At 61.4% G+C, this 57671-nt stretch carries 49 protein-coding genes (2 of these 49 running past the window's edge); 24 read left to right on the top strand and 25 right to left on the bottom strand.

Going from position 1 to position 57671, the window contains the following annotated elements:
* Positions 1–43: the 3' portion of a site-specific integrase gene (locus tag ACQ66J_RS13675; RefSeq protein ID WP_430432066.1), read on the top strand. 1286 nt of this gene lie to the left of the window's left edge; 43 of the gene's 1329 nt are visible here — the last part of the coding sequence; its start codon lies beyond the left edge, outside the window; its stop codon occupies positions 41–43.
* A gap of 302 nt (positions 44–345) precedes the next feature.
* Here ACQ66J_RS13675 and ACQ66J_RS13670 read toward each other — a convergent pair whose 3' ends face one another.
* Together ACQ66J_RS13670 and ACQ66J_RS13665 are read right to left on the bottom strand one after the other, a co-directional pair.
* Complete coding sequence (locus ACQ66J_RS13670) at positions 346–1656, bottom strand: hypothetical protein (RefSeq protein ID WP_430432065.1); 1311 nt, start codon at positions 1654–1656, stop codon at positions 346–348.
* Positions 1657–2153: 497 nt separating this feature from the next.
* Positions 2154–2729: a recombinase family protein gene (locus ACQ66J_RS13665; RefSeq protein WP_430432064.1), complete on the bottom strand. Its 576-nt coding sequence runs from the start codon at positions 2727–2729 to the stop codon at positions 2154–2156.
* 181 nt (positions 2730–2910) lie between these two features.
* On the opposite strand from ACQ66J_RS13665, the gene ACQ66J_RS13660 reads away from it, so the two are divergent.
* From ACQ66J_RS13660 to hsdR, 4 genes are all read left to right on the top strand, one after another.
* A complete protein-coding gene (locus ACQ66J_RS13660) occupies positions 2911–3483 on the top strand; it encodes a hypothetical protein (RefSeq protein ID WP_430432063.1) in 573 nt (190 codons plus the stop codon).
* 211 nt (positions 3484–3694) lie between these two features.
* A complete protein-coding gene (locus tag ACQ66J_RS13655; RefSeq protein WP_430432062.1) occupies positions 3695–5146 on the top strand; it encodes an N-6 DNA methylase in 1452 nt (483 codons plus the stop codon).
* Positions 5143–6393, top strand: coding sequence for a restriction endonuclease subunit S (locus ACQ66J_RS13650; protein ID WP_430432061.1), 1251 nt, complete (start codon positions 5143–5145; stop codon positions 6391–6393). Before ACQ66J_RS13655 ends, ACQ66J_RS13650 begins: the two co-directional genes overlap by 4 nt.
* A gap of 14 nt (positions 6394–6407) precedes the next feature.
* On the top strand, positions 6408–8729 hold the full coding sequence (hsdR, locus tag ACQ66J_RS13645; RefSeq protein WP_430432060.1) for an EcoAI/FtnUII family type I restriction enzme subunit R: 2322 nt from the start codon (positions 6408–6410) through the stop codon (positions 8727–8729).
* Between the two features lie 363 nt (positions 8730–9092).
* On the opposite strand, the gene ACQ66J_RS13640 is transcribed toward hsdR, so the two are convergent.
* Together ACQ66J_RS13640 and ACQ66J_RS13635 are read right to left on the bottom strand one after the other, a co-directional pair.
* Entirely contained in the window at positions 9093–10988 is a 1896-nt protein-coding gene (locus tag ACQ66J_RS13640) for an acyltransferase family protein (RefSeq protein ID WP_430432059.1), read from the bottom strand.
* A gap of 110 nt (positions 10989–11098) precedes the next feature.
* On the bottom strand, positions 11099–13534 hold the full coding sequence (locus ACQ66J_RS13635) for a DUF305 domain-containing protein (protein WP_430432058.1): 2436 nt from the start codon (positions 13532–13534) through the stop codon (positions 11099–11101).
* Positions 13535–13729: 195 nt separating this feature from the next.
* Between ACQ66J_RS13635 and ACQ66J_RS13630 the strand changes: the two genes are divergently transcribed.
* Positions 13730–14617, top strand: a complete 888-nt coding sequence (locus ACQ66J_RS13630) for a dienelactone hydrolase family protein (protein WP_430432057.1) — start codon at positions 13730–13732, stop codon at positions 14615–14617.
* Positions 14618–14720: 103 nt separating this feature from the next.
* Here ACQ66J_RS13630 and mnmH read toward each other — a convergent pair whose 3' ends face one another.
* Positions 14721–15782, bottom strand: coding sequence for a tRNA 2-selenouridine(34) synthase MnmH (gene mnmH, locus ACQ66J_RS13625; RefSeq protein WP_430432056.1), 1062 nt, complete (start codon positions 15780–15782; stop codon positions 14721–14723).
* A 53-nt stretch (positions 15783–15835) separates the two neighbouring features.
* On the opposite strand from mnmH, the gene selD reads away from it, so the two are divergent.
* From selD to ACQ66J_RS13610, 3 genes are all read left to right on the top strand, one after another.
* On the top strand, positions 15836–16900 hold the full coding sequence (selD, locus tag ACQ66J_RS13620) for a selenide, water dikinase SelD (RefSeq protein ID WP_430432055.1): 1065 nt from the start codon (positions 15836–15838) through the stop codon (positions 16898–16900).
* Between the two features lie 53 nt (positions 16901–16953).
* Positions 16954–18270, top strand: coding sequence for an ABC1 kinase family protein (locus tag ACQ66J_RS13615; protein ID WP_430432054.1), 1317 nt, complete (start codon positions 16954–16956; stop codon positions 18268–18270).
* A 74-nt stretch (positions 18271–18344) separates the two neighbouring features.
* Positions 18345–19211, top strand: a complete 867-nt coding sequence (locus ACQ66J_RS13610; protein WP_430432053.1) for a hypothetical protein — start codon at positions 18345–18347, stop codon at positions 19209–19211.
* Positions 19212–19312: 101 nt separating this feature from the next.
* Here ACQ66J_RS13610 and ACQ66J_RS13605 read toward each other — a convergent pair whose 3' ends face one another.
* From ACQ66J_RS13605 to ACQ66J_RS13595, 3 genes are all read right to left on the bottom strand, one after another.
* On the bottom strand, positions 19313–21556 hold the full coding sequence (locus ACQ66J_RS13605) for a TonB-dependent receptor (RefSeq protein WP_430432052.1): 2244 nt from the start codon (positions 21554–21556) through the stop codon (positions 19313–19315).
* A gap of 207 nt (positions 21557–21763) precedes the next feature.
* Positions 21764–23134 (bottom strand): membrane-bound lytic murein transglycosylase MltF, encoded by a 1371-nt coding sequence (mltF, locus tag ACQ66J_RS13600; RefSeq protein ID WP_430432257.1) that lies wholly within the window; start codon positions 23132–23134, stop codon positions 21764–21766.
* 48 nt (positions 23135–23182) lie between these two features.
* On the bottom strand, positions 23183–23959 hold the full coding sequence (locus ACQ66J_RS13595) for a DUF547 domain-containing protein (RefSeq protein WP_430432051.1): 777 nt from the start codon (positions 23957–23959) through the stop codon (positions 23183–23185).
* Between the two features lie 118 nt (positions 23960–24077).
* Between ACQ66J_RS13595 and ACQ66J_RS13590 the strand changes: the two genes are divergently transcribed.
* Positions 24078–24944, top strand: coding sequence for an alpha/beta hydrolase (locus ACQ66J_RS13590; protein ID WP_430432050.1), 867 nt, complete (start codon positions 24078–24080; stop codon positions 24942–24944).
* A 61-nt stretch (positions 24945–25005) separates the two neighbouring features.
* On the opposite strand, the gene typA is transcribed toward ACQ66J_RS13590, so the two are convergent.
* Positions 25006–26835, bottom strand: a complete 1830-nt coding sequence (typA, locus tag ACQ66J_RS13585; protein ID WP_430432049.1) for a translational GTPase TypA — start codon at positions 26833–26835, stop codon at positions 25006–25008.
* Between the two features lie 187 nt (positions 26836–27022).
* Between typA and ACQ66J_RS13580 the strand changes: the two genes are divergently transcribed.
* Positions 27023–29617 carry a M14 family zinc carboxypeptidase gene (locus ACQ66J_RS13580; RefSeq protein ID WP_430432048.1) on the top strand — a complete coding sequence of 865 codons (2595 nt, stop codon included), beginning with the start codon at positions 27023–27025 and terminating at the stop codon, positions 29615–29617.
* A gap of 64 nt (positions 29618–29681) precedes the next feature.
* Here the strand turns inward: ACQ66J_RS13580 and ACQ66J_RS13575 are convergent, their stop codons facing one another.
* The 4 genes from ACQ66J_RS13575 to ACQ66J_RS13560 all read right to left on the bottom strand — a co-directional run bounded on the left by ACQ66J_RS13575 (position 29682) and on the right by ACQ66J_RS13560 (position 34160).
* The gene (locus ACQ66J_RS13575; protein WP_430432047.1) at positions 29682–30446 is read right to left on the bottom strand and encodes a crotonase/enoyl-CoA hydratase family protein; all 765 of its coding nucleotides are present in this window, start codon (positions 30444–30446) and stop codon (positions 29682–29684) included.
* 57 nt (positions 30447–30503) lie between these two features.
* On the bottom strand, positions 30504–32204 hold the full coding sequence (locus ACQ66J_RS13570) for an ArnT family glycosyltransferase (RefSeq protein WP_430432046.1): 1701 nt from the start codon (positions 32202–32204) through the stop codon (positions 30504–30506).
* 2 nt (positions 32205–32206) lie between these two features.
* Entirely contained in the window at positions 32207–32959 is a 753-nt protein-coding gene (locus ACQ66J_RS13565; protein WP_375549202.1) for a glycosyltransferase family 2 protein, read from the bottom strand.
* A 115-nt stretch (positions 32960–33074) separates the two neighbouring features.
* Positions 33075–34160: a GNAT family N-acetyltransferase gene (locus ACQ66J_RS13560; RefSeq protein ID WP_430432045.1), complete on the bottom strand. Its 1086-nt coding sequence runs from the start codon at positions 34158–34160 to the stop codon at positions 33075–33077.
* Between the two features lie 131 nt (positions 34161–34291).
* Here ACQ66J_RS13560 and ACQ66J_RS13555 point away from each other — a divergent pair, with 131 nt between their 5' ends.
* From ACQ66J_RS13555 to ACQ66J_RS13540, 4 genes are read left to right on the top strand one after another with little or no spacing between them, the layout of a single operon-like run.
* On the top strand, positions 34292–35809 hold the full coding sequence (locus ACQ66J_RS13555; RefSeq protein WP_430432044.1) for a polysaccharide biosynthesis C-terminal domain-containing protein: 1518 nt from the start codon (positions 34292–34294) through the stop codon (positions 35807–35809).
* Positions 35806–36735 carry a glycosyltransferase family 2 protein gene (locus tag ACQ66J_RS13550; protein WP_430432043.1) on the top strand — a complete coding sequence of 310 codons (930 nt, stop codon included), beginning with the start codon at positions 35806–35808 and terminating at the stop codon, positions 36733–36735. The genes ACQ66J_RS13555 and ACQ66J_RS13550 overlap by 4 nt, the downstream gene beginning before the upstream one ends.
* Positions 36732–37523 (top strand): polysaccharide deacetylase family protein, encoded by a 792-nt coding sequence (locus ACQ66J_RS13545; protein WP_430432042.1) that lies wholly within the window; start codon positions 36732–36734, stop codon positions 37521–37523. The genes ACQ66J_RS13550 and ACQ66J_RS13545 overlap by 4 nt, the downstream gene beginning before the upstream one ends.
* Complete coding sequence (locus ACQ66J_RS13540) at positions 37520–38431, top strand: glycosyltransferase family 2 protein (RefSeq protein ID WP_430432041.1); 912 nt, start codon at positions 37520–37522, stop codon at positions 38429–38431. The genes ACQ66J_RS13545 and ACQ66J_RS13540 overlap by 4 nt, the downstream gene beginning before the upstream one ends.
* On the opposite strand, the gene ACQ66J_RS13535 is transcribed toward ACQ66J_RS13540, so the two are convergent.
* The 3 genes from ACQ66J_RS13535 to ACQ66J_RS13525 all read right to left on the bottom strand — a co-directional run bounded on the left by ACQ66J_RS13535 (position 38428) and on the right by ACQ66J_RS13525 (position 41852).
* Positions 38428–39678, bottom strand: coding sequence for an O-antigen ligase family protein (locus ACQ66J_RS13535; protein ID WP_430432040.1), 1251 nt, complete (start codon positions 39676–39678; stop codon positions 38428–38430). The two genes, ACQ66J_RS13540 and ACQ66J_RS13535, sit on opposite strands and share 4 nt — an antisense overlap.
* Positions 39675–40289: a hypothetical protein gene (locus ACQ66J_RS13530; RefSeq protein WP_375549209.1), complete on the bottom strand. Its 615-nt coding sequence runs from the start codon at positions 40287–40289 to the stop codon at positions 39675–39677. The genes ACQ66J_RS13535 and ACQ66J_RS13530 overlap by 4 nt, the downstream gene beginning before the upstream one ends.
* Positions 40290–40358: 69 nt before the next feature.
* Positions 40359–41852: a GumC family protein gene (locus ACQ66J_RS13525; protein WP_430432039.1), complete on the bottom strand. Its 1494-nt coding sequence runs from the start codon at positions 41850–41852 to the stop codon at positions 40359–40361.
* Positions 41853–41934: 82 nt separating this feature from the next.
* On the opposite strand from ACQ66J_RS13525, the gene ACQ66J_RS13520 reads away from it, so the two are divergent.
* Positions 41935–42666: a polysaccharide biosynthesis/export family protein gene (locus tag ACQ66J_RS13520; protein ID WP_430432038.1), complete on the top strand. Its 732-nt coding sequence runs from the start codon at positions 41935–41937 to the stop codon at positions 42664–42666.
* Positions 42667–42723: 57 nt separating this feature from the next.
* Here ACQ66J_RS13520 and ACQ66J_RS13515 read toward each other — a convergent pair whose 3' ends face one another.
* The 3 genes from ACQ66J_RS13515 to ACQ66J_RS13505 all read right to left on the bottom strand — a co-directional run bounded on the left by ACQ66J_RS13515 (position 42724) and on the right by ACQ66J_RS13505 (position 45468).
* Positions 42724–42996 carry a hypothetical protein gene (locus tag ACQ66J_RS13515; RefSeq protein WP_430432037.1) on the bottom strand — a complete coding sequence of 91 codons (273 nt, stop codon included), beginning with the start codon at positions 42994–42996 and terminating at the stop codon, positions 42724–42726.
* 174 nt (positions 42997–43170) lie between these two features.
* Entirely contained in the window at positions 43171–44670 is a 1500-nt protein-coding gene (locus tag ACQ66J_RS13510; protein ID WP_430432036.1) for a hypothetical protein, read from the bottom strand.
* A 72-nt stretch (positions 44671–44742) separates the two neighbouring features.
* Positions 44743–45468: a glutathione S-transferase family protein gene (locus ACQ66J_RS13505; RefSeq protein WP_430432035.1), complete on the bottom strand. Its 726-nt coding sequence runs from the start codon at positions 45466–45468 to the stop codon at positions 44743–44745.
* Between the two features lie 114 nt (positions 45469–45582).
* On the opposite strand from ACQ66J_RS13505, the gene ACQ66J_RS13500 reads away from it, so the two are divergent.
* The 4 genes from ACQ66J_RS13500 (at position 45583) to ACQ66J_RS13485 (ending at position 48320) form a co-directional block, all read left to right on the top strand.
* On the top strand, positions 45583–46536 hold the full coding sequence (locus tag ACQ66J_RS13500) for an isopenicillin N synthase family dioxygenase (protein ID WP_430432034.1): 954 nt from the start codon (positions 45583–45585) through the stop codon (positions 46534–46536).
* 70 nt (positions 46537–46606) lie between these two features.
* Positions 46607–47053 (top strand): hypothetical protein, encoded by a 447-nt coding sequence (locus ACQ66J_RS13495; RefSeq protein WP_430432033.1) that lies wholly within the window; start codon positions 46607–46609, stop codon positions 47051–47053.
* Positions 47050–47274 (top strand): helix-turn-helix transcriptional regulator, encoded by a 225-nt coding sequence (locus ACQ66J_RS13490; protein WP_375549217.1) that lies wholly within the window; start codon positions 47050–47052, stop codon positions 47272–47274. The genes ACQ66J_RS13495 and ACQ66J_RS13490 overlap by 4 nt, the downstream gene beginning before the upstream one ends.
* A 101-nt stretch (positions 47275–47375) precedes the next feature.
* Entirely contained in the window at positions 47376–48320 is a 945-nt protein-coding gene (locus ACQ66J_RS13485) for a radical SAM protein (protein ID WP_430432032.1), read from the top strand.
* On the opposite strand, the gene ACQ66J_RS13480 is transcribed toward ACQ66J_RS13485, so the two are convergent.
* The 6 genes from ACQ66J_RS13480 to gatC all read right to left on the bottom strand — a co-directional run bounded on the left by ACQ66J_RS13480 (position 48317) and on the right by gatC (position 55072).
* A complete protein-coding gene (locus tag ACQ66J_RS13480) occupies positions 48317–49672 on the bottom strand; it encodes a mechanosensitive ion channel family protein (protein WP_430432031.1) in 1356 nt (451 codons plus the stop codon). The genes ACQ66J_RS13485 and ACQ66J_RS13480 overlap by 4 nt on opposite strands.
* A 715-nt stretch (positions 49673–50387) precedes the next feature.
* Entirely contained in the window at positions 50388–51884 is a 1497-nt protein-coding gene (gatB, locus tag ACQ66J_RS13475) for an Asp-tRNA(Asn)/Glu-tRNA(Gln) amidotransferase subunit GatB (protein WP_430432030.1), read from the bottom strand.
* A gap of 36 nt (positions 51885–51920) precedes the next feature.
* On the bottom strand, positions 51921–52907 hold the full coding sequence (locus tag ACQ66J_RS13470; RefSeq protein WP_430432029.1) for an NADPH:quinone reductase: 987 nt from the start codon (positions 52905–52907) through the stop codon (positions 51921–51923).
* Positions 52907–53149, bottom strand: coding sequence for a hypothetical protein (locus ACQ66J_RS13465; protein ID WP_375549222.1), 243 nt, complete (start codon positions 53147–53149; stop codon positions 52907–52909). Before ACQ66J_RS13465 ends, ACQ66J_RS13470 begins: the two co-directional genes overlap by 1 nt.
* Before the next feature lie 148 nt (positions 53150–53297).
* On the bottom strand, positions 53298–54779 hold the full coding sequence (gene gatA / locus ACQ66J_RS13460; RefSeq protein WP_430432028.1) for an Asp-tRNA(Asn)/Glu-tRNA(Gln) amidotransferase subunit GatA: 1482 nt from the start codon (positions 54777–54779) through the stop codon (positions 53298–53300).
* Between the two features lie 5 nt (positions 54780–54784).
* Positions 54785–55072 carry an Asp-tRNA(Asn)/Glu-tRNA(Gln) amidotransferase subunit GatC gene (gene gatC / locus ACQ66J_RS13455; protein ID WP_022702094.1) on the bottom strand — a complete coding sequence of 96 codons (288 nt, stop codon included), beginning with the start codon at positions 55070–55072 and terminating at the stop codon, positions 54785–54787.
* A gap of 165 nt (positions 55073–55237) precedes the next feature.
* Between gatC and ruvX the strand changes: the two genes are divergently transcribed.
* From ruvX to ACQ66J_RS13435, 4 genes are all read left to right on the top strand, one after another.
* Positions 55238–55684 carry a Holliday junction resolvase RuvX gene (gene ruvX / locus ACQ66J_RS13450; RefSeq protein ID WP_430432027.1) on the top strand — a complete coding sequence of 149 codons (447 nt, stop codon included), beginning with the start codon at positions 55238–55240 and terminating at the stop codon, positions 55682–55684.
* Positions 55681–56598 (top strand): AEC family transporter, encoded by a 918-nt coding sequence (locus tag ACQ66J_RS13445; RefSeq protein WP_430432026.1) that lies wholly within the window; start codon positions 55681–55683, stop codon positions 56596–56598. The genes ruvX and ACQ66J_RS13445 overlap by 4 nt, the downstream gene beginning before the upstream one ends.
* Positions 56595–57509: an AEC family transporter gene (locus tag ACQ66J_RS13440; RefSeq protein WP_430432025.1), complete on the top strand. Its 915-nt coding sequence runs from the start codon at positions 56595–56597 to the stop codon at positions 57507–57509. Before ACQ66J_RS13445 ends, ACQ66J_RS13440 begins: the two co-directional genes overlap by 4 nt.
* Before the next feature lie 86 nt (positions 57510–57595).
* On the top strand, positions 57596–57671 hold the beginning of the coding sequence (locus ACQ66J_RS13435) for an aspartate carbamoyltransferase catalytic subunit (protein WP_430432024.1). Its footprint extends 929 nt past the window's final position; 76 of the gene's 1005 nt are visible here — the first part of the coding sequence; it begins with the start codon at positions 57596–57598; the stop codon falls past the right edge of the window.

The following is a 57671-nucleotide window of genomic DNA, read 5'->3' as shown; positions in this document are numbered from 1 at the left end:
GAAAGTGACCGAGGAAATCTTGAAGACCTACTGGCAGAAGTGATTCCTAACAGGAGCGCCCAACTAGCAAGGAGTGAGCAAGTGAGACTTAGCATCCCCTTTCGCTCCCTACTGGATGGGGACTCCAGTTACCTTGAGTTAGCTAGGTATCTAGAAGTCCCCCTGAGGGCATTCTTCAGCTTTCGAGTGATAGTGAGTTGTGAGAGAGGATGCCCTTAAGGTGTCCACTTAATGGGAACCCCCAGTTACCCCTAGTTATAGCTCTTAGTCATTGTCTCTTCTCTCCTTCCTCAAAAGGAAGAAGGATGAAGGAAGGGAGACTGAGGGGACTTTTGGTCAGAGCTATTAAGCTGCAATCGAGATGATTGGAGGGAGCTTCTCTGAGACCTTGACCTCACCTCCTATGTGCTCCTGGAAGGTGTCGATCATCACTGACCGCACATAATCCTTCTTGGACAGAGGAACGATGAAGGCGTCATGGACTGGAAGGGCAACAATTCCATCGTCGATTAGCTTTAGAAGGACATCAACAGCGATGTCGCTGTCCCGACGCTGAAGCTCCAGCCCCCGCCCCTGCTCGAACCAATCGGCTATGGGGGCATGCTTCTCTCGAATGGCCTCAGCTAACCACCTGGCCGGATAGACCTCCTCACCGCCCTGATAGGTCAACGGAGCGACACCCTTAGGGTACTCCGTCAAAGGGGTCTTTCGGTTGAACATAGCGTTGACGACTTGCTTCACGGTCGGTCTGGGCTCTCTGTCCACCAGACGGCTTAACCCGTCGATCAGGTAAAGGTCACCTTCAGGCAACGGCAGTCCGCTCAGGCCATAGGCGATTGCAAGCGACATCTGGTCATAATCCAGGATCGCTACGTCCTCGCCGTTTATGCTGATCTCTTCCAAACGTTGCGTGTCTGACATCGGCTGCCAGAACCCGCCGTAAAGACGACCTGCACATGACAAATCGCTATTGTTGAATATCCGCTTCATCGTCCTTTGTCGGTCGTCGCAGTCGGTGTCGATACAGACAATGTCAGCGTCGAGCAAAGCAGCGTGTATCCGGTCCATCTGGGCACGCATCTTGAGCGCCTCATCTGTGTCCGAATACTCGACCAGCTCATACTCCTTCGATTTGAAGTCCTTTGTTGTACGTAGCTCGATCACCTCGGAGACTGGCGCAAGCTGGAAGTCGTAAAATGAGATGTCGTGCTCAGTGAGGAGCTGTCTCAACCGAGGGCTGGCCCTGAGTGTCGTCCTGCTCTTGAGGACTGATTCAGGCCCCTGATCGCCTTTCCGAAGGTCGATCCAGCCGCACTCGGAAAGCTCATCCTGGAGCTTCGGGTAAGACGCAGAGTAAATCTGGGGGCGATACCGGCTACCCTTGGTCTTGCTTCGAGACCGCGTCGTGTAGAGCCATCCCGGTTCGCCTGAAGCCCAATGCTCTGCTACGGCACATATCAGCCCCGTGAGAGAGCATTCGAACTGCGGATAGTGCCTAGCCTGTATAGCTCGCTGTCGGCTCTCAGAAGCCACCACATCGGCCAATACGACCGCTATGACCTCTTCCATTTTCTCTGACGCTGGACGCCATTGCGTGTTCATCCATTTTTCTTTGTCCTCTGGCGCAACCTTGGCGTCACCCGTGGATGAATCCATGCGTGCGTCTCCTTTCTCCATGTTGAAATATGGCGTCTATGGCTAAGACACCCCGAAGGGCGAGCCGTCTAAATCTTGCTGTGTCTGTTCTAGTAAGTGGGACTAGGCGCTAAGCCTGCTGGGATGACCATTGCCGCAGATTTCCTGCCAACGGTCCCATGTGCAGGGCCACTCACGGGCGAGCCGCATGAGGTGCTGCAAACGGCGCTCGGAAATCCGTAGTAAACTTCGGATTTGAGCACTCACCTTCCCGAACTCACCATGCGGACAGGCCGCTTTTAGTTCGACCAAGGCTACCCCGGCGAGGCGGTAGTGTTCCAAGGATTGATCGCGCTTGGCGTCACCGAGGCGGACCTGTCAGGCGATGCGGTCGATCAGGGCGTCGATCTCAGCCCTCTGTGCTCATATATGGGGGACAAGGGCCGCAGAATGCCCCGCAATGGGCCATAGAAGCCCACTGAGAGCCCTCACGCTCGTCCTATATAAGTGCGACTAGCTCAGCCAGAGACGCCTTCAGCGGCCCCCTGAATGATCCGGTAAACCGACGACCGGCCAATCCCAAGGCGCTTGGCGATCTCCGACTTAGCGACGCCTTGCTCACTCAGCGCCAGCACCCGGTCAGCCTGCTCACGGGCCGTAGGCTTGCGCCCTTTGTACTTCCCATCCGCCTTGGCCTTGGCGATACCGACGCGCTGGCGTTCTAACAGCAAGTCCCGCTCGAACTGTGCGAATGCCCCCAGCATGTTCAACATTAGCGAGCCGTGCGGCGTCGTGGTGTCGATGTCGGTTCCCAGAATGCGCAGACCGACACCCCTCTCCTTCAGGTACTCGACGGTGTTGCTGAGGTCGGTGACCGAACGGGCGATGCGGTCCAGCTTGGTAGCGACCAGGACATCTCCCTCACGCACATAATCGAGAGCCCGCTTGAACTGATCCCGGTCGGCTGAGACAGCAGACACCTGCTCAGCGAATATCTTCTCGCATCCCGCTTCCTTCAGCTTGGTCTGCTGGTGCTCAAAGCTGGCCTCTTGATCGACCGTTGATGTCCGCGCGTATCCGACAAGTTGACCCATGTCCGTCTCCAAGTGTCCCAATAGGTTCTTAAACGTTAGAGTCTGGTGCGTCCCAAAAGTCAATACCATTTATTTGGGACACCTCACGGGAGGCTATGGGATGTCCCGTTAGATACTACTTGTCTGGGAGACTACGAAGTGTGCGATCATACCAGCGTGACTCATCTTCGGGGGCTGATAGATGGATTGGGACTGGGTTTCTTCAATAATAGGTTTTTTGGGCGGCGCATCAGCTATTGGAGCAGCGTTTACATTTAGCGCTAAAAGTCTTGTCAACTACCACGCCGACAAGAGACTTAAGGAATGGCAGAATGAATTAGATCACTCACTTGAGAGGGCACGCGCCTCCCTAAGGAGGGAGGAATTTCTATACAATATGCAAGTCGAAGCAGCTAAGGAATTCTTAAGAATTTATAACGAAATCGATAGCTTTCGGACTCACCCTAGCATTGATTACTCGGAAATGATATTCGAGTTTTCATTTCATCTTGGAACCTTAGAAAATAAACTCATACCATTTATGAATAAATATGAATCAATTATTCCTGATTCTATCGGCACTAAAATATGGGATTTAATACACCAATCTAACGAAGTATCCCTACACCTGCCTGAAATCGATAGGAGAATTCATTCTCTACTCTCCTCACAACACGAAAACGCCGTTGGAGGCGTATGGAGTGAGCTGAGAAGAATCAGATCAGATTTGAAAAACTTGGTCTGGACCGACCCAGGAAATAAACAATCCAGCTAGCGCCCTCCTCTAATTATCCAGACGGAGTGACGCTGCCCCCAAGGGGGAGAAACCCTATTCGCGACCATGTAAATGGCCTGACAGAATTTCTGGGAAAATATGTGTCCCCACAGGTCAGTTAGCCCAATCTGCGGTCGTATGCCAAGATGCTTGCTTGGGGCTGGGACGCTCGGTAGCAAGGTGCCCAGACCACGGGGGGAATCTGAGACACATGTTCGAGAACGCCTTCAACAGTATCGACAAGGCTCTGCGGGCCGAGGAAGGCACCGCGTCTGAGCTGGATTATGTCGAGCAGACATCCTGGGTTCTCTTTCTGAAGTATCTCGACGACCTTGAGACTGACCGCGAGGACCGTGCGGCGCTGGAGGGACGGGACTACACGCCGATCTTCGACAATGAGCATCGCTGGTCCACCTGGGCGGCCCCCAAGACGGCAGACGGCAAGTTTGATCATAACGCCGCGTTGACCGGCACGGACCTCATCGAGTTCGTGAATACCGATCTCTTCCCCTATCTGAGCGGATTCAGGGAATCCGCCACAGGCCCTGACACCATCGAATACAAGGTGGGTGAGGTCTTCACAGAGATCGTCAACAAGTTCCGCTCCGGCTACATCCTGAGAGACGTTCTGGATATCGTGGACGGCCTTGAGTTCAATACCCAGGCCAGTAAGCACGAGCTGTCAGACCTCTATGAGGCCCGGATCAAGCGCATGGGCAATGCGGGTCGCAATGGCGGCGAGTATTACACGCCTCGTTCCCTCATCCGCGCCATGATCCAGGTCCTGGAGCCTCAGATCGGCGAGACGATCTATGATGGAGCCGTCGGCTCTGCGGGCTTCCTGTGTGAAGCGTTCGAGTTCCTGCGTCCTATGACCGATAGCGCGGAAGACTGGGACATCCTGCAGCGCCGCACCTTCTATGGTCAGGAGAAGAAGTCCCTCGCCTACATCATCGGCATCATGAACATGGTGCTGCACGGGATCGAAGCGCCGAACATCATCCACACCAACACGCTCAATGAGAACGTGATGGATATTCAAGAGAAGGACCGTTTTGACATCATCCTTGCGAACCCGCCCTTTGGCGGTAGCGAACGCAAGGAGGTCCAGCAGAACTTCCCCATCAAGTCTGGAGAGACGGCCTATCTCTTTCTGCAGCACTTCATCCGGAAGCTGAAGACCGGCGGGCGTGCAGCGGTCGTCATCAAGAACACTGTCTTGTCGAATGCGGATAACGCCTCGGTCGCCGTTCGTAAGGAGTTGCTGGAGGTCTGTAATCTCCACACCATCCTTGATTGCCCCCAAAAGACCTTCCAGGGCGCTGGGGTGAAGACGGTCGTGCTCTTCTTTGAGAAGGGCAAGCCGACCCAGGACATCTGGTATTACCAGCTCGATCCCGGTCGCGCCCTGGGCAAGACCAATCCGCTCAATGACGAAGACCTCAGGGAGTTCATCGACCTTCAGGCGAACTTCACCACAGGTGAGAAAAGCTGGACGGTCGCTACATCAGACCTTGACCTCGCCACCTTTGATCTGTCGGTCAAGAATCCGAATGCGCCCGAGAATGCTCCTTTGCGGTCCCCGGAAGAGATCATTGATGAGATGCTGGCCCGCGATGCCGAGACCGCGCGAATTCTGGAAGATATTCGGGGGATGCTGTGAAGGCGGGTTGGGAGACAGTCGCGCTGGGAGAAGTGTGCGAAAAGATACAGGACGGAGCGCATCACTCGCCTAAGAAAACGGTTTCTGTTCGCGAGCCGGGCACGTTTCCATATGTTACCTCGAAGAACATCCGAAACTGGTATCTGGACGAGCACAACGTTACTTACGTCGGCCACGAATTCCATGACACTATCTACCCTCGTTGTAATGTCGAGTTCGGTGATGTCCTATTGACCAAGGACGGTGCCAACACAGGACAAGTCACGATTAACACCTTTCGTGAGCCGATCAGCCTCCTTTCTAGCGTCTGCCTAATCAAACCGGACCGAAGCAAACTCGATCCCCGCTTTCTTGTTTATTACATCCAGAGCGACGCAGGCTTCGAAAACATCACGGGCCAGATGACCGGGGCCGCCATCAAGCGGATCATTCTCAAGAACATTAAGTCCTCCGAAATCCCCCTCCCGCCTCTTGAAGAACAACAGCGGATTGTCGCGATACTGGACGAGGCTTTCGAGGGTCTGGACCGCGCCAAGGCAAACGCCGAGGCGAACCTTGCGTGTGCGCGGGAGTTGTTCAGCCGACAATCAGCGGCGGTTTTCCAACAGCTGGAAAACGAAAATGAGGTCTCTAGGGTCGCTGTCGAGGAGCTTGCGCTCGCTGAGAAAGGCTCCATCCGTACCGGCCCGTTCGGGAGCCAACTACGTCATTCGGAGTTCGTAGACGATGGGATCGCTGTGTTGGGCATCGACAACGCAGTATCGAACCGCTTCGAGTGGCGAAAGCGCCGGTACATTACCGAGGACAAATATCGAGAACTTCAGCGGTACACAGTTCGGCCTGGTGATGTGATTATAACCATCATGGGCACCTGTGGACGTTGTGCTGTTATCCCGGATGACATCCCAACGGCAATCAACACCAAGCACTTGTGCTGCATTTCGCTGGAGAAGGACAAGTGCATGCCGAAGTTCCTACACCGATACTTCCTGCACAGCCCCACCGCCCGTACATATCTAGGACGGGAGGCGTCTGGCTCGGTAATGGATGGTCTTAACATGGGCATCATTAAACGGTTGCCAGTTCACCTGCCGAAGCTTGATCGCCAGGCTGAAGTAGTCGGCATGATAGATGAGCTTGAAGCTGCGGTAACGAACGCGGCGGATAGGTACGAAAGGAGCTTGGCTGCTCTTCTAGAACTACGCCAATCCATCCTCGCCAAGGCCTTCGCGGGCGAGCTGACATGAGCTAGCGTACCCTGATGGCCATCCACTTGGAAACTGAAGCCGACACGCGTGCTGAACGCATCTCCCCTGCTTTGAAGGCTGCGGGTTGGGGTGTCGTAATTGGATCCAAGGTTCGCCGGGAGGTGATCTGCCCAGGGCGTATCCAGATCGGCGGCAAGCGGGCCAATCCGCTCACCTGCGATTACGTCCTGTTCTACAAAGGCCAGAAGCTCGCCACACTGGAAGCAAAAAAGGCGTCGGTCAGCCATCGGGAGGGCGTGGGGCAAGCCAAGGAGTATGCCCAGCGCCTAGAGACACGCTTCGCCTATGCGTCCAACGGTCTTGAGTGGCGCGAGATCGACATGGTCAGTGGGTCTGAGAGGGACTTCACGTCTTCATTCCCGACGCCCCAGGAACTGTGGGACCGCACGTTCGGCACAGCCAATGAGTGGCGAGACCGGTTTGGTGAGGTGCGGTTTGAAACCGATGGCGGCAAGTGGGAGCCGCGCTACTATCAACACAACGCCATCAACGCCGCGCTAGAAGCTGTCGCCAAAGGCCAAGAGCGTATCTTGCTGACCTTGGCGACTGGGACAGGCAAGACCTCGATCGCCTTCCAGATCGCCTGGAAGCTCTTCGGCGCGAAATGGAACATCACAGGCGAGCCTACGCGGCGCCCTCGCATTCTGTTTCTGGCCGACCGCAACATCCTTGCAGATCAGGCTTTTAATTCCTTCTCAGCTTTCCAGAGTGACGCGATTGCTCGCATTGAACCGGACTCGATCCGCAAGCGTGGCGGTGTACCAAGGAATGCCAGCGTCTTCTTCACCATCTTCCAGACCTTCATGGCCGGTAATGGAGAGCCGAACTTCCAGGGCTATGAGCCGGACTTCTTTGACTTCATCATCATCGATGAGTGCCACAGGGGCGGTGCCAAGGATGAGAGCGAGTGGCGGCGCATCCTTGAGTATTTTGAGCCTGCTACCCAGCTGGGCCTGACCGCGACACCCAAGCGCAAGCACAATGCGGACACCTACAGTTACTTCGGTGAACCGGTTTACACCTACGCCCTCAAGGACGGCATCGAGGATGGCTTCCTGACCCCCTTCAAAGTGCGTCAGATGGCTTCGACCATCGATGAGTACGTCTTCACCGGCGATGATGAGGTGCTGCAGGGGGATGTCGAGATTGGCGATGTCTTCACTGAAGGGGACTTCAACACCCGCGTCGTGATCGCTGAGCGTGAGATGGCCCGCATTCGGGAGTTCATGGATCAGATCAATCCGCGTCAGAAGAGCATCGTGTTCTGCGCCACCCAGGACCATGCGGCGCTGGTGAGAGACCTGATCAATGAGATCAAACCCTTCCCTGACGTGAACTACTGCTGCCGGGTGACTGCCGATGACGGCAAGCTGGGCGAACAGCATCTGAGGGACTTCCAGGACAACGAGAAGACCATCCCGACGATTCTCACGACATCACAGAAGCTCTCGACCGGGGTTGATGCCCGGAACGTCCGGAACATCGTTCTGATGCGTCCTGTGAAGTCCATGATCGAGTTCAAACAGATCGTGGGGCGCGGCACTCGTGTCTATGATGGGAAGGACTTCTTCACGATCTACGACTTCGTGAAGGCCTATGAGCATTTCCAGGACCCTGAGTGGGATGGTGAGCCTTTAGAGCCTGTCGCGCCTACACCACGGCCTGAGAGCCCCCCAGCGCCTCTCGGAGATGCAGACGATACGGGCGAGGAAGAGGGTGATGATAAGGAGCCGACCGAGAAGGTCGTAATCAAGCTGCCTGACGGTAAGGTCCGTAAAATTCAGTTCATCGCCTCCACGAGCTACTGGTTCCAGGGACGCCCTGTCAGTGCCCAGGAGTTTATGGAGATGCTCTTCGGTGATCTGGCGAGCCTTGTGGAGAGCGAGGACGAGCTGCGTGAGAAGTGGAGCAATCCGGAAACCCGCGCTCACTTCATGACCGTCCTTGAAGAGAAAGGCTATGACCGCGACAAGCTCCACGACATGAAGCGTCTGGTGGATGCAGCGGATAGCGACATCTTCGACGTGCTTGCCTATGTACGCTTCTCTTTGGAGCCCAAGACCCGCCATGAGCGTGCAGACGCCGCTCGCAACGTCGGGCTTGAGGAGCACGCAGGAGCGATGCGGGACTTCCTGGACGCCGTCCTGAGCGCCTATGAACGCGAAGGGTCCCAGGAATTAGGCATTGAGCGCCTGAGTCCATTCCTGCAGATCAAGTTCGGCACCCTCGGTGAAGCCAAGGCCGCGCTGGGTGGAGACCTGAAGCTTATCCGTGATGCCTTCATCGGCGTCCAGCGCCACATATATTCGCGATAAACGAGACCGCCCTACCCGTTCACCTCCCAGGGCGTTGTGACACACAATACGTCAACTGGAGCAGCGCCTTGTATTGACTTCTCGCGCCACTCCAAGCGAGTGTACCGGCGCGGTACGACGTTTTACCGGTACAAATTCCTGAGCTTATTGCTAAGTATATAAAGGAATTAGAGAGTATGGCGGATACTCCCTTCGTCTCCGCCAGCCTTCTTTCTGAATTCATGCGAATGGCGCGCATAGCGCGACGCTGTACAGACCGTGTCGTACAGGCGCCCCTGATCGCCTTCAGGATCCAATCCTCCATCTTGTCAGACATGCTGATTAAATCAGCATGTCAAAGGCCGTTGGATCGCCCTTGGCGGCTCATGTCTCCGGCGACAGCAGCGGGCGCAAATCCTCTTCCAGAGCCTCCCCCAGCCGTCTCGCAAACGGCCTGGACAGATGATGCCGGTCCCAGGTGAAGGGCTCGCCCTCGGCAAAGAGCGGGCAATCATCGCCGTCGCACAACGCATCCCGCTTGCTGACATAGACAACGCCGTAAGACGCCGCCAACTGCGTGTTCTGATCTTCGTAAAGAAACCGGCTTCGGATTTGACTGCCTAAAGACTCCACGCTTTCCACGCCATCTCCCTCCCTCAAAAGGTCGGGAAAGTCAGCATTCAGGTGGATATAATTGCCGAACCAGAGGATCGGGACATCTGTGTTCGCAGTGAGAAACTGCAAGTAGGGCTCCAGATCATCCGGACCGTACCAGTCTCCCAGATAGGTGATCACGACCATATCCACATCTTGCAGAGAAGCCTGATCAAAACGCTCGCGATTCATTGCTTCACAGTCGGGCAATTGGGGATGGGTGGCGCTGACCAGTGCTCGAATATCAGGAGAAGGCGGGCACCCTGGAAGAGTTGATTGCATCAGGTGCGTCTGAGGAAAAATAACATCCAGAACATTCAGGGCGTCCACCGTATGGCTGTCGCCAACGATCAGAATGTTGCGCCGCCCATTCTGCGGGTCGTCACAAACCTCCCACCCCAGGCGAAGACAACGCTGATGCACTCTATCGAAGCGCGCGTTTCGACCGGATTCAATCTGGGCTTGAGTGTAGGCGAAATGCGAACCGCCCGGCAGCTTCACCCGTCCATCCAGGATGAAAATCGTACCATTGATGATGAGTAAGAGCCCCACCAACAGGCTGGCTAGCGCCATGAAACGGGGCAGGCTGACCTGTTGCGTATTCCTGAAGGGTTTTTCAATCCAGACATAACTGAGACCGGAAAGCACGACTGAGCCGGCAATGAGCCCGAGGGTCAAGCTCAGACTCAGTTCACCAAATTGAACGCGCGCCAGCGCGAACATGGGAAAGTGCCAAAGATACAGCGAGTATGACACGAGCCCGATCCAGACCATCGGTCGCAAGCTCAACAGCGTTGTGACCAGACCACCGGGCTGGGTGAACCAGATCAGCAATGCGACGCCCAGCACAGGCGCCAGCGTCAGGTAAGAGGGATGTGGCAAACCGTGATGGAAAACCAGGATCGGCCCGCAAACCAGACACACTCCCAAAACCGGCATGACGGATTGTAATACTGGTGGCGATTTGCGCCCATACCGCACTTCGAGGCAGGCCAGGATTGCGCCAGCCATTAATTCCCAAGCGCGCATGGGCAGCAGATAAAAGTTCGCCTCCGGCGTATGCTGGCTGCTTATTTGAGCCAATATCAAGGATGACAGGAAGACCAATACGAGTGTGGGCAAGAGTACGCTGTGGCGTATCTTAAGCACCAGCAGAACCAACACCGGAAAAAAGATATAAAACTGCTCTTCAACCGATAGCGTCCAAGTGTGCAGCAACGGCTTTAGCCGTGAGGGTTCAGCAGTGTAGGCGTCTTGGAGCCAGAACCAGATATTGGATGAGAAGAGCAAGCTCGTGACCGCGGAGCCGGCATACTCTTTCAACGCGCTCGCATGCAACATAGGCACAGCCGCCAGCGTGGCGGCGAGCAACACCACGATCAGAGCTGGCAACAAACGACGCGCCCGCCTCTCATAAAAGCGCAGGAAACTGAACCCGGTCCCTGCCGCTTCCTTGAGAATGATCGACGTGATCAGATAGCCGGAGATGACGAAGAAGACGTCTACGCCAAGAAACCCGCCACGAAAGAGCTGCCGGTCGCCGATGAACAGCTCGGCGTGATAAAAGACGACCGAAAGCACCGCGATTGTCCGCAGCCCGTCTATCTCCGGACGATACTTCAACATGAACGGCGCTCGCGGGGGTTTTCGGGGTTAACCATCATACTAACATGATTGGAGCCGCGTCAGATATGACGCGGCTCCTTTCTCATGACGTTAAAACGAACCTTATGTCTTTAGCGCAGACTGCGCGCCACCCCGTCAATCACTTCGGAAAGCGCCGTGATCCGGTGCGCAGCAGCGCTGCCTTCAGACGCATCGGGCAAGTTCCGGCCCAGATCGCGCAATTCTCGCGCTAATTGACGGTCACGCGCCTCCGACTCGACAGCCTCTGCAGCACGTCCCAACGCATCATACAGGCTCGCCGCCTGGTCTTGCGGCAACGCCTCGTCACGCATCAGCTGGTCCAGATAAGCGAGGCCCACGACCGGATGGTCGGGCCAGCTGACCGGCAATTGCTGCTGCGGATTAAAGGTCTGCCCCTGATCGGCCAGAGCCGCGGCGGCGATCTCGTTTTCGCTCAGATAGTCGCTGGGAACCATCTCAAAGACATCCAGACCGCGCACGATCTCGGTGCCGTAAATGCGGCCATCATACCAATAGCTTGACCAGTATCCGCCCAGCACCATCACATCCGGGTCGATCGGACCGCGGTCGAAATACGCAATCTCGAACGCATTGGCGGGGTCGGTGAAGTCGAGCACGGAGATGCCGCCCTGGTACCAGGACTGCACGAACACATCGCGGCCGGGAACCGGAACGATAGAGCCGTTATGGGCGACGCAGTTCTCTTCTTCGGACTGGGCTGAAGAGATCTTGTAATAGCCTTCAAACTCAAGCTGGCCGTCATTGATCGCGTAGATCGCATTCGCGCCCCAATCGCTGGGGTCTTGCGCCCGGCAACGCGGCCGGCCGCCGCCGCCCCATTCATCGGTGAACAAGATTGTGTCGCCGTCATTGCTGAAGGTGGCCGAATGCCAATAGGCGAAGCCCTGGTCGACCACGGCGTCAATGCGCTCAGGCGCGCGCGGATCGCTGATATCAAGCAAGATGCCATTACCCGAACACGCGCCTGCGGCGAGGTTCAGCGACGGGAACACCGTGATGTCATGGCACTGGTCCGTGCGACGCGTGGACTGGGTGCCCTCGCCATGATCTCCGCCGCTCCACAGTCCGGCGATGCGGCCGGTTTCGTCGTCGGCGAAAACGCGCGGGCTGTCGACAATGCGAGACGCGGCTGGGTTGGCGACCGGGATCTCGATCACATCAATGCTGAACAGTGCGGTTTCCTCATCGCCCGGAAAACCCGCCACGCAGCCCGCCATCTCTTCTTCATCACGGATCGAGCTGGTGCCTGAGTTGTAGACGACGATCATGTCCTCATCGCTTGAGACGACCGAATGCGTGTGAGAGCCGCGGCAGGTCTGCACCTGACCCACCTGGCGCGGGGCGACAGGGTTGCTGATGTCAAAGATCCGCAAGCCCCGGAAACGCTCCTCGCTGACCTCTTCGCTCACGCCCTGACGACCGCAATCCACACGGGCGCGATTATCCTGCACGGAGACCAGAAGCAGATCGCCGACAATGGAGACATCGCCCTGCCCGCCCGGACAGACGACCGAGCTCATCAGAACGGGCGCGTTGTCTCCGAGACGATAGAGATTGAAACCATGATAATTGCCGACCGCCAGCAGGTCGCCGGCGAAGGCCATGTCGGTGTTCGAAAAGCTCAGGAAGGGCGCACGTCGGCCGAAGCGGCGCTCCACCTCTTCATCACTGTCCTCAGGCGTGATTTCGGGGGGCAGGCCCGCCGGGTTCTCCGTATCGAAAAAGCCGGTGGGCTTGGGCAGGCTGGCGATGAGTTCAAGATTGGAGATCGCCTCGCCTGCATCGCGGAAGCCCGCCGACAAGCCATTGCGCGGGTCTTCAGACAGCGCGGCGAGCACGGCGCTCATCCGGCGGATCTCTGAGTTCTGTTCACTTCTGACATCATTGACGAAATCAAACAGAACCGGATCGTAAGCCGAGCCTCGCTCGTCCAGCAGGGCGTCCACCATCACCACGGCGCCATCATGGTGGGCGATCATCAACTCCAGGAACAGAGCGTCAAATTCCGTCCCGTTCGCCTGGGCCAGAGCGTCCATCTGCTCAGGCGTCGCCATGCCCGCCATCATGGAATGATCTTCATGGCCGCCGCCATGATCCATGTTGTGGTGCATCGCATGCGGGTCATTGGCGGGATCGGGCGCGTCCTGGCCGCGCTCTTCAAGCCAGCCTTGCATGAAGGCGATCTCATCGGCCTGGCTGGCGTTGATACGCCCGGCGATGGCGACGATGTCATTCGTGCTGGTGCGCTCCGCGACCAGATCCGCCATCTGCACAGCCTGATAATGGTGGATGATCATGTCGCGCATGAACTGCACATCGGCGTCGGAGAAGCGGTTGGCCGCGATTTGCACCGCTTCTTCCGCACTGATCTGGCGCACGTCTTCGCCCGGCGCTCCGGGCTGGACGATGGGCGCGTCTTGCGCATGCGCGCCCGCCTGCGAGGCGAGCCCCGCCGCTAGAGCGATCATGGCGGACTGAAGGCGCAATCGTGTGTTGAAAGTCATGGCGTTTCTCCCCGGTTTTGTTGCCGCATAGAGTAGTGGTCCGCCCCGGTTCGGCAAGGGATTCCGGTATGTTCAGACCTATTGCCGGTCGGCGCTCAACGAGTTTGCCCGCACGCGCTCCCGCGGAAAGGTGAGCAACTTGCAGCTTCAGCGCGATGCGTTAGCTTCATCCTTCAAAGCCGTGGGAGCGAGCCAATGCCAAAATCTGACCCCGAGATCGCGCCGGGCGCGTTCAAGCTCTATGACGCCTACGCCCATGGCGCGATGTCACGTCGGGATTTTCTGGACGGGCTGAAAGCTTACGCCATTGGCGGACTGACAGTCAGCGTCCTCGCCGCCGCCTTGATGCCGGATTACGCCAACGCCCAGCAAACAGACGCCGGCGATCCACGCTTGACCGAAGAGGATATGCTTTACGCCTCGCCGAACGGCGCGGGCGAGATGAGCGGTTATCTGGTACGTCCCGCCAGCGCCGAAACGCCGCGCGGCGGGGTTCTGGTGATCCATGAAAACCGCGGCCTGAACCCGCATATCCGCGATGTGGCGCGGCGCGCCGCATTGGCGGGATATGTCGCCTTCGCTCCGGACGCCTTGCATCCGCTGGGCGGGTATCCGGGCGCCGATGATGAAGGCCGCACCCTTCAACGCCAGCGCGACGGGCGTGAAATGCTTCAGGACTTCATCGCGGCCGCGCATGTCCTGCGCGATCATCCCGCCTGCACGGGCCAGGTGGCCGCCGTCGGCTTTTGCTATGGCGGCGCAGTCGCCAACCAGCTGGCCGTGCGCCTGGACTGGCTGGCGGGATCCGTACCGTTTTACGGCGGATGGCCGGAGCCTGAAAACGCCGAAGCCGTCAACGTTCCGCTGCAAATCCATCTCGCCGCGCTCGATGACCGGGTCAACGCCGGCTGGCCGGTCTGGCGCGACGCCCTGGATGCGGCTGGCGCCCCCTATGAGGTCTTCATGTATGAGGGCGCCCAGCATGGGTTTCACAATGACACCACTGCGCGGTTCGACCCGCAGCAGGCCGAACTCGCCTGGTCACGCACGCTGGCCTTTTTTGAGCAGGTCCTGAACGCCTAGACTTGTCCGGCTCACACCCATCGAGGTGTTCGATCCTCGCCGCGCTGCGGGCGGCCTTAGGCCTTGCGAACCCTCTGGGGTTCGGGGTAGAGGCGCCCGCCCCTTAGAGCGCCTGCTTTGATGCGATAATGCGATCCGCCAGCGCATCGAGCGACGGCGCGTCCAGACGCTCTGTTTCAAGCGTCAGGGCGCTCGGGGTCAGGCGTTTGCGGCGGGCCCGGTCATAAGCCGGGTCGTAGTGCGCGGACATAAGCTCCGCTGCGAGGGTTTCAGGCTGACCTATCAGCGCCAGCTCGCGCCAATGGGCGATCTGATCACGTGGGTGGAAAGGGCTGATGAGCTCCAGCGCCGCACAGGCCTGTTCCGGATCTTGGACAATATCCGCATAAGCGGTCGCCAGAAATCGTGCACGCTCGGCCAGTGGCGCCGTAATCTCAATGCGCGAGGCGACCTTCATCTGCGTCCATAAAGGTGACGGCAGACGGACAGACCCGATGCGCGCGGATTCCGCTTCCACAAACACAGGGCGGCTGGAGTCTACGCCTTCCAACGCACACCAGAGCGCTGTCTCAAACGCTTTCTGGCTGGGCTGGGGCGCGTTCGCGAAGCCGCCGAACGCCGATCCGCGATGCCGGGCGAGACCTTCCAGATCCACCATCTGCTCGCCTTTCTGGCGCAGCACCTCCAGCAAGGCCGTTTTCGCGGTGCCGGTCTGACCATCGATCAAGATCAGCTCAAGTTCTGGCGACGCCGCTTCGATCCCGGCCATCACGACGCGCCGCCAGGTCTGATAACCGCCCTCAAGCACCGCGACCGGCCAGCCGACCGCAGACAGGATTGTCGCCATGGAGTTGGACCGCATGCCGCCACGCCAGCAATAGACAAGCGGGCGAAAGCGTTTGGGCTTGTCAGACAGCGCGGTCTCCAGATGCTTCGCCGCATTGCGCGCCACCAGCGCCGCGCCGGCGCGCCGGGCCTCAAATGCGGACACCTGAACATAGGTCGTGCCGATTTCGGCGCGCTCCGCGTCGTCCAGCACGGGCATGTTCACCGCGCCTGGCAAATGATCCTCGGCGTATTCGCCGGGCGAACGCACATCGATGATCAGGTCAAAGCGCTGCAATGCGGCGGCGCTGACATCCTTGAGGGTCTCGTATCGCAACATGCGCGCCTTATAGTTCCGTTCTGATCAAGAATCGAACACAGCCGGATGCGACCATGACCGAGACCCCCTCCTCCGCCACTCCGCCGTCTCTGACAAGCCTGGCTCGCGGGGGCGGCTGCGGCTGCAAGCTCGATCCCGCCTTCCTGGACCGCATCCTGGCGGATAGCCCGCCCTTGCCGCTGAACCCTGCGCTGCTGCTGGACGCCGCCACCCGCGACGACGCCGCCGTCTACAAGATCAATGACGAGATGGCGCTGGTCGCGACAACGGATTTCTTCGCGCCGGTGGTCGATGATCCATATGACTTTGGACGCATCGCGGCGACGAACGCCTTGTCAGACGTCTACGCCATGGGCGCCAAGCCGATCTTCTGCCTGGCGGTGCTGGGCATGCCGATCAATGTGCTGCCGCCTGAAACCATTCGGCACATTCTCGATGGCGGCCGCTCGGTCGCGGACAGCGTCGGCGCGCCGGTGGCGGGCGGTCATTCCATTGACGCCGCCGAACCGTTTTATGGCCTCGTGGCATTGGGCCTGGCGCATCCTGACCACATCCTGACAAACGCCGGCGCCAAACCCGGCGATGTGCTGATCTTGGGCAAGCCCTTGGGCGTGGGCGTGTTCAGCGCCGCGCAAAAACGCGGGCTTCTCACACCGGACGATTATGACGCCATGATCGCGACCACCACGCGGCTCAATACGCCCGGCGCCGATCTGGCGGGATTGACCGGCGTTCATGCGGTGACGGACGTGACCGGCTTTGGCCTGCTGGGCCATTTGTCGGAAATGTGCCGCGGCTCGAACCTCGCCGCCCGCATCGACCGCACCGCCCTGCCCGTTTTTGATGGCGCGCGGCGTCTGCTGGACCAGGGCGTGCGGACCGGCGCCTCGGGACGCAACTGGGCGGCGGTTGAACGCTATGTCACCCAGACGCCAGACTGGTCAGACTCAGATCGCGACATGTTGTGCGATCCCCAGACCAGCGGCGGTCTACTGGTCGCCTGCGCTCCGGACGCGGCGGTGGATGTGCTCGCGGTTTTCGAGCGCCATGGCCATAGCGCCGCCGTACAGATCGGACAGCTGGAGGCCGGCGAGCCCATGATCAGTTTTTCCGCCTGATCGGGTTTTCATCGGGCTGCGACCTAGCGTCTCTGAACTGAGAGGATAATCGCATGACCGAGAAAGCTGATGACCGCGGCTCCGCTGTTCCCAAAGGACGCCTGAGCCGGCTGGGACGCTTCGGGCGTCTCGCCGCCGGCACGGCGGGGGAAGCTCTGGGCAACACCGTCCAGGCGCTGGCGAAAGGTGAAACGCTGGATGCCTCACGGCTGATCCTCACCCCGTCGAACGCCAAACGCATGGCCGACGAGCTGGCGCATTTGCGCGGCGCGGCGATGAAGATGGGCCAGATGCTCTCGATGGATTCCGGCGATCTGCTGCCGCCGGAACTGAGCGATGTGCTGGCGCGGCTGCGTGACAGCGCACGCCCGATGCCGCCGCACCAGCTCAAGCGCGTGCTGACCCAGAATTGGGGGCCCAACTGGCTCAGCCGGTTTGAACGCTTCGAGCCGCGCCCCATGGCCGCCGCCTCCATCGGACAGGTTCATCGCGCGAAGACCAAGGATGGCCGCGATCTGGCGATCAAGGTGCAGTATCCCGGCATCAGAGACAGCATCGACAGCGATGTGGACAATCTGGCGAGCCTGATCGCCCTGTCCGGACTCGCCCCCAAAGGCCTGGACCTCAAGCCAATCCTTCAAGAGGTCAAGCGCCAGCTGAAAGACGAAGCCGATTACGCCCGCGAGGGTGAAAAAATGGCGCTTTTTCGTGACTGGCTCGCTGGCTCAGACAGCTTTGCAACGCCGGAGCTGGCGGCTGATCTGACCACCGCCAATGTGCTGGCGATGTCCTATCTGCCGGGAGATCCCATCGAAACGCTGACAGACGCCCTGCCCAGCGAGCGCAACCGGGTGATGGCTGAGCTGGCGAACCTGACCTTGCGAGAAGTCTTTGAGTTCGGCGCCATCCAGAGCGATCCCAATTTCGCCAATTATCGCTATCAACCCGACACCGGCCGGGTGGGATTGCTGGATTTCGGCGCCGTGCAGGACATCCCCGACACGATCCAGAGCGCCGGACAGCGCTTATTGCACGCGGGCCTGTCGGATGATGCGGCGGGCCGCGAACAGGCGCTGACGGAGCTGGGCTATCTGTCAGACGACACGCCGCCGGATCAGCGCGCTCTGGTGCTTGAGCTGACCGATCTGGCGCTGTCGCCGCTCTTCAACGCTGAGCCGTATGACTTTGACGCGTCGGCGCTGGTCGAACCGCTGCGAGAGGGCGGGTTCAGACTGCGGGCGATGGGCTATGCCCGGACGCCTGAGCCTATGGCGGTCTTCATCCAGCGCAAGGTCGCGGGGCTGTATCTGCTCGGCGCCAAGCTCGACGCTCGCCTGGACATAAGAGCGCTATTGGAACGTCATATCTAACATAACCTTAAATGTTCGACATGCGGGCGGTACGTTAGCTTTCCTAAAAAATTCAACCTTTTGGGGAAGCATTCATGTCTGTATTGTCGTCCGCCGCTTGCGTTATCGCCCTTGGCGCATCCTTAGGGTCAGGCTCTGCTCTTGCGCAGACCGAGCCGACGTTCTCTTCGGCATTCCGAAGCGCTATCGGCCTTATGCTCACCCATGAGTATGAAGAAGCACGTCCGATCGCCGAGCAGGCTTTGACTCTGGCCTCCGATCCGGCCGAGCACTATCGCGCGCGCCATATTCTGACCGATATCAGCGCGCGTCTGGGTGACTGGCAGGCAACGGCGTCCTATTCAGGCGAAGCTTACGCCATCATCATGGATGACCCGGCCTTACAAGGCGCGCTCGTGCTCAACGCCGCGCACATGGCGGCTGAGGAAGCCCGCGCCGCCACCATGCTCAATAACTTGGATCGTGCGGCGGACGCCAATGCACGCATGATCGCGCTTCACCCCCAGGCCGGTGAAGGATGGCGCGCCATAGCGCCCGACGGCGCGGTACATGACGGGGGCCTGTCCTGCCCGCTCTTGTCTGAGGGATTATTGCGCTTTGACCTTTTAGGTGCAGACGACGCCCTGCCCGGCTGCGTCTACTGGAACCTGGACGATGTGGGGTTGCGCGTGCTCGACGGCGATGGCTTTGAGGCCGAGCTGACCCGTTTGCAAGCGGCGAGTGAAACGACCCGCGAGCTTGAGCCGCCTGAAACACTCCAAGCCCTGGGGGAGCAAGTGCGTCTGTTTGATCTAGGCGCCCCGACGCCGGTCAGCGAACCGCGCCATGCGCTGGTGCTCTCGCTCCACAACGCGCAGCGCACTCTGACGCTGGAATTCCCAGCGACAACGACACATGCCGCGTTAGCGGCGGTGTCCGAACGGTTTGCAGATCTGCCTTGATCTCTAGAAATCACACGCTGCTCAAACAAACGGCGTCAGGCCGAAGCCTGACGCCGTTCCGGCCAGTGAGGGGGGTGGCCGTCGGATCAGTTGATCCGTGTCTAGTTCAGGCTGGTGCGCAAGCTGACGCCCCAGATGCGCGGCTCGTTGACGAAGCCGGTATTGTTGTTGAAGTCGATGCCGCCCGAGAGGTTTTCCTCATCGGTGATGTTGCGCACGAACAGCGCCGCTTCCCAGTCCCGGCCATTGGCGTTCCCGGCATAGCCCAGTCGCAGACCACCCTCGAAATTGCCGTCTGAATAGAACTCTTCTGATTCATAGATGAAGAGATTGGTGCGGCCCTGCCAGAACCAGTCGGTGTAGACAAACCAGTCCCCGCCCCATTGAGACGGAATGTCATAGCGCGCGGTCAGGCTGAGAATATAGTCGGGCGCCTGCGGGAACGGATTGCCGTCCACTTCCACAAAACCGTCGCCATCGGCGTCGGGATCGGTGGGCGTGCACTGGCCCGAGCCGCAAGGTCCGACTTCGAGATCTGAATCCTGAAGCTCGGTTTCATTCCAGCTGAACCCGGCGGTGAGCAGCAGGTTTTCACCCACCAGGAATTCTGAATCCACCTCAAAGCCATAGCCGACGCCTTGATCGGCGTTCACGAGCTGAACCAGGTTGCCGACGCCGCCGACGGCGGAGAGCTGCAGATCGGACACTTCGTAATAGAAGGCGGTGGCGTTCACGCGCGCCCGACCGTCAGAGAACTCGGACTTGAAACCCGCTTCGTACGACGTCGAGGTTTCGCTCTGGGCCGTAGAGGGCGGTGAGAAAAAGGCGACGTCGCGCGCCTGGATGGTCGGGCCTCGGAAACCGCGCGCCACACGACCAAAGAAGGCGAAATCGTCGTTGAGGTCATAAAACGCTGACAGATCCCAGCTCACTTCCTCATCCGACACGCTGACCGGATCAACCGGGAAAGCCGCCAGCGGAACGCTGAGATCTTTCTCATCGCTCGTATAACGCAGGCCCGCAGACAGGCGCAGGTCATCGGTCAGCTGATGGCTGAGCTGGCCGAACACCGCCCAGAGCTGGTTTTCGTGGCGCACGGTGGTGGTCGGCGGAAAACCGATCGGCGAAGATGTGGTCACTTCAAATTCGGAGTCGAAATAATACGCGCCGACCTGCCAGCTGGTCGCGCTGTCCGTATCTGACGCCAGACGGAATTCCTGGGTGATCTGCTTGAGATCGTCCAGCGCGTCCTGGGTTTCAGACGGGAACGGAATGACGCCCGGTCCGCTGAGATTGCCGCCGTCGATATCGCCGAGGCTGAACCCGTCTGCATATTCATAGCCGGTGATCGAGGTCAGCGTCAGGCCGTCGAAATAGCCATTCATCGTCAGGCTGGCGCCCAGACCTTCATAGGCTTGGGGATTGTTCGCCGGTGAATCGAAGAACACCGTGTCGCGATCAAAATTCTCGTTGAGATCGTTCGAGCCCGTGGTCAGGATATTGGCGCGGAACACCGCAGAGGTGCCTTCGTAATCGCGCGCATGCACGTTCAGAAGCGCGTCAAACCGATCAGTCGGCGTGTACAGAAGCTGCACGCGCGCCGCCTGCTCGTCAAAACCGCCAAGCGCATCGCGTACGCCTGAGAACCCGTTATCGATCCAGTCGTCGCGGTGCTGGCGCAGCACGGAGACGCGCGCGGACAAAACGTCCTCAATTAACGCCCCGCCAATAGCGCCTTCCGCATTGGTCGTGCCGAGTGAGCCGGCGCTGACGCTGACATATCCGTCGAATTCCTGGCTTGGGCGCACGGAGTCAAAACGCACCAGACCCGCCGTGGTGTTGCGGCCAAACAGCGTGCCTTGCGGGCCGCGAGCGACTTCCACCTGAGCGATATCAAACAGCGGGAAGCTTTTGAGAATGACGTTTTCCTGCACCACGCCATCCATCAAAATGGAGACAGGCTGGGATGCGGCGAGATCGAAATCAGTGTTGCCCAGACCGCGAATGTAAAAACGCGGCGCGACGCGGCCATTGGAGCTTTCGGCGTACAGGCTCGGCGCACGCGATGCGAGCTGAAGGATGTCGCCGCCCGCCTCCATGATGGCGTCCAGAGTGGGTTTCGGCGCTGTGGTCACGGACGCGGCCACGTCCTGAACATTTTCTTCACGCCGCGTCGCGGTGACGATTATCATATCCAGACGCTCGGGCGCGGCTTCCGCCTGATTGGCCAGAGCGGCGGGCTGAGTACTGGCCATAAGGGCGAGCACGCTCGCGGAACAGGCGGCGAGACGGGACAGGCGGGTCTTGAACTGGGGCACGAGTTCGACTCCGAAAGCGCGCCGCATACTGACGACGCATGGGGTGGAGATCCATCGCCCTCTCAGCAGACCTGAAGGGCGGGCTCGTCCCGAGCGTGTTACGGAAATTTGTCAGTATGGAAAGAAAAATATGACGCTGAACGCCTGCGAGACGCCGGGAGTGTGCACTTGCAGCAACAGTTTTCTATTGATCCGTATACCGCATTTCCTGCTGAGCTTCGGGAGAGCTCTGGATCACTCATCCAGATGCAGATCCAGCAATACGCGGTAGCGCCTGATATTGGCCACGTAATGCACTGGCTCTCGTCCTCGGGCGTAACCCCGCGGAAGCGTTTGATAATATTCAGGGTCCGATAATAGCGGCAGCACTTTACGGATATCGCCCCAACGGTTTTTCTCCAGCGACTGGCGCTCGGCGAGCCGGCGTGCGTCGTAGAGATGACCCATGCCGACATTGTAGGCGGAGAGCGCCAGAAACAATCGGTCCCGACCCTGCACCTCTTCAGGCAACCGCTCCATGAGGTTCGCGAGATAACGTGCGCCGCCCGCGATCGATTGGGCGGGATCGGTACGATCTTCCACGCCCAGCTCGTTTGCGGTGGGCAGGGTCAGCATCATGATCCCCCTCACCCCGGTGGCGCTCACGGCGTCGGGATCCCAATGGGATTCTTGATACGCCTGCGCAGCGAGCCAGCGCCAGTCGATGCCGCTCGCCTCAGCCGCCGCTTCGAAATGCGGACGCAAGGCTGGCAAGCGCTCATCTATGCGGCGGATGAAGCGCGCGGTGTCCACATAATCAAACTGACGGGTCACCCCGAACCAGCGCTGATCCAGACGTTCCAGAAAGTCGCCTTCATGGCGCGCTTCGGACCAGCGATTCAGGGGCTGCAACACAGCCGAGTCCAGAGGCAGGACGAAAGCCAGGGAGCGTTCTTCGCTCAGAATTAGCGGCGTCAGCAATTCAGGAAACCGCAGCCGGGCATGAGCGACAATTGTGGAATCCGAAACTGTGCAATCCACCTGCTCGGCCTGCACCATTTCCAGCAAAGGCAAGGCGGAGGCGGCGTTCACCGTCCGCCATTCGATGTCGGGATGATCCACTTTCAGCGCTTGCAGGGTCTCGAGATAACTTGAGCCTTCAAGAACCGCGATCTCGACATCCGCCATGTCCTCGATCGTGCGCACCCGGGGGCCACCGCGGCGGCATACCAGCTGCTCGGTGACGGTTTTATAGGCGGGGCCGAAGGTGCTGGTCTCCCGGCGCGCTTCGGTGATCGTCACACCGCCTGCCGCCAGATGGCCATGGCCCGCCGCGATATTGACCAGCAACTGGCCCAAATCGCGTTGGGGCTCGAAGCGCACGCTGACGCCCAGATCCTGGGCGAAGTTCTGAACAAGAGCCGCTTCATAGCCGTCAGGCTCGCCATTTTCGTCAAGATGATAAGTGGTCGGACTTTCCAGCGTGAGAACGATCAGCTCGCCCCGCTCGCGGATCTCATCCAGCGTTTCCAGACCAGGCGGATCAACACGCCCACAAGAAACCGCGCCGGCAAGCGCCAGCGCCGCGACGCACGCTCTGCGTACGGATATGTTGCACAACCCCATGGCGATCAAGATAGGCGCTCAGAGCCTGCAAACCAAATCCCGGGACGATTACGAGCTCTCAATTTTGTTGAGGGACCAGTCGTAGGAATATGATTTAATTTGGGTATCTCCATCGATGCGTTGCGCCAGATCCGGCTCGGCATATCTCAGCACATGGGCGATGACGCCCGCGTCCGAACCGCCGAAATCTTCGTTGAACCAGTCATAGATTCGCGACACGACGAGCCCGTCTTCCGTGACCGTGACACCGCGGGGATGGTTGATGTAGGCGCGGGCGCCCGCTTCAAGGTCCGCCTCCAGCGTGTCGCCGCGCCAGGCGCGCGCCATCAGATTGGGGCAGCCGATAGAGGCGCAATTGACGGCGTAATGGACCAATGGCGCCTCAAATTCGACGCGCATGATCCCATGCTCGATATCGTCCAGCGACAGCGCGCGGCCCTCCACCTCCACCCGGTTCACGCCCCAGGGACCGATGGACCAGGGGCGCGGCCGGATCTGGCGAATGGAGTTTGTAGGCGCTTCATCCACGATCAGCCGCACGGTGACGGCGTTATAAAGATTGGCCCAGAAAGCGAAGCGCTCATCATCCGTCAACGCGCTGACCTGCGTCGCCTCAAGGCGTTCGATATAGGCGGTCAAAGCCGCGCGATCGTTCGAGTTGGCGCGCAAGCCCGCATAATCAAACCGGTTCACCCCGTCATCGCTTTCGGCGACATAGGCGCCAAGCACCTGATCCCAGGGCGTGTGCAGATCGGTCTGAGCCTGGGCGAGCGTCAGACCGGCCAGGCTCGCGAGACAGGCGATTGTGGTGATGAATGCTTTCATTCCACCCTCCGTGCGGCTGATCAGCAGACTAGTCCCACAATTGCCGAAAACCAGTCACGCCCCGGTGAGAATCGGGCAAGCTCAACCGCTTGTGACCGCCTGTGAATGAAAGCCCGCCATGACTGAGCCTGAACGCACCCGATATGAGTTTGAAGACGGGGTGATGGCGGCCTGGCGCTGGCCCAATCCCGGCGCACCGATCTTGGTGTTCGCACACGCCAACGGCTTTAACGGCGGCGTCTATCGCCAGCTCTTGCAGCCCCTCTCTGACCGGTTCGAGATCATTGCGCCCGACCTGCGCGGTCATGGCCGCACCAGTCTGCCCGCTGATCCGACCACCCATACAAGCTGGGACATTTACGCCAACGATCTTCTGGCGCTTTACGACCGGCTGAATCGCCGCCCGGCCTTGCTGGCGGGGCATTCCATGGGCGCGTCGAGCACCTTGCTCGCCGCTGCGCGACTGCCGGACGCGCCGCCGCTGGCGCTTGTCGAACCTGTAGTGTTGCCATCGTCGTTCTATCTGATGGCGCGCTCGCCGATCTGGCGCTTCATGAAGGGATCTACGATCAGGCTCGGCGCAACGGCGCGCAAACGTTCGAACGGCTGGCCGGATCGCGATGCGGTCATCAGCCGGTATCAATCGCGCCCCACCTTCGCCCGCTGGTCGGACGGCGTGCTGGAAGACTACCTAGAAGACGGTCTTGTAGAGCTTGAAGACGGCGTCAAACTGTCCTGCGACCCGAACTGGGAAGCCGCCAATTTCGAAGGCCAGGGGCACGATCTGTTGAAAGCCGCGCGGCGACTGGGCGACAGCGTCCAGGTTCTCAAGGCCCAAAAAGGCTCAACCGTCATCAACACTGCTGGCCTCGCCGCACGCGGAGTGCGGATCGAGACCGTGGAAGGCGGGCATCTGATCCCGATGGAAGCCCCCGACCGCGTCGCGAGCTGGCTTGGCCAAGTCGCCGACGCAATCGGGCTTTGACGCCCAAACGAAAAAGGCCGGGCGTTGCGCCCGGCCTTTTCACTCTCGTCACACAGATTGCCTAGCCGGCTTTGGCGCGGCTGGCTTTCTTGCGCTCATGTTCCAGCAAGAAGCGCTTGCGGACGCGAATGCTTTCCGGCGTCACTTCCACCAGCTCATCGTCATTGATGAACTCGAGCGCGTATTCCAGCGTCACGCGGATCGGCGGGGTCAGGACCACCGCTTCATCGGTGCCCGAAGCGCGCATATTGGTCAGCTTCTTGCCCTTGAGCGGGTTCACGATCATGTCTTCATCGCGGGCGTTCTGGCCAATGACCATGCCCTCATAGACTTCCACGCCATGACCGATGAACAGCTTGCCGCGCTCCTGAATGTTCCACAGGGCGAAAGCCAGAGCCTTGCCGGTCTCCATGGAGATGATCGCACCCTTGGGACGCTGACCGACTTCGCCGGCCGAACGCGGGGCGTAATGGTCAAAGGTGTGGAACATCAGGCCCGAGCCCTGGGTCAGGGTCAGGAATTCCGAGCGGAAGCCGATCAGGCCGCGCGTCGGCGCGACATATTCCAGGCGCACCCGGCCATTGCCGTCGGGCTCCATGTTTTTGAGCTCGGCCTTGCGAGACCCCAGGCGCTCCATGACGCCGCCTTGATGCTCTTCCTCGACGTCGATGGTCAGCGCCTCATAAGGCTCGCACATCTGCCCGTCGATTTCGCGGTTGATCACCTGCGGACGGCCCACAGCCAGCTCGAAGCCTTCGCGGCGCATGGTTTCGATCAGCACCGACAGGTGCAGCTCGCCCCGGCCGGACACGAGGAATTTGTCTGCGTCGTCCTGTTGCTCGACCCGCAGCGCCACATTGTGGATCAGCTCGCGATCCAGGCGTTCCTTGATCTGGCGCGAGGTGACGAACTTGCCTTCGCGGCCGGCGAACGGCGAATCGTTGACCTGGAAGATCATCGAGATGGTCGGCTCGTCCACCGTCAGCGGCGGCATCGCTTCAACATGCTCAGGGTCGCACAGTGTGTCGGAGATGTTGAGCGGGTCGATACCGTTAAAGGTGACGATGTCACCGGCGGCGGCCATCTCGCGCTCGACTTTTTCAAGACCGTGGAAGCCGAACACCTGCAGAACTTTGGCGCGACGCTCCGTTCCGTCAGCGCCGACCACGACGACCTGCTGGTTCTTGCTCAGCTTGCCGCGGCGAATGCGGCCCAGCCCGATCACGCCGGTATAGCTGGAATAATCAAGCGCCGAGACCTGCAGCTGAAGCGGCGCGTTCTGATCCACGTCCGGATGCGCCACACGGTCCACAATGGCCTGGAAGAGCGGGTTCAGATCGCCGCCGCGTTGATCGACGTCCAGCGTCGCCCAGCCTTCAAGCGCCGAAGCGTATACGACCGGAAAGTCCATCTGCTCGTCGGTCGCGCCCAGACGGTCAAACAGGTCAAAGGTCTGGTCCACGACCCAGTCGGGACGCGCGCCGGGGCGGTCCACCTTGTTGATCACCACGATGGGCTTCAGGCCAAGCGCCAGCGCTTTCTTGGTCACAAACGTGGTTTGCGGCATGGGGCCGTCCACCGCGTCGACCAGCAAGAGCACTGAATCCACCATGGAGAGCACGCGCTCGACTTCGCCGCCGAAATCGGCGTGGCCGGGCGTGTCCACGATGTTGATGGCGTAATCATTCCAGGTCACCGCCGTATTCTTGGCGAGAATGGTGATGCCGCGCTCTTTCTCCAGATCATTGGAGTCCATGACGCGTTCGACATCGGCTGCGCGTTCATCGAACGTACCCGATTGCCGGAGCAGCTTGTCCACAAGCGTGGTTTTGCCATGGTCGACGTGCGCCACGATGGCGATATTGCGAATGCGCTCAACGGGAGCGGTCATAGATCAGTCCTTAATCTCGCGGATCTCGATGTGTTCGCAGGTGCAAAACCTGCGCTCTTTGCGGCTCTCATACAGGGCGAAATTGAATTCGGCTAGCACTGGTCGCCGCAAGTTTTGCGGCCTAGGTTGCTGAACACTTCACCATCGAGACAAAGCTGGGCCGATAAACGGCTCATGGGGAGACATTATGAAGAGCCTTTTCCGTGCGGGTTTGCTCGCGCTTGGCGCCGCATTGACCAGCTCTGCGGCCGTCGCAGAACCCATTACCTTCTTCATGCCTGAAGACGTTCGCTATGATGCGTCGATCACGACGCCTGAAGACAGTTTTGGCTATGAAGTCGGCGATCGCCCGATCCGTCACGCCGACATGGTCGCTTATCTGCGCGACATTGCGGGACAGTCTGACCGCATCTCGGTGGAGACCATCGGGTATACGCATGAGCAGCGCCCGATCCTGTTCTTCACCGTCACCTCAACTGAGAACCAGCAACGGATCGACGCGATTCGCGACGCGCATCTGGCGCGCTTGCGCGGCGAAGAAGCCCCGGCGGACACGCCGCTGGTCCTGTGGATCAATTTCGGCGTTCATGGCGCTGAATCCTCGGGCATGGACGCCGCCATTCCGGTTCTCTATCACTTCGCCGCCGCGGACGACGCCGATATCGGCGACACGCTCGACGATACGGTTCTTCTGTTCACCGCCGTGTTCAATCCCGACGGCCATTCGCGCCGGGTGAACCATGTGGAGACCTTCTTCTCCCAGGCGCAGAACACTGACCCCGCCGACATCATCCATAATCTGTGGGTGGAAGCGCGCACCAATCACTACTGGTTCGACCTGAACCGGCAGTGGCTGCTGCTCACCCAGCCTGAAGCCCAGGCCTGGATCGGCAAATGGCATGAATGGAAGCCGATGGTCTCGGCGGACTACCACGAGATGGGCTCATCCAGCCCGTTCTACTTCCACCCGGGTGAAGCGCTGCGTCGCAACCCGCTGATCCCTGAGCGCGCACGCGATCTGACCTATCGGATCGGTCAGCAGCACACCTCTGACTTCCTGGACCCTGAAGGGCGGCTCTACACCACCCAGGAAGGCTTTGATAATTTCTATATCGGCAAGGGCTCGACCTATCCCCAGATCAACGGATCTCTGGGCATCCTGTTTGAGATCGGCGCCGCACGCGGCGGTGAAATCGAAACTGATCGCGGCCTCGTCACCCATGCCGACAATGTGCGCACCCAGTTCCGCACCGCGCTGACCACGGTGGAAGGCGCGCGCAATATCCGCGATGAGCTGATCGAGTATCAAACCAGCTATTTCGTGGAATCCGCCCAGATGGCGAACCGCGACACTCGCCGCGCCTATGTGTTCACCGCCGCCGGCGACCCTGAGCGGGCGAACCGCTTCGTGCGCCTGCTGCGCATGCACGATATCGATGTGTACGCGCTCGAAGGCGATGTGCGCGCCGATGGCCGCACCTATGCGGCGGGCGAATCTTTTGTGGTGCCGATGAACCAGGACCAGCACCGGATGATCCGGGGCATTTTTGATCAGGTCACCGAATTCCCAGAAAACATCTTCTATGACGTGTCGGGCTGGACCCTGCCGCTGGCCTATGACCTTGAATATTCCGCGCTGACGGGCGGTCTGCGGTCAGTCTCCATGTCAGACGAGCTGGCCGATGGCGCATTTGAAGCCGCCCCGGTTCCGGACGTCGCGCCTTATGGCTATGCGCTGGAATGGTCACACACCTTCGCCCCGCGGGCGCTGAACCGGATCCTGTCCGCCGAGCTTCTGGCGCGGGCCGGCACGGAACCTGTGACCGCTGAAACCACGCGTGGCCTGGTTGAGCTGGGCCGCGGCGCGATCTTCGTCCCCTATGCCCGTCAGGATATGAGCCGGGACGACATTCACGCCCTGATGGAGACCATCGCGTCCGAGGACGGGGTCACGGTTCACGCCCTCACCTCGGGCCTGACGCCCAATGAGGGCGCGGATTTCGGCGCTGCAGGCGTGTTTCGTTCAGTTGAAACGCCACAAGTGCTGCTGGCCTTTGACGATGGCCTGACGCGCTATGATTCCGGCGAGATGTGGTGGACCTTGGATTTCCGCCACAACATGGAAGTCACCCTTGTGCGCAAGGATGATCTCGGTCGTGTGGACTGGAGCGAATATACGCACCTGATCCTGGTGGGCGGGAACGCCCGTCTGTCAGACAGCATTCAGGAACAGGTCGAAGACTGGATCCGGGGCGATGGCGGCACGCTGATAGCGACTCGCCAGGCTGCGATCTGGGCGCAGGACGCCTTCTTTGACCGCAAGGAAGAAGAAGACGAGTCTGAAGATGAAAGCGAGACGCTTGAGCGTCTCAATGTCGCCGATATGGCGGTGCGCGAAGCCGAGCACATTATCGGCGGGGCGCTGTTTGAGACCGATCTCGACACCTCGCACCCGCTCGGCTTCGGCTTTGGTGATCGCACCCTGGCGGTTCAACGCAACATGACCGGCGTGCTGATCCGTCCCGAAGACGACCCCTATGCCGTGCCGCTTGAGTACACCAATGATCCGCTGTTGAGCGGTTACGCGTCCCAACGGCGCCAGGACGAAATCGCGGGCACGCCCGCTGTCGTCGCTGAGCGTCTGGGCCGCGGCTCGGTGATCCTGATGGCGGACAATCCCGTCTTCCGGGCCACCTTCCCCGGATCGGAGCGTCTGCTGATGAACGCGATCTTTTTCTCACCCATGATCAGCCGCGCTCGCGGCGAGTACGAAGAAGAATAAGACGCGCACCGACTGATTGAGAGCGCCCCGTCGGCAAGCTGACGGGGCGCTTTTTTATGGGCGTTCAGAACTGACCGTGTCGGCCTTCGCCTTTTGCAAAGCGGGTCGCGCCCTCCACCGTTTCACCACTGGCGAGGGTTTTGATCCCGAGCCGAACCTCGTTGAGCATGGCGTCAGTTTCATCAAGCCCCCATTGCTCCAGCACGGACTGCCGGTCATGGCGCAGGCAGAGCTGGGGGAAAGCTGCGATCTGGTCCGCCAGCTCAAGCGCCGTCTGGAGCGCCTGCCCCGGTTCGGACACCCGGTTCGCCAAACCAATAGCCAGAGCTTCACCTGACTCAACCGTGCGCCCTGTCAGGATCATGTCCAGGGCGCGCGACTGACCGATCAGACGTGGCAGGCGCACCGTGCCACCGTCAATCAGCGGCACCCCAAAGCGGCGGCAATAAACGCCAAACACGGCGTCTTCAGCCATGACCCGCAGATCACACCAGAGCGCCAATTCCAGCCCGCCCGCCACGGCATGGCCTTCAATCGCGGCGATGACAGGTTTGCTCAGCCTCATCCGTGACGGCCCCATGGGACCGTCGCCAGTTTCCTCGACCCGGTTGCGCCCTTCGCCTGTGCTGACCGCTTTCAGATCTGCACCCGCACAGAACGTGCCACCCGCACCGGTCAGGATGGCCACGCTCAAGCCTTCATCCGCATCAAATTGCCGGAACGCGTCCGCCAGCTTTGCAGCGGTGGGACCATCTACGGCGTTGCGCCGGTCGGGTCGGTTGAGGGTGATAATTGCGACGGCGCCGCGCGTCTCGTACTGAACGCTCATGTCTGTCCTCCCCTGAGTGACAAACAGGGTCGGTCAGCAGTGACGGGTAGACAAGCCTTATTGGGCAGGGACCTGAAGGGCTGAGTTTTCAAGCGTGTAAAAACGCAAGGTCAGCTCCCGCCCCTTCACGGCGTTATAGCCTTCAAGCTCGGCCAGCTGACGCACGGAGGCGTCGCCAAGCCCAGCCTCAAAACCGTCTTGCTCTGACTGATCCACAATCGCCAGTCCGCATTGCGGGTGCGCCAGCAAGAACGTCGCCGTCTCTGCGCCATCACGGCCCAGCAGGATATCCGTGCTGAAATTGAAGACATTGGACGGCTCGCGATAGCCCGCCGTCGCCACGTCCAGCGTCTCGCAACCCGTGAAGGTCTCGGCGATGCGGGCGGCGTTATAAGACGGCCACAGCTTATGGACGCCGGGAATGGCGACGCCGAACGCGACCACATAGACCGCCACACTGGCGACGCTGACCGCCAATAACCGGGTCAGGTCAGGCTTGAACGCCAGCCAGATGAGACTGATCACCGCCAGAGCGCCCATCACGGCGGTGAGTTTGCTGGCAAGGCTCACAGGTTCGCCAAACTCGATCTGGCCGATCCAGGGCACCAGTCCGACCAGCGCGCCGACCACAATGGCCAGCGCCGCAATGACGCCGAACAGCGTCCATTGCTTCCAGCCGCTCAATAGCGCTTTTGCGTTCACCAGCCCCAGTCCGATCAGGATGGCGATGGCCGGGAACATGGGCGAGACATAATGGGGCAGCTTGGTCTGGATCAGCTCAAACACCAGCCAAGACGGCAGAATCCAGACCAGCAGGAACTGCACCGCCGTCTCCCCGCGCCGCGCCCAGGCCGCCAGACCTGCCAGCCCCAGAAGCGCAGACGCGGGCCAGAGCGTCACCGGCATCAATAAGGTGTGATAGCCAAACGGGCCGCCATGACTGTCGTCCGCCACGCCCACCTTGCCGAACAGGGCATGGCCCACGGCTTCCTGAAAGAAGCCCCAATCGGTCTGGATATTGATCGCGATCAACCAGGGCAGGAAGATCGCCAAAGCCAGAAGAAGTCCCGGCAAGGGTCTGATTTTCAGTAGAAGTTTCAGATCACGCTTGAGCGCCACAAAGCCGATCAGGGTCAGCGCCGTGACCATGAAGAAGATCGGCCCCTTGATGGCGATGGCCGCGCCGGTCCCGGCCCAGAAGACCGCCGGCCAGCCCCAGAATTTCGGCTTCGCGTCCTGCACTTTCAGCATCAGCATGGCCAGCGCGACTTGCGCGAACATGCCCGCCGCTAGCAAGGCGGCGTCGGTCTTGGCCGTGCGCGCCTCGATCTGCATGGCGAGGCCGAGCCCCATCACGATCCCCGCCACGAGCCCCACTGACGGCGAGAACAGGCGCGCCCCCAAAAAGGCGGTCAGCGCCACAGCGATCAGGGACCCGAAAAAGCTAGGCAAACGGTGCGCGCCGATGGGTGCGTCGTCGCCTCCGAACGGCTGGGTGGTGATCACCTGCAGCCAGTAAATGCCGCTGGGTTTGACGTGGCGCGGATCGCCCTGAAAGCGGATATCGACGAAATCGCCGGTCTCCATCATCTGGCGGCTGGCCTGGGCGTAGCGCGCTTCATCTCGATCCATGGCCGGGATGGAGAACAAGCCTGGAAAATGCGCGATCACCGCCAGCAGCATCACAACAATCCAGGCGCGACGCGACAGCCCTCCGCTCTGGCCCGGTTCAGTCAGCGATGAAACGAAACCGGTCATGGTCAGCGATCCTCACCCCGAGCGCCCAAGAGCATGTGCGGATCAGGATAATGCGTGCGGCGCATCAGCCAGATAACGCCCAGAAGATCAAACAGGCCCGCCGCCGCGCGCCCGATATTGGTGTATTTGCTTTCGCCCGCCGCGCGCGGCCGGTTCACCACAGTCACATTCAGCGTTTCAAACCCCAGATGCCCGGCGAGCGCCGGCAGATAGCGGTGAATGGCGTCAAAGAAGGGCATCACCAGGAACAGGTCGCGCGGCAGGATTTTCAGACCGCACGCCGTGTCCGGGCAATCATCATTCAGAAGCGAGCGGCGCAGGCCATTGGCGAAGCGCGAGGCGAATTTGCGATTGGCCCCATCGGTGCGGTTCTGCCGACACCCGGCCACCACGCCCACTGTGTCCACCTTGGTCAGATCGATCGCCTTGCTCATCTCCAGGACCGAGCGCGGATCATCCTGGCCATCACCATCCATGGTGGCGACCCAGATCGCGCGCGCGGCCAGAAACCCGGTGCGCAGCCCGGCGCTTTTTCCGGACCGGTTGGGATGCCGGATCACACGCACCCGAGAATCCGACTGAGACAGCGGGCCAAGCGCACCGGCGGTGTCGTCATCACTGCCGTCATCGACCACGATAATCTCAAAGCTCTCAAGGCCTTCAGAGAAGACCGAGATCGCCTCCTTGACCACGTCCTCGATGCTGGCTGCTTCGTTGAAGGCGGGAATGACGATGGACAGGGCTGGCATGCTCATGGGCGCTCATCTGGCAGGGCCGACCGCAAGGGGCGCGATCTGATGCCAGCGGTTTAGCGCGATCTGCACAAGGCGGGCAATCACAACCCGAAGCGCAGGCTGCGATCCGGCCCGATCAGACGCCGTAAAGCGCGGCGATGCGGTCAATCTTGCGAAACGCCTTGCCCGGCGCCCGCGCCAGAGGACCGAGCGGCAAGGGCTCGGCGGTTTTCTCGATCCGCCCGGCCATCTGGCGGGTCCAGCCCACAAGCCCAGGCTGAGTGATGCAGCCCGTGGCGAGGCCTTCCTGAAACGAACCCATGGCCTGTTTCTGACGGCCCTCGCCCGGTCCCATATGCACTTCGTGAACGCCCGCTTCGGCGCCAGCTTTCAGCATTTCGATCAGCAAGGCGTTGCCGGGCGTCAGTTTGATCAGCTGCGGGTCATAGGCCGGGAACCAGGAATGCAGCACCTCAGGGCCGATCAGGCCGAAATGCACCGCCGCCAGACGGCCGTCGAGTTCCAGCGTGGACATCAGACCTGCGCCCTCTGCGCGGTCCTGCCGCCAGAGCTGTTCGAGAAGATCGCGCACCCATTTCAGCGCAAACAGATCCGGAAAGCCGGACTCGCGATATTGCGCTGACTTCCACGCATAAAGCGCCTCAAGCGTTTCAGGTCGGCGATCATCAAAACGGAAGGTCAGCTCGCCTTCCTTGGCAAGTTTCTTCGGCGCGCCGATGGCGCTGCGAAACGTATTGCCGCCCAATTTTTTACGGCTGGCCACATAGGCGTCAAAACCTTGGGAAACATCAATCACCCAGCCGCCTTCGACGCTGTCGGCATGACGACGGAACGGGGCCTGGGCCGCTAGACTGTCGCGAAAGTCAAAGACCGCAATATTCGCCTGCGCCAGAACATGCGACAGCGCGATGTCCTCATCCGGGGCGCAAATAACCCCATGGCAGTCATTGACCACGCCGCCGGGGGCGCGCGCATGGCCCATCGGGCCTTTCTGGAAGGCGAAGAAGCCGGCGATGCGCGCGCTCTTGCGGATCACCGCCACACGGATATCAGGCCGCGCCGCCGAGATGGCGTCAAGGTATCCCAGCGTTTGATACGGGCTTTTCAGGACCGGATTGGCCGCCGTCAGGCCGCGCCAGGCGTCACGCTCTTCAGCGCTCAGCTCTTGTGGTGTTTTAACGTCCACGCTCAGCATCTGCATCCCGGACCCCGTTTCATTCTGCGACAGTCCTGACAGACAAGACTGAACAAAGGCTTGGCGAACGCCCGATCTGGCCCGCTTCGGCACAAAATCACGCGCGTTTAGCCGTTTTTCAGTGTTGTGAGGCAAGCTTGGGACCGGTCGCGCTCTTGCATGGCGCGGCCCGTGCTGATCCGGACCCTGAACCGCCCATGCTGAACCGTCACCTTCTAGCTTACCTGCCGGTCTATCTGGCCCAGGCTCTTGTGGGCTTTGGCAGCGTGGTCGTGTTCACCCGGCTGCTAACGCCGGACGCCTATGGCCAGTACATGCTGGTGCTGACAGGCTCGGCGCTGATCAGCACTCTGATCTTCACCTGGCTGGACGCCGCCGTAGCGCGCTATCACGCTCGCGCCAGCGCCCGAGGCCGGTTGGGCGGGCATCTGTTCACCGCCCTAACCTTGTTTGCGATGATCGCCGCGCCTGTCGGCGCGCTTGGCGTTGTTCTCTTGCTGGTGCTCGACCTGTCACCGGCGCTGAAAACCGCCAGCACGTATGCGCTTGTCTATCTGCTGCTGCGCGCCGGCGTCATGATCGCGCTCGAAACCCGTCGCGCGGCGGGGGAAGCCTGGCGGTATTCGGCGCTTGAGACTTTCTCGCTGGCGGGTGGGTTCGCCTTTGGCGCCGCGTTGACGCTGTTTACCGATCTGGGCTCGGCGGGTCCGCTGGCCGGTCTCGCGCTGGCGTCTGGACTGGCGCTCGTCTTTGATTTGCCCGCCCTGGCGCGCAAAGCCAAACGCGACCGCGCCCACAGCGCCCGCATCACCGCCTTTTTCGCTTATGGCGGTCCCATCGCCTTCTCCTTGATCTTTGAACAGCTTCTGACCAGCGGCGACCGCTTCCTCATCGCCGCCTATCTGGGGGAAGCCGCGACCGGGGCCTATTCCGCCGGCTATGCGCTGGCGGACCGTTCGCTGAGCATCGTGTTCTTGTGGCTGGGCATGACGACCGGGCCCTTGCTGATCTCGGCGCTGGAACATGAGGGTCGCAAGGCGGCGCAGGACGTCGCCCGCCGCACCGGCGCGCTGATGGGCGCCATCGGCTTTCCGGCGGCCGCCGGGTTGGCTTTGATCTCGCCCGATCTGGCGCGGCTGATGATCGGGGAAGAGCTGGCCGATAGCGCGGCCTCCATCGTGCCGCTGATCGCCTTGTCCGGGCTGATGAACGGCGTCATGACCCATTACTTTCATACCGCCTACACGCTGGGCCGCCGCACCGGATCCATGGCGTTCATCATGACCGGTTCCGCTGTGCTCAATCTGGCGCTGAACGCGCTCCTGATCCCGCTTCTGGGGCTTCATGGCGCGGCCTGGGCGACCGTGGTCGCCTACGCCATCGCACTTGTCGCCTGCGCCATCCATGGGCGGAGCATTTTCCCCATGCCCATCCCTGTGCGCGACTGGAGCAAGGCCGCGCTCGCCACGGCGGGCATGGCGGTCGCTCTGGTTTACGCGCCTTCAACTGGCCTTGTGATCACAGATCTCGTCGCGCAAATCGCCCTTGGGGCGCTCAGCTATGCCGTAATCTTGCTGGCCCTGGACGGGCTCGGTGCGCGGCGTTGGCTCACTTTGAAAATTGTTGAGCGTCTGGGACGGAGGGCCGCGGCATGACCCTCCAGATGACGCGGTCGCCCTCCGCCGACACCCACGCGGTCGCCCTGTCAGTGCTGATCCCGTTCTATGGGGACGATCCCCGGCCCTTGCTTGACGCGCTGAGCCGCCAGACGGATCCGCAAACCGAAATCATCGTGTTTGACGACGGTGTTCCGAACCCGGCCCTCTCTGACAGCGTGAAAGACGCCGTGCTGGGGGCCAGGGCTGCGATCAAACTGATCACCAGCCGGGATAATCTGGGTCGCTCAGCCGCGCGCAATCAGCTTGGCGACGCCGCTCAGGGCGCGTGGCTTCTGTTTCTGGACGCCGATATGGAAATCGAGCCCGGATTTTTAGCGCGCTGGCGGCATCATCTGGCTGAGACCGCCTGTGACGCTTTGTTCGGCGGGTACGCGCCGAGCACGCCGCGGTCTGCGCAGGAAACCGTGCACGCCGCCCTCGCCCACGCCTCTGACGCGCCGGACGCCGCCACGCGATCCGCTCTGGGTGCAGCGGCGGTCTGCTCCTCAAACCTCGCGGTGCGCGCCAGCTTGTTCGCGCAATGCCGCTTTGACGAGGGCTATACCGGATGGGGCTGGGAAGATGTGGACTGGGCGCTCAGCGCGTCCAAATACGGCGAGTTGGGCCATGTGGACGCGCCCGCCGCTCATGGCGGTTTGCAGGATGTCTCCATGCTGCTGGACAAGTTTGACCGCGCAGGCGCCAATTTCGCCCGCCTTCTCAGCCGCCATCCCGACTATGAAAGCCGCCCCGGCGCGCAGCTGGCGCGTAAAGTGCAAGCAACGGGATTGGCCAGGCCCGCCCGTATGATGGGCGAAACACTGGCGAAAGCCGCTTGGGCGCCGCTCAAACTCCGCGTTCTGGCCTTGAAACTCTATCGTGCGGGCGCCGCCGCACGCGATCTGCCCAGGGAGCGCGCATGACCCAGACGGCTTATAATTCCGATGAAATGGTGTATCGCCCGCGCGGCGGTCTGGCCGGACGCGTGCAAAAACAACTTACACGTCGGCTGGGCGTCACCCCATTGAAGATCAATCTCGACCGCCCCATCGTCACCTTCACCTTTGATGATTTTCCGCGCTCGGCGCTGGAGCTGGGCGCAGTGCGGCTGAAAACGCGCGGTTGGCGTGCCACGTATTTTGTAAGCGGCGGCCTTGCAGGCGTCACCAATCATCATGGCGAGCTTTTTGACCCTCAGGACCTTCTGAATCTGAAAGCTGAGGGTCATGAGATCGCCTGTCACGGCTTCAGCCATCTCGACGCGTCTCGCCTGCCCGCCGAGACCGTGATGGCGGACGCCGCACGCAATCGCGCCTATCTCAAAGCGGCCGGACTTGATGACGCGCCGACCAGCTATGCTTTCGCCTATGGAGAAGCGACCCCGCAAGCCAAGAAGCGTTTGCTCGAGACCTATTCCAGCCTGCGCGGCGTACAGCCCGGGATCAATCGCGGGGTGGCGGATCGCGGCCTTCTGAAATCCGTACCGCTTGATGGCGGTGATGACGGGCTCAAACGCGCCGTCGCTGCGATCAAGGACGCCGCGCGCAATCCCGGCTGGCTGATCTTTTACGGGCACGACATTCAAAAACAGCCCTCTGAATGGGGCTGTACGCCGGAGTTTCTGGACGTGGTCCTGCACGCTGTCGAACATTCGGGCGCCCAGGTCATGACACAGTCAGACGCCCTCGCCGCGATCGAGGCGCGCGCATGAGCGTCGCCGTCCTGATCCCCACCTATCGGCGCAATGACGCGCTGGCGGACGCCGTGCACAGCGTTTTCGCACAAACCCGCCTGCCCGATGAAATCGTCATCGTGGACAATGATCCGCAAGCCGGCGCCCGGGCGGCTGTGGAGCAATTGTCAGACAGCGCGCCCGTAAGTCTGTCCTATGTGCATGAACCCAATCCGGGCGTGTCCAATGCGCGCAATACCGGATTCGCCCATACCAGCGCGCGCTTCATCGCTCAGCTCGATGATGACGAGACGGCGAGCCCGCACTGGCTCGCAAGCCTTCTGGACGCCTCTGAGGCGCTGGATGCTCCGGTGGTGTTCGGGCCCGTCATCGCACAGCTGCCCGATCCGCTGACCCGCGGCGTTCGCGCCGCTTATACGCAGCGGCTCTATTCAAGGCTGGGCTCATCAGACACTCAATTGATCGACAAGCCGCATGGCTGCGGCAACGCCCTGTTTGATCGCGAAGCGCTGGATTTGCCGTCGCCCGTCTTTGACCACGCGGCCAATGAAATCGGCGGCGAGGACGACATGTTGTTTCAGACCCTGCAAGCCCAGGGCGTCCGCTTTGGCTGGGCGGCGCAGGCGGATGTGTTCGAGCACGTCCAGGCCCCGCGCCTGAGCTGGGGCAAGCTGTTGCAACGCAGCTTCGCCTATGGCCAGGGACCGACGCAGACCTGCGCGCAGAGCCCTCGCACCTGGGCGGGCGTCGCATTCTGGATGAGCGTCGGCGCGGCGCAAATGCTGGTTTTCGGCGCCTGTGCGCCTGTTGCGCGGCTGATCTCCGCCCAAGCTGCGGCGGAGTGCCTGGATAAAGCTGCGCAGGGATTGGGCAAGCTGATCTGGTTTGAAGCCCTCTCACCCCGCCTGTACGGCGCAAACGCCTAAGATCCGCGGCGGGCGCAGAGCTTGCTGAAAGTGATGCAGAACAGCATCCAGGTGAACCCGTTCGTCGTCATGAACACGCTTTCAGACATGCTGGTCAGCCCCCAGATCGCCATGCCCGGCAGCGCCCAATAGGTCTCCACGCCTGAAAACAGGCGCTTGAGAGACGCCCCCAACCCCATCAGATAGACCCCAAACGCCAGAGCTGCGCCCGGAACGCCCAGGCCAAGCGCGATCTCCAGCCAGGAATTATGCGCAGACGGCACTTCCCATTGGGTCGCCTGACGCACCCAATGAACCGGGCCTTCTTCTTGCAGCCAGAACACGCCCCAGCCAAAGCCCGTCCAGGGTCTATCGGCCACAGCGCGGATCAGGCCCGCCCAGATATCGGTGCGGCCCGTCAGGGTCGGATCGCGTCCGAGCGCCTCCAAAATCACGCCCGGCCCGATCGCGATCACGAGCGTCAGCGCAAATACGCCCAGGAGACCGCTGAAGACGGCGAGCGCGGCCCAAATGAAGCCCTGGCGCGCACAATAGATCATCAGCGGGCCGCCAAAGCCGATCATGCAAGCCATCAACGCCGTTCTGGAGGTCGACATCAGCACCAGAAAGACCGCCAGAATCACCAGCGCGCCCCAATAGCGGACCTCGCGGCGATAGGGCGTCGTCAGGGCCGCGGCCATGCCGCCCATAGTGGCGATCGCCATCACGGCGCCCAGCCGGTTCTTCTGCTCCCAGAGCCCCGCCCAGGCGCCAGGGTGGACCTCGCTCATCACGCCATAGGCGGGAAACGCCACCGCCATGATCAAGGAACCGACGGCGAGCACGCCCAGCGACAGCGCCAGCAAGCGGATCAGATCGGTCCAGCTATATCGGCTCGCCAGCCACAACCCGAACACCGCTGGCATCAAAACGCCTAAGCCCCGCCGCAGGCTCAACCCGGCGTCCAGCGACCAGAAGGCCGAGACCATGGGCAAGGCCGCCAGGATCACAAGCGGCCAGGCGCGCACCATCAGGCCCAGAACCGGAACCGGGCGCATCAGCACCAGGATCAGGGTCAGAAGATAGACCGGCGGCCAGATCAGCCGCAGGACCGGACTGCCTTCTTCATCGCCGCCAAAGACCAGCGAAAACAAGGCGCTTGAGAACATGAAGATCAGAAAGACGGCGAGACCGGCTTCAAGCGGCAGCGCAAAGCGAAAGCGCGGCAAGGTCGCGCGCCAGCGATCGGCGAGCGCGAACGCGCTCACGCCGGCGCCGCTGTCCGGGCGCGATTGACGACAACGCCCCAGACCTGCGCTCCCTGAGCACGCAAACGATCCGCAGCCTCTTCAGTGGCGGCGCGACCGTCGCTGCGCGCATCCGCGACCAGGATGACCCCGTCCATATTCGGCGCGATCATCGGAATCGCTGCGCTTTGATACGAGGCGTCCACCACCGTCAGCCCGGCGCTGTGACGCGCCCGGTTCCAGTACTCGGCATTGTCCAGAAATGTCAGGCTGCGCACCTGTCCCGGCGCGCGTTCAAAACGGCTGACATAGATCGGCTGATCCTCGACCCGCCGCAGCGCCACTCTGCCGGCGTTGTCAGGCACGGTCCGCCAGAAGCGCCGCCCTGAGAGCGCGCCCGAATAGGCCTGCCCGTTCAGACGAAACGCATCGGATTGTGGGTTATTCTTGAAATCGAGATCGTAAAGCCAGACCGGTTTCACGCCTTGCGCCACAGCGGCGCGCGCCAGACCGGCGGCGATGGTCGAAGCGCCGGCCGAGGCGCTGACCGGCGCGACCATGACGGCGCGCGCGGTCATCCCCTGCGGTGACAACCGCCGGGCCAACCCCTCAAGTTCACGCTCGATGCTCATACGCGACGACCACGCCTGTTTACTCAACAGACAGATGTATGCGCGAATGGTTAACGGAGCGCTTCCGCGTTAGCGCGCATCGCTGACCCGCGCCAGCACGGGCACAGGTTTGCGTCGTCGAGGCGCCGCCGCGCTGCGGGGCGCTTCATAGTGCGGCTCTGGCTCTGGGCGCTCATGCGAGGGCGCACGCTCAACAGGCGGATGGGGGCGTTGCGGCGGCGCAGCCTGGCCCACGGCGACGACATAGCCCCGGATCAGACCCAGCAAGAGTGCGATCCCGCCCGCTAGCACGCCCACCGCCATCACGGCGAGCTTTCGCTTGGATTGCGCCTGAACCGGCGGGGTGGCGCGAGAGACGATCCGGATGGCGTCCGCGCCGCCGGGCGGCATCTCGCGTCGCGCCATGGCGTCCGCCGCCTGAACTGATAATTGATCTGCCGCTGCAGACCGCGCAGACACCGCACGGGTCAGACGATCATACTCAGATTGCAAGGCGCGCAGGCGATCCACTTGCGCGCGGGCGTCGCGCAATTGCGCATTCAGCGATGATGCGAGACGCGCTTGGCCGGCGGCGTTGGATTCTTGCTGCAAGCGTGAAGATTCCAGCTCCTGCCAAATCGGGTTCACACCGGTGCGGCGCTGGCCCTGACCATTGGCTCGACCGTCCTGGACGAAGCGCTCGAGCGCTTCGATTTCGCGTTCAACGGCGACCACAGGCGGTGCGTCCGGCTGGTAGCGCGCCATCAACTCGGCCTGGCGCACCTGAAGATCAAGAAGCTGACCCGTCACCGAATTTTCGACATAGAGTTCGATCGTTTGAGGAATGTCCTGAAGACGCTGCTCCAGGGCTTGCGCCAATGCGCGCGCCTGAGCCGCATCGGCGTCCGCAGCCAGCTTGCGGCCCTGAATATCGGCCAGACGGCCCAATGCCGAATTCAGTTCGGTCTCGAAATCGGTAATGGCGTTGTCCGCCAGGAAGGACCGAAGCGCCTGCTGAGCCGCCTGGGCGTCCCGCTCAGCGGCGTCCAGACGCGCCTGTACGCCGCCTTCATAACCGCCCGTCAAAAGCTCGACCCGATAGCGCAAATAGGCGTCGACGATGGCGTTCACCGTATTGGCGGCCACGTCGGCGTCTTCATTCTTGAACGTCGCGATCAGGAAGCTGGCGTTCGGCGCTCTGGAAACGCCAAACCCCTCGCCCAGCGTTTTGAGCTGTTCAGGGTCAGCAGCGCCCGTCAGTTCGGTGAGCATGCGCCGGCGCACTTCTTCTGACGCCAAGAGGTCGGCTTCAGACTGCATGATCTGGTCAAACATGAACTCGCCGCCGGTCCCGGCGGCGCCGGGCGTCAGGTCCTCATCATCCATGATCACCAGCAAGCGGCTGCCGGCGGTATAGGTCGGGGTCAGGCTCAGATACGCCATAACCGCTAGCGGGATGAAAATTATGAGCGTAATCAGGATGATGAACAGGCGCTGCGTCCACGCGATCGCAACCAGATCAACAAGATCCAGCTCGCGCCGCGCCCGCTTATCGGCTCTGGTGTCTGAAGACATTGACGTCATAAGTGCATCTGGCGCGATTGCGCTTAATTTTTCCTTAGCCGCCGCCTTACATGGTGAAGATCTGATTAGGGGAGTCGCCAGCATGAATTCGCCAACACGACGGTCTGTCTTGTCCGGTCTGGGCGTCTTGATGCTGGGCGCGTGCGCGGGAACGCCGCGGCAAACCCCGCAACAGGGGATTGAGCCAAACCGGTTTCAAAGCTGGGACGAGACCGCCCCCGCCTATCGTCTGTTTCCGGGCGACGAGGTGGAAGTGGTGGTTCACACCGCTCAAGAGCTCAATCGTACCTTGCCCGTGGGACCCGATGGCCGTGTCAGCCTGCCGCTGGCGGGATCGGTGATGGTTGCGCAGATGACGGGACCAGAAGCCGCGCGCGCCATTGCGGATCGGTATGTGCGGGTTCTGCGCGACCCGATCGTGGAAGTGCGGCCCGTCAGCTATGGCGCGCAACAAATCCTTGTGGGCGGCGAAGTCCGCAGTCCGGGTGTTTATGACATGATCAGCGCGCGCATGGGCGTGCTGGAAGCCCTGACCCTCGCCGGCGGCGCCAATAATCGCGCGCGCTTGCGTCAGGTCGTGGTGTTGCGCCGCGCCGAGAATGGCGGCGTCATGATGCGGACGGTCAATGTGCGTGACGCCCAGCAAGGCGCACCATCGGATATCATCCCGCTGGCCCGACATGACATTGTCTTCGCACCGCGCACGGCAATCGCTGAAATCAACGATTTCACAGAGCTTTACATTCGAAACATCCTGCCGCTCGACAACGCGTTCGCGTATGCCCTGGCCGATCAGGTGTTCAATTCGAACTAAGCGGGTGCAGACGGATCGAGCCTGTCGCTTCTGGCGGCGATCATGGCTCGATCTGTCTTAGTGCCGGGTGGAGAGCCATTCGCGCGCTGCGGTCAGAGCCGCTGCGAGCTGATCGCCATCCATCTCGGCAGCGACTTCGCTGCGATAGTATTTCGCGGTGTCCGAGCCCATCAGAGAGGCCAGGTTGAACCATTTGTGCGCTTCAATGTAATCGATCACGCCGCACTGGCCGGTCGAGTACAGAAGGCCCAGCTTGCACAGATCTTCGCCGGTCGGATCCATTTTGACCGCATCGTGCACTTGCGCCGTTTCCACGTCAGTGAAAGCCATTTTAGTCTTCCCATCGCTAGCGGAGGGCCGGACTTTTCGTCCGTGTCGCCTCCGCATCCCACCATGCACCCGAAGCCTTTTCGGTGGCCCGTTGTGCAAGATCAGAATGCGCGGGATGGGTGACCACAGGGTTAAAGAGTCTCAAGAATAACGCTGATTAACCCTTTAATTCCGTTAGACATTCCTACCCAATATTAACCGGCTGACCTGGCCGTCGAAGCGTTCAAGCGCGCCCGGAGCGCCGCCTGAACGCCGAAAGCGCCCTGAAATCAAAACGATTCCCAAAAGCAGCAAGGCCAGGCCTGCTAGCGCGCCCGCCAGGATGAAGTTCAGATCCTCTCCACCGCGCCAAAAAATATTTTCAGCGCCGTCCAGCGCCGTCAGCTCATCGCCAAGAAGTATGCTGGCGGCGAGCAAACGTCCCTCGCTGATCGCGCTGATCCGTACCAGCGCCGCTAGCGCCTCAGCCTCAGTCAAGACGTGTGACGCCCGGATCGTGACCAGCGCGCCATCCTGGCGGCGCACCTGATCATATGCCGCGAACCAATCTCGCCGCGCGGCGGCGTCATAGCCGGCGCGTGTCGCAAACTCCGCCATGGCTCGCGTGCAAGCCGCATGACACGCGTCGGGCTGGGCGTAATAGCGGTCAGCCTCGGCCAGGACCGGCATCAGCGCAGTTAGAAGTCGCAAGTCCCGCTCCGGCGCCGCCGGCCCCAACAACAAAGCTTCGAGCCAGTCGCCGTTCAGTCGCCCCGCAGCGCGCGCCGCAAGCGCCAGACGCACAGCCGACGTTTCAAGCTGAGGGTCAAACACAGACAGAGCCAGCGCCGTGCGGACCGGGTCTGCGGATACAGGTGCGGGCCGCGCTCGGGTGCAGGCCGGCACACTCTGGCCATGCGACCGCGCCAGCGCGCATCCAAGCGCGATCACCTCCCGCGCATCGGGCAGAATGACCGGGTCGGTCGCCTGCGCGGTTGTGAGATCCGCGAACGCCTCAAGGTTCAGGGCCTGTGATCCGGGGCGAACGAACCAGTGCTCCGCCGCCTGCAGGCTAGCGCCGTAGAGGCGCAGCGCACGGGCATAGCGGTGCTGCACGCCAGGGCTGCTCTCAATCAGCCAGACCGGGTCCAGTCCTTGTCGCTGGGCCTCATCGCTCCGCGCACGCAGAACGCCAGTGACGATCTGGTTGCGCCGCCAGACGGGCATGGCGACCAGATCCACCTGCATCATGTCCGGGCGGCGCTCATGACGCATCAGATGAAGCGCCAGCGTCTCCTCTCCCATCATGGCGGGCAGGCTGGCGGCGAAAGACTGCGCGCGCAGAAGGTCCGGGCCGCCCGTCGGGCCTGGCCGCAAGGAATGGGTCAGCTCCGTATTCCATCGCGTCAGGACAGGGTCAGCTGACGCCGGGTTCGTAGCTTTGTGAAGCGCCGCGTCAAACTGCTCGCTCAAGCTTTGAGGAAATTGCAGCGCTCCGCCAGGAGCCGTCTCGAGCCCGCGATACGCGAACCAGACCGCCGCGATGAGCAGGCCCAGAAATACTAGAGGACGCAAGGCCGCGAAGACGCCGCGCCAGATCAGATAGACTCCCGCGCGCACAGGCCCTGACAGCCATGGCGAACGCGCGCCATAGCGCTCGCTATAGGTGCGAGACCGGTCTGTCTGCGCCCACATTGGAAGTCCCCCTGTCCCTCACGCCCAAATTATGCGGGTTGAGGGCCAAGGGAAAGCCGAATTTACAATTTGTTAAGACTTGGCGCGCTGACCAAACAGGACGGCGCGCGCCTTTTTCATGTCTTCGCTGTCTTCATCGAGGGATTTGAACAAATCCTTGCCCACTCTCCGGCCGGTTTTCACCGCCTCGCGCGCGCCGACGCGCTCGACCCAGGCTTTCAGACGCGGAAACTCGTCCAGATCCTGGCCCTGACCTTCGGGCAGGATCCAGGGCCAGGCGGCCATGTCGGCGATGGAGTAGAAATCGCCCGCCAGATAATCCCGGCCTTCCAGGCCTCGCTCGATCACACCATAAAGACGATGCACTTCATTGGTGTAGCGGTTCTCGCCGTATTCGAGCTTGCTCTCATCGGGCTCGATCTTCTTGGCGTAGGTGCGGAAATGGTGCGCCTGACCGCACATCGGCCCCAGACCGCCCATTTGCCAGAACAGCCATTCCTCGACCGCCGCCTGCTCACGGGGATTGGAGCCATAAAACTGCCCCGTCTTGCGCGCCAGATATTGCAAGATCGCGCCGCTTTCGAAAATCGAGATCGGCTGCCCGTCCGGACCGTCCGGATCAACGATGGCCGGCATGCGGTTATTGGGGCTGATTTTCAGGAAATCGGGTTCGAACTGCTCGCCCAGACCGATATTGACCGGCTTGACCTCGTAGGGAAGGCCCATTTCCTCAAGCGCGATGGTCACTTTCCATCCATTCGGGGTCGGCCAGTAATAGAGCTCGATCGGCTGGGTCATTCGGTTCTCCATGCCCTGTAAAACAGCTTTGGGTGACATATGTCGGCGTCTGCGACCATTCGTGCAAGACATTGCCGCTTCACGAGCCCGCGAGGGAAGGCTAAAGAGCGCGCCATGACCGATATCATCTTGACTGACCAGACCCTCGAACCGGTGTCGTTCAAACTCGCCGGTGAGGATCCCGCAGCTTTCGCCCGCGCACTGGGCGCGAGTTTTCGTGAAACCGGATTCGCCGTGATCAGCGACCATCCTGTGAACCAGGATGTGATTGACCGCGCGCTGGACGACGCACAAGCCTTCTTCGCTCTGCCTGAAGACGCCAAGCATGCGTATGTGGTGGAAAACGGCGGCGGCCAGCGCGGCTATACGCCGTTCGGCACGGAAAACGCCAAGGGCATGGCGCAAAAGGACCTCAAGGAATTCTGGCACCATGGCCGGAACCTGCCGCAGGGCCATCCCTATTCAGACGTCATGCCGCCCAATGTGCCGATGTCTGATATTGCGCGCTTTGACGACAGCGTTCAGGCGCTGTTTGCGGCGCTTGATGAGATGGGCGCGGTGCTGCTTCAGGCGCTGGCGAAGGATCTGGGTCTCGAACAGAGCTGGTTCTCCAAAACCGTCAATGACGGCAATTCCATCCTGCGGCTGCTGCATTACCCGCCGATTGACGGTGATCCGTCTGGCGTGCGGGCGGGCGCGCATGAAGACATCAATGTCATCACCTTGTTGCTGGGCGCGGAAGAAGCCGGCCTGCAGGTGAAGACCAAGACCGGCGCCTGGTTGCCGGTGCAGCCGCCCGAAGGCGCGCTGGTGGTCAATATCGGCGACATGCTGCAGCGCCTGACCAACCATGTGTATCCATCCACCACCCACCGGGTAGTGAACCCGTCCAAGGAGCGCATGGCGTTTTCGCGCTATTCGACGCCCTTCTTCTTGCACTTCAATCCCGATTTCCTGATCGAGACCCTGCCGGGCTGCGTCAGCGCGGACAATCCGAACCGCTATCCCGAGCCGATGACGGCGCATGCCTATCTGCTCGAGCGCCTGCGCGAAATCGGGCTGATTTAGACGTCACCTTGACGTTACACCGCTCCCGCGCCATGTTACCTCAAGGTGACATGGCGTATCGGAGTCTTCCATGGATGAGCTTGAAAAGATCAATGTGCGCATGCGCGCACTCCTGTTATGTCAGGCAGCAGGCTTCTTCGCCTGGCAGGCGGCGGACGGAATCGGCGGTTCGCACCAGACGCCGGACAGCTGGATGGGCCCCGGCCTTGTGATCAGCGGCATCGGCTTCGGCCTCTGGCTGGTGACGATCATCTTGTACTTTGGCGACGCCTTCCGCGCCTACAAGACTGTGGGCTATGACATCATCAATGATGAATGGGCGCGCGATGTACGTCGCCGCGCAGCGGAAGCCGCGTTCTGGGTCATCACCGTCGCGACTGTGCTCGCCATGACGATCAATCAATTCGGTCTCGACGGCGGCCTGCTGCTCAAGGTCCTGACAGGCCTGTCTGTGTCGAGCTTCTTTCTCGCCGCGGTGCATTATGACCGCCAGGGCGAAACCGGGGCTGAAGAATGAAAGACGCAGCGCTCGGCAACGCCATGAAAGCCCTGCGCGCTGAAGCGAACCTGACCCAGGCCGAGCTGGCGTTGCAAGTGGGCGTGACGCGCAAGACGATCAACACGGTGGAGAACGGCGTATTCATTCCCTCCGCCCTGCTGGCGCTGAAGATCGCCCAGGCTTTGGGGCGCCCGGTTGAAACCGTGTTCTGGATTCGAGATGAGTCCGGGAACGGGTGAACACGATCCCGTGTGAACACATCCGCTTGAGCGCGATTGCTGCATGCTGGGCCCTGCCCTAGCTTCTGCGCTGGATTGTCCTTTTAACTCGGAAGTCTTTCATGCCTGACGCCTCAGCGCCGCTGATCAAATTCTCAGACCCTCTTGTCACCGCCAAAGGCGAAACCCGCGCCAGCGTGGGCTTTGATACGCTCAAGACTCTGTGGTTCAACACCGGCACGCTGTGCAATATCGAGTGTAAGAACTGCTACATCCTCAGCTCACCCACCAATGACGCGCTCGTCTATCTGAGCGAGGCGGACGTGGTCTCTTATCTCGACGAGATCGACGCGCTCGGCTTCGGGACGGTCGAGATCGGTTTTACAGGCGGCGAGCCCTTCATGAATCCGGAGATGGTCCGGCTGATGGAGGTCTCGTTAGAGCGAGGCCATGACGTTCTGGTCCTGACCAACGCCATGAAACCCATGATGCGCCCGCGGGTGCAGGCTGGCCTTCTGGGCCTTCAGGCGCGATTTGGCGATCAGATTGAAATGCGGTTGAGCCTTGATCACTACACCCGCGCCTATCATGACGAAGAACGCGGCGCCGGCGGGTTTGACGCCACGCTGGAGGGGCTGACATGGCTCTCAGATCACGGCTTCACGCTCAGCGCGGCCGGACGCTCGCTATGGAGTGAAACCGACGCTGGAGCGCGGGATGGATTCAAGGCGCTGTTTGAAACAGTCGGCGCGGACATCCCGAGCGAGGATCCGTCGCGTCTGGTGATTTTCCCCGAGATGGACGAAAGCGGCGACCCGCCCGAAATCACGGTGGATTGCTGGGGCATTCTCAATAAGAACCCAGACGACATCATGTGCGCCAGCCAGCGCATGGTGATCAAGCGGCGCGGCGCTGAGCGGGCCAGCGTGGTTGCTTGCACCCTTCTGCCCTATGAAGACGAGTTCGAGCTGGCGCAGACGCTGGAAGAGAGCCTGAAACCTGTGCGTCTGAACCATAAATACTGCGCCCAGTTCTGCGTTCTGGGCGGAGCGAGCTGCTCGGCTTAAGACTCTGACGGCTCGGCGCGGTCCGGCAAGGCTTTCACATGCAAATCCATCTGCGGGAACGGGATCTCGACGCCCTCTTCATGCAGACGCTCCCACAGGGCGAGATAGACGTCCGAGCGCACATTCGCCTGGCCGTTCTGGGGATCGCTGATCCAGAAGCGCAGATCGAAATTCACGGACGAATCGCCAAACTCCATCACATTGCAGACCGGCTCGCGCTCCGAGACCACCCGGTTCACCGTCTTGGCGGCTTCGATGGCGAGGGTCTGCACCGCCTTGAGATCGCGCGTACGGTAAGACACGCCAAATGGCGCGTGCATGCGAACGATATGGTCAGATTTCGACCAGTTGGTGACGCCGTTATTGATGAAATGATCGTTCGGCAACAGCATTTCCGTGCCGTCGCGGGTGCGGATCGACACATAGCGCGCCTGCATCCCCGTCACCCAGCCGAACTGGCCGTCAACCTCGATGGCGTCGCCGGGCTTGATGGACTTGTCCGCAAGCAGCGTGAAACCGGCCGCGAAGTTAGACACCGTCTTTTGCAGGCCCAGACCCACGCCGATGCCGACCGCGCCGGAGAAAATCGCCAGCGTGGCGAGGTTGAAGCCCGTCATCTGCAGCGCGATGAGCAGCGCCAGCACAGGCAGCAGCACGCCCAGAACCTTCGAGATCAGGGCGCTCAGCGCCGGGGAAATCTCGTCGGACTTCTGCAATTGCTTGTCGAGGGCCCGACCCGCGAAACTCGCGATCGAGAACAAGAGCCCGAAATAGATCATCGTCCGCAGAACATCGAACAGGCTCAGCGAGACCGGCTCCCCCTCGCTGGTCTCGCCCAGCGGGATGGACAAGGCCTGCAATTGCGCGATCACATCGTCGAGCAGGCCGAACACGTCCAGCGCCGCGATCGGCCAGATGATGTAGAACGCCAGCCGGGACCAGAATTGCGAGCGGATCACCAAGGTCACCGCCCGGATCAACAGCCAGGCGCTCATCAGGCTGATCGCTGCGCTGACAATGGCGACCGGCCTATCCAGCGCCCCCAAGCCGACCCGGATCATGGTCAGCACCAGATACAGCGCCAAAGGCGTCATCAAGGCGAGCGCCGCCGTCAGCAGTCGACGCCACATCCCGGTTTTGATGCGGGTTTTCGTTCCCTCATGGATCAGATTGCGCAGGCGCGGCCCGAACATGAGCGCCGGAATGAACGCCGCCAGGATCAGGGCCAGCTGCAAGGCGTTGTCGAAATTGAGCACAGAGACCTGCACCCAATCGAGCAACGCCTCGGCGCGCGTGCGAATTTCATCAACCGGGACGATATCAGACAGGGCGGATTCAGGCTGTTGGGTCATGCCGACAAGGGTAGCGCGTTCGTATTGCGTGTCACTAGAGGCGGGTCAGCAACGCGACAGGGAAAGCGGACAGCCGCAGACTTATCCGCCCCCTCCCCAAGCTGAGCCATACTCTGCCTGGTTCCTCGCATGACGGGCGGCCGGCGCGTTCAGGCTGGGAGGGGCGAGATGTCCCGAGGACAGAGGGTTTAACGCACGCTCTGGCCGAAAAGGCGGATCATCACCGAGCGGTCCAGGGCAGCGGCGTCTGATGAGGCGGCGACTGCACCGGCGGCGCGACAGCGCAGAAGTCTCCGTGCGGCGATCCCGACAAAACATCTCCAGCGCGGGAGCCGGGTTGGCTTCCCAGACTGCTTATTTTCACCACCAGACGGCCCGCTCCCGCGCGACCCGTTTTCTGGCTCACCCCTGCGTTTGCTCGCGGGGCTAAAGGTGCTTTCTCTCTCCCCTCTTTCCCGGCGAAGGCCGGGATCCAGTGATCATCAAGCGCTACGCATCCGGCTCTGGGCCCCGGCCTTCGCCGGGGAAGAGGATGAGAGGAGGCGTGAAATCCCGGGCGAGCATCGCGAAGACCCGGGACCTCCCTCCGCGAATAGCGCCTTATCCTGAGGGAAACCCCGGCTCTGCGCTGCGCTGGGCCGGGGTTTCAGAGACCCAATCAAAAAAACCCCGGAGCTCGGCTCCGGGGTCTTCAAATCACGGATAGACGAAACGCCTAGCCCAGAAGCTTTTTGGCGAGGATTTCGTTGACGGCTTGCGGGTTCGCCTTGCCGCCCATTGCCTTCATCACCTGGCCCACGAACCAGCCCATGGTCTTGGGCTTGTCCTTGACCTTTTCGGCTTGTTCGGGGTTCGCCGCGATCAGATCGTCGATGACCTTTTCGATGGCGCCGGTATCGGTGACCTGTTTCATGCCGCGATCGTCGACGATCTTAGCCGGGTCGCCGCCTTCCGCCCAGACGATCTCGAACACGTCCTTGGCGATCTTGCCGGAAATGGTCTTGTCGCTGATCAGCGAGACGATGCCGCCCAACTGCTCAGGGCTGATCGGGCTTTCGGTGATCCCGAGCCCTTCTTTGTTGAGGCGACCGAACAGCTCGTTATTCACCCAGTTCGCGGCGAGCTTGGGATCGCGGCCTTCGAGCACTTTCTCGAAATAGTCCGCACGGTCCTTGTCGGCGGCCAGCACAGACGCGTCGTATTCACTGAGGCCCAGCTCCTCGACGAAGCGCTTGCGCTTGTCGGCGGGCAGTTCGGGCAGGTTCGCCTTCAGATCGTCGATGAAGCTCTGCTCGAGCACCAGCGGCAGCAGGTCAGGATCGGGGAAATAGCGATAGTCATGCGCTTCTTCTTTGGAGCGCATGGAGCGGGTCACCCCGGCGTTGGCGTCAAACAGGCGCGTTTCCTGATCGATCGTGCCGCCCTCCTCCAGAATATCCACCTGACGCTGGGCCTCATATTCGATGGCCTGCATGATGAAGCGCAGCGAGTTGACGTTCTTGATCTCGCAGCGCGTGCCCAGATGCTCGAACGAGCCGGTCTCGATGAATTTCTCATACTGGCCCGGACGGCAGACCGACACGTTCACATCGGCGCGCATCTGGCCCTTTTCCATATCCCCGCCGCAGGTGTCGAGATAGCGAAGGATCGTGCGCAGGGTGCGCACATAAGCCGCCGCATCAGCGGGCGTGCGCAGATGCGGCCGCGAGACGATCTCCATCAGCGCCACGCCGGAGCGGTTCAGATCCACATAGGTGGCGTTGGGATCAAGATCGTGGATGGATTTGCCCGCGTCCTGCTCCAGGTGCAGACGCTCGATGCCCACAGTAAACAGGGTGCCGTCATCGCGTTCGCACTCGATCTCGCCTTCGCCCACAATCGGGTGCGCGAACTGGCTGATCTGATAGCCCTGGGGCAGGTCGGGATAGAAATAATTCTTCCGGTCAAAGCGCGAATAGGCGTTGATCTGAGCGTTCAGCCCCAATCCCGTGCGCACGGCTTGCGCGACGCAGGCCTCATTGATCACAGGCAGCATTCCGGGCATGGCGGCGTCAACCAGGCTCACTTGCGTGTTGGGCTCCGCGCCAAAGGCCGTCGCGGCGCCGGAAAACAGTTTGGCGTTGGATTTGACCTGGGCGTGCACCTCCAGCCCCATGACGATTTCCCAATCGCCCGTGGCGCCGTTGATGACGTAGGTGTGCTCGCTGCTCATGGCGGTCTTCTCTATCTCAACTAACAAAGATCATCCTCACACAGGGGTGACGATGACGCTTCCGATTTTCTCTCCGGCTTCCACCCGTTTATGGGCGTCGGCGCACTCTTCCAAGGCATAAACACTGTCGATGCGCGGTTTCAGCGCGCCCTCGGCCAGCGCACGGCTCACATCCTGTACTGCGGCGGCCCGCTGGGCGGGGGGCAGCGTGTAGACGAACACGCTCTGAAATCCGGCGTTCTTGAACATCAGATCATAAAACGGCAGTTCGGGCGTCTTCTCGCCCTCACTGCCATAGCTGGCGATCAGGCCGTGGGGACGGATCAGGGCGACTGACGCCGCCAGATTGCCGCCGAACTCCACCTCGACGATATGGTCGACGCCCTCGCCGTCTGTGGCGGCCTCGACCGCTTCGACCACGTCCTGATGGCGGTAATTGATGACATCATCCGCGCCCGCTTCGAGCGCCGCTTCGGCCTTTTCAGGACCCGACACCGTGGCGATGACAAGGCGCGCGCCCATCCATGTCGCCAGCTGGATCGCCTGAAGCCCCACAGCGCCCGCGCCGCCGGTGACGAGCACGGTCTTTCCCTGTACCGGGCCATTCGCCGTCAGGGCGCGATGGGCGGTCAATGCGGGCACGCCCAGACACGCGCCTTCTTCAAAACTCACGGCGTCGGGCAGCGCGCCGGTGAACTCGGCCGGGACGACGCAGATTTCGGCGCAAGTTCCGCCCGCGCGCTTGAAGGCGGCGTTGAATACAAACACCCGCTCGCCGATCCGGGCCGGGTCGACGCCCTCGCCCACCGCCTTGATGACGCCGGCGCCATCAGAATGAGGGATCTGCCGCGCCACACTCATCGGTCCGCGCAGGCCCGCACGCGTTTTCACGTCTGACGGGTTCACGCCCGACGCCTTGATGAACACCGCCACCTCGCCGGGGCCGGGCGCAGCTTCAGGGCGTTCGCCCAGCGTCAGCACGTCGTCGGCTGCGCCCTGATCTTCATACCAGATCGCGCGCATCAGTCCGGCTCCCCGTCGGGTGCAGGCGCGTCGACAGGCGGGTTTTTCGCCATCTCATCGAGCGAGCGCTTCAAACGCGTGAAGAAAATCGTGTTCATCACCCCAATGCCGCCGGTGACCAGCAAAGTGATCCCCACCGCCATCTGCACGCCGCCCTCGCCCAGTCGCCCGGACGCCAGAAGCGCGCCGAAAATGGCGACCAGGCCGAAACCGATCATGAGGAGGCGGGGAAGATTGGTCATGGGCACGCCGTTTGTCCTCCCCCGTTCACGGGGGAGGTGTCTGACGCGCAGCGGAAGACGGAGGGGGGAGAGGATGTCCCCGCCCCCTCCGGCCCTGTCGGGCCACCTCCCCCGTGAACGGGGGAGGACACTGCGCGTGTGATTTTCATCACCCCCACCACTGCTCCGGTTTCGCACTAAAGCCAGCAGCGGTTTCCAGCGCGCCGCCGACGGCGAACATGGTTTCTTCGTCCAGCGCCTTGGTGATGACTTGAAGGCCCAGCGGCAGACCGTTGGCGTCGAGTCCAGCCGGAACGCTCATCGCCGGGATACCGGCGATATTGGCGGTCACGGTGAAGATGTCGTTGAGATACATCTCGATCGGGTCGGCGTCCGCTTTACTGCCAATGCCAAAGGCGGCGCTCGGCGTGGTGGGCGTCAGGATGGCGTCCACACCCTCAAAAGCGGCGTTGAAGTCTTCCAGGATCTTGCGGCGAACCTTCAGCGCTTTCAGATAATAGGCGTCATAATACCCGGCGCTCAGCACATAGGTGCCGATCAGGATACGGCGCTGGACTTCATCGCCAAAGCCCTGACCGCGCGTCTTCTCATAGGTGTCGGTCAGGTCGTCGCCCTCGACCCGCTGGCCATAGCGCATGCCGTCATAGCGCGCGAGGTTGGACGAGGCCTCAGCCGGCGCGATGATGTAATAGGCCGGCAGGGCGTATTTGGTCATCGGCAGGGAAATCTCGACGATCTCCGCGCCCTGATCTTTCAGCCATTGGGCGCCCTTCTCCCACAACGTATCAATGTCAGACGGCATGCCGTCCACGCGATACTCTTTCGGGATGCCGATCTTCAAACCCTTCACGCCGCGGCTGACCGCAGACACCATGTCCGGAACCGCGCCCGGATAGGAGGTTGAGTCCTTGGGGTCATGGCCAGACATCACCTGAGTGAGCAATGCTGTGTCCTTCACCGTCTTGCCGAACGGGCCGGGATGGTCGAGCGAGCTTGCGAACGCCACAACGCCCCACCGCGAACAGCGGCCATAGGTGGGTTTTGCGCCCACAAGCCCGGTGAACGCCGCCGGCTGACGGATCGAGCCGCCGGTGTCGGTGCCGGTGGCGCCATAGGAAATGCCCGCCGCCAGCGCCGCGGCCGAGCCGCCCGAGCTGCCGCCCGGCACCAGGTTTTCAGTCGAGCCCTTGGCGCGCCAGGGGTTCACCACCGGGCCGGTGGCGGCGGTTTCATTGGACGAGCCCATGGCGAACTCGTCCATGGAGGTCTTGCCAAAGAATACCGCGCCGGCGTCCCAAAGATTTTGAGAAACGGTGGATTCGTAACGCGGCTTGAAGCCTTTGAGGATGTTCGAGCTGGCGGTCGTCTCAACGCCATAGACGCCGAACAAATCCTTGATGGCGATGGGCGCGCCGTCCAGGGCGCCCGCCTCGCCTTTCGCCCGGCGCGCGTCAGAGGCTTGCGCCATCTCTTTCGCCTTGTCGCCATCGATTGAGGTGAAGCAGTTGAGCGCGCCTTGCGCGGCCTCAGCGGCTTTCACGGTCGCGTCAGCCACTTCCACCGCCGAGAAGTCTTTCTTCTCAAGGCCGTCGAGCACGTCAAACAGGGAGAGCTGGGAAAACTCGGTCATCGCGCTTACTCCACGCTCTTGGGCACAACGAAGAAGCCTTCTTCGGCTTTCGGGGCGTTGGCCAGAATATCGTCGCGCTTGCCGCCATCGGTAATTTCGTCCGCGCGCAAGGGCAGCGGGGTCTGCACCGGGGTGGTCATCGGCTCGACGCCTGTGACGTCCACTTCATCAAGCTGCTCGACCCAGTCGAGAATGCCGTTGAGTTCATTGGTGAGCGAATCGAGACGGTCGCTCGGTTCGGCGATGCGGGCCAGACGCGCAATGCGGCGGACATCGTCTTGGGTCACAGACATGGGCAGGTCTCCGGATGGGAGGGCAAGGCTAAGCGCTCTGCGTACCAACGCCGGTGCTGCGGCGCAAGATTGTGACGGAGTCAGCCTCTTCCAAAGACAGGCCGACAGGCCTAAACCGGGCGCATGTTGTTTCTAGAACCCGCGCTCCTTCCCAAAGGGCCGCTGATGGCGGTCGATCCCGGCACGAAAACGCTGGGCGTCGCCGTCTCCAACACCGATCGCACCCTGGTCACGCCGCTGACCACCATCCAGCGCGTCAAGTTCACCCCGGACGCCCAGGCGCTGCTGACGCTGTATGACGAACGCAAATGCGCCGGTCTGATCGTGGGGCTGCCGCTGCATATGGATGGCGGGGATGGCCGCCGGGCTCAGTCCTCCCGCTCCTTCGTGACCAACCTTTTGCGCCTGCGCGATCTACCGATCTGCTTTCAGGACGAGCGGCTGAGCACCTTCGCAGCGACCCAATCCCTGCTCGAAGCGGGTGTGAAACATGCCCAACACAAGGATTTTGTGGACGCACAGGCCGCCGCGGTGATTCTGGAAAGCGCGATCGCCCGGATCAATGAAGGCGTCAGCCAGCCTCTGCCCTCGCCGGACGATCCCCTGTCATGACCGCAGTCGCCGACGCCCTCATCCCCATTTTCGGCGTGATTGCGCTCGGCTGGATCATGCGTCGGTCAGGTCTGGTGCGCACCGAGCTGTGGCGGGGCGTCAACCGGCTCAGCTATCAGGCGCTGCTGCCAGCCTTGCTGTTCTCGACCATTTCGCGCGCCGATTACGCCGGCCTGCCCGCCGGGCCCTTCCTGATCGCTGTGACCCTGGGCTTTCTGGTGATGGGCGTTGTGACCCTGGGCTTCAAACTGCTGCCCGTGGACGGTCCGGCCTATACCAGCCTGTTTCAGGGCTCGGTGCGTTGGAACGGGTTCGTCTTTCTGGCGGTGGCGGGACCGGCCTTCGGTCAGGAAGGCGAGGCGCTGGCGGCCCTGGTGTTCGCGCCGACCGTGCCGCTGGTGAACATCATGTCCGTGGCGGTGCTGACGATCTGGGGCGCCAGTCAGGTCAGTCCGAATATCCGCCGCGTCGGACTGCGGCTCGTCACCAATCCGCTGATCATCGCCTGTCTGGCCGGCGCGCTGGCGAATGCGCTGGGTTTGTTTCAATCCGGCCCGGTCGCCACAACAGCGGAGCTGGCCGGACGCGCCGCTTTGCCCCTGATCCTGTTGGCGATCGGCGCCGGTCTCGATTTCTCGGCGCTAAAAACCCGCCCGGGTCTGTTGAGCCTGGGCATCGTGCTGAAACTTGTCGTCGCGCCCGCCGTCTTTCTGGCCCTGGGCCTGCTCATGCAGGTGGAGGGCACGGCCCTGGCGCTGCTGGTGATGGTCGGCGCGACCCCCGGCGCCGCCGGCGCCTATGTGCTGGCGGCAGAAATGGGCGGGGACACCCGTCTGATGGCCGGCCATGTGACCGCCACGACCATTCTGGCCTTCTTCGCGATTCCCTTCTGGATCTGGATCGCCGGACTATGACCCAGATCATCCTCTCCGCCTTCCTGCCGGTCTTTATCGTCATCGCCCTGGGCTATGGGGTCCGCGCCAGCGGCTATGTCCCGCGCGAGCTGTGGCGGGGCGTCAACGCGCTGAACCATCGCCTCTTGCTGCCGAGCTTTCTCTTCACGCTGCTAGCGAGTGCGCAGTTTGACGGCGCGAACTCATTGATGATCGGCGGCGTGTCCGCCCTGGGGTCCGCCATCATGATCGTTTTGGCGCTGGGACTGGGTCGTCTGGTCAGTGTCTCTGGCCGAATTACCGCGCCCATGATCGCCACCGCCGTGATGTGGAATATCGTTCTGACCCTGGCGCTCGCAGACCGGCTGCTGGGCGACGCCATCGCCAGCGCGGGCGCCGCGGTATCGGCGACGGGCGTGATCATTGGCGCTGCGGCCACGGTGGCCGGCTTCGCCCTGACCTCGGGCCGGGGTCTGAGCGCAGCGCTCACCAAGACCGCGCGCGATCCGGTGGTGCTCGCCTGCGTGCTGGGCCTTCTCGCCAATCTGTCCGGATTGGGACGGATTGCGTTCCTCACAGCCCCGATCGAGATGATCGGCGCCGGCTCCATGGCGGTGATCCTTCTCTCCATGGGCGCAGGGCTGGATTTCAGGGCGCTCAAGGGCCGTCTGACGGTGTTGGCGTCCGCCGCCGTGCTGCGAACAGTCATCGGCCCTGTCGTCTATCTGGGACTGGCGCTGGTGTTCGGTCTGACCGGCGATCTCGCCGTACTGATGGCGATCGCCGGCGCCGCCCCCGCCGCCGCCTTTATCTATGCGGTCGCCGCCGATTTTGACGGCGAGGCGGGACTGACCGCCGGCATGATCACCCTCAGTGTTCTGACCAGCCTGATCACCCTGCCGGTGGCGGCCGCGATTGCGCTGTCGCTCTGATAGCCACTGATTTCTGACACGGGCCAGCTTGCCCGAACCCGTGTGCGCGCCTATACCCCCGCGAACGCTTATCGGGAGGCGCCTTTATGGAGCGCACAGGCTTCGCTTATGATTTTCCCCATGACAGCCTGTTGAGCGTCGGGGATCTCAACCCGCTCGACG

Origin of the sequence: Oceanicaulis sp., assembly GCF_965284345.1 — a bacterium.
GTDB classification, from domain to species: domain Bacteria; phylum Pseudomonadota; class Alphaproteobacteria; order Caulobacterales; family Maricaulaceae; genus Oceanicaulis; species Oceanicaulis alexandrii_A.
This window is presented reverse-complemented; position numbering and strand designations above follow the sequence as displayed.

Excerpts from the sequence above, each read along its gene's own strand:
- ACQ66J_RS13670 (WP_430432065.1), bottom strand. The coding sequence starts at position 1,656 with ATGGATTCATCCACGGGTGACGCCAAGGTTGCGCCAGAGGACAAAGAA.
- ACQ66J_RS13665 (WP_430432064.1), bottom strand. The coding sequence starts at position 2,729 with ATGGGTCAACTTGTCGGATACGCGCGGACATCAACGGTCGATCAAGAG.
- ACQ66J_RS13660 (WP_430432063.1), top strand. The coding sequence starts at position 2,911 with ATGGATTGGGACTGGGTTTCTTCAATAATAGGTTTTTTGGGCGGCGCA.
- ACQ66J_RS13655 (WP_430432062.1), top strand. The coding sequence starts at position 3,695 with ATGTTCGAGAACGCCTTCAACAGTATCGACAAGGCTCTGCGGGCCGAG.
- hsdR (WP_430432060.1), top strand. The coding sequence starts at position 6,408 with ATGGCCATCCACTTGGAAACTGAAGCCGACACGCGTGCTGAACGCATC.
- ACQ66J_RS13640 (WP_430432059.1), bottom strand. The coding sequence starts at position 10,988 with ATGTTGAAGTATCGTCCGGAGATAGACGGGCTGCGGACAATCGCGGTG.
- ACQ66J_RS13635 (WP_430432058.1), bottom strand. The coding sequence starts at position 13,534 with ATGACTTTCAACACACGATTGCGCCTTCAGTCCGCCATGATCGCTCTA.
- ACQ66J_RS13630 (WP_430432057.1), top strand. The coding sequence starts at position 13,730 with ATGCCAAAATCTGACCCCGAGATCGCGCCGGGCGCGTTCAAGCTCTAT.
- mnmH (WP_430432056.1), bottom strand. The coding sequence starts at position 15,782 with ATGTTGCGATACGAGACCCTCAAGGATGTCAGCGCCGCCGCATTGCAG.
- selD (WP_430432055.1), top strand. The coding sequence starts at position 15,836 with ATGACCGAGACCCCCTCCTCCGCCACTCCGCCGTCTCTGACAAGCCTG.
- ACQ66J_RS13615 (WP_430432054.1), top strand. The coding sequence starts at position 16,954 with ATGACCGAGAAAGCTGATGACCGCGGCTCCGCTGTTCCCAAAGGACGC.
- ACQ66J_RS13610 (WP_430432053.1), top strand. The coding sequence starts at position 18,345 with ATGTCTGTATTGTCGTCCGCCGCTTGCGTTATCGCCCTTGGCGCATCC.
- ACQ66J_RS13605 (WP_430432052.1), bottom strand. The coding sequence starts at position 21,556 with ATGCGGCGCGCTTTCGGAGTCGAACTCGTGCCCCAGTTCAAGACCCGC.
- mltF (WP_430432257.1), bottom strand. The coding sequence starts at position 23,134 with ATGGGGTTGTGCAACATATCCGTACGCAGAGCGTGCGTCGCGGCGCTG.
- ACQ66J_RS13595 (WP_430432051.1), bottom strand. The coding sequence starts at position 23,959 with ATGAAAGCATTCATCACCACAATCGCCTGTCTCGCGAGCCTGGCCGGT.
- ACQ66J_RS13590 (WP_430432050.1), top strand. The coding sequence starts at position 24,078 with ATGACTGAGCCTGAACGCACCCGATATGAGTTTGAAGACGGGGTGATG.
- typA (WP_430432049.1), bottom strand. The coding sequence starts at position 26,835 with ATGACCGCTCCCGTTGAGCGCATTCGCAATATCGCCATCGTGGCGCAC.
- ACQ66J_RS13580 (WP_430432048.1), top strand. The coding sequence starts at position 27,023 with ATGAAGAGCCTTTTCCGTGCGGGTTTGCTCGCGCTTGGCGCCGCATTG.
- ACQ66J_RS13575 (WP_430432047.1), bottom strand. The coding sequence starts at position 30,446 with ATGAGCGTTCAGTACGAGACGCGCGGCGCCGTCGCAATTATCACCCTC.
- ACQ66J_RS13570 (WP_430432046.1), bottom strand. The coding sequence starts at position 32,204 with ATGACCGGTTTCGTTTCATCGCTGACTGAACCGGGCCAGAGCGGAGGG.
- ACQ66J_RS13565 (WP_375549202.1), bottom strand. The coding sequence starts at position 32,959 with ATGAGCATGCCAGCCCTGTCCATCGTCATTCCCGCCTTCAACGAAGCA.
- ACQ66J_RS13560 (WP_430432045.1), bottom strand. The coding sequence starts at position 34,160 with ATGCAGATGCTGAGCGTGGACGTTAAAACACCACAAGAGCTGAGCGCT.
- ACQ66J_RS13550 (WP_430432043.1), top strand. The coding sequence starts at position 35,806 with ATGACCCTCCAGATGACGCGGTCGCCCTCCGCCGACACCCACGCGGTC.
- ACQ66J_RS13545 (WP_430432042.1), top strand. The coding sequence starts at position 36,732 with ATGACCCAGACGGCTTATAATTCCGATGAAATGGTGTATCGCCCGCGC.
- ACQ66J_RS13540 (WP_430432041.1), top strand. The coding sequence starts at position 37,520 with ATGAGCGTCGCCGTCCTGATCCCCACCTATCGGCGCAATGACGCGCTG.
- ACQ66J_RS13530 (WP_375549209.1), bottom strand. The coding sequence starts at position 40,289 with ATGAGCATCGAGCGTGAACTTGAGGGGTTGGCCCGGCGGTTGTCACCG.
- ACQ66J_RS13525 (WP_430432039.1), bottom strand. The coding sequence starts at position 41,852 with ATGACGTCAATGTCTTCAGACACCAGAGCCGATAAGCGGGCGCGGCGC.
- ACQ66J_RS13520 (WP_430432038.1), top strand. The coding sequence starts at position 41,935 with ATGAATTCGCCAACACGACGGTCTGTCTTGTCCGGTCTGGGCGTCTTG.
- ACQ66J_RS13515 (WP_430432037.1), bottom strand. The coding sequence starts at position 42,996 with ATGGCTTTCACTGACGTGGAAACGGCGCAAGTGCACGATGCGGTCAAA.
- ACQ66J_RS13510 (WP_430432036.1), bottom strand. The coding sequence starts at position 44,670 with ATGTGGGCGCAGACAGACCGGTCTCGCACCTATAGCGAGCGCTATGGC.
- ACQ66J_RS13505 (WP_430432035.1), bottom strand. The coding sequence starts at position 45,468 with ATGACCCAGCCGATCGAGCTCTATTACTGGCCGACCCCGAATGGATGG.
- ACQ66J_RS13500 (WP_430432034.1), top strand. The coding sequence starts at position 45,583 with ATGACCGATATCATCTTGACTGACCAGACCCTCGAACCGGTGTCGTTC.
- ACQ66J_RS13495 (WP_430432033.1), top strand. The coding sequence starts at position 46,607 with ATGGATGAGCTTGAAAAGATCAATGTGCGCATGCGCGCACTCCTGTTA.
- ACQ66J_RS13490 (WP_375549217.1), top strand. The coding sequence starts at position 47,050 with ATGAAAGACGCAGCGCTCGGCAACGCCATGAAAGCCCTGCGCGCTGAA.
- ACQ66J_RS13485 (WP_430432032.1), top strand. The coding sequence starts at position 47,376 with ATGCCTGACGCCTCAGCGCCGCTGATCAAATTCTCAGACCCTCTTGTC.
- ACQ66J_RS13480 (WP_430432031.1), bottom strand. The coding sequence starts at position 49,672 with ATGACCCAACAGCCTGAATCCGCCCTGTCTGATATCGTCCCGGTTGAT.
- gatB (WP_430432030.1), bottom strand. The coding sequence starts at position 51,884 with ATGAGCAGCGAGCACACCTACGTCATCAACGGCGCCACGGGCGATTGG.
- ACQ66J_RS13470 (WP_430432029.1), bottom strand. The coding sequence starts at position 52,907 with ATGCGCGCGATCTGGTATGAAGATCAGGGCGCAGCCGACGACGTGCTG.
- ACQ66J_RS13465 (WP_375549222.1), bottom strand. The coding sequence starts at position 53,149 with ATGACCAATCTTCCCCGCCTCCTCATGATCGGTTTCGGCCTGGTCGCC.
- gatA (WP_430432028.1), bottom strand. The coding sequence starts at position 54,779 with ATGACCGAGTTTTCCCAGCTCTCCCTGTTTGACGTGCTCGACGGCCTT.
- gatC (WP_022702094.1), bottom strand. The coding sequence starts at position 55,072 with ATGTCTGTGACCCAAGACGATGTCCGCCGCATTGCGCGTCTGGCCCGC.
- ruvX (WP_430432027.1), top strand. The coding sequence starts at position 55,238 with ATGGCGGTCGATCCCGGCACGAAAACGCTGGGCGTCGCCGTCTCCAAC.
- ACQ66J_RS13445 (WP_430432026.1), top strand. The coding sequence starts at position 55,681 with ATGACCGCAGTCGCCGACGCCCTCATCCCCATTTTCGGCGTGATTGCG.
- ACQ66J_RS13440 (WP_430432025.1), top strand. The coding sequence starts at position 56,595 with ATGACCCAGATCATCCTCTCCGCCTTCCTGCCGGTCTTTATCGTCATC.